This is a genomic window from Clostridium paraputrificum AGR2156 (assembly GCF_000424025.1).
Classification (GTDB): Bacteria; Bacillota; Clostridia; order Clostridiales; family Clostridiaceae; genus Clostridium; species Clostridium paraputrificum.
The window spans coordinates 115,343-173,013 of the sequence record NZ_AUJC01000005.1; the positions used below are offsets into that span (position 1 = coordinate 115,343).

Genomic DNA, 57,671 nt, shown 5'->3' on the forward strand with positions numbered 1-57,671 from the left:
ATAAGTTCTATAAATATGGTCAATATATAATTTCATATCAATCCTCTCATAATAATTCTTTAGATATTCCAAAAGATTACAAAAATATAGAGATATCTAAGGATAATAAAGGGGGATACATAATAACTTCAAAAATAAAATAAAAATTTAGAGGAAATATATCACATATTATGTGAATTATACATAATATAAACTATAATTAAATTTTGTTTTTGGAGGATATCAGAATGTATAAAGAAGATTATGAATATAACAATAAACCTGAAGATAAATGTGAAGAAAAGTGTGAAGAAAAGTGTGAAGTTAAAGTAAAAGAGGGTACTACAAAGTGCTATGATAAAGAATATGAAGTTTGTGGTAAAAAGGAAGCTATCGTTAATAAGCATTATCATAACAACCACTTTACTAGATTCAATGATATTATGGTAACTGATTGTCACTTTGTTAAGAATTATGTTGAGGACTGCAATAGAGTTCATCATAAGGTAGAAACAATAGATTTAGGAACCAAGTATTTAGGATGTTCTACTATTGAAGAAAAGAAATGTGAATGGAAAGAACCTAAGTGCCATGAACCAAAGTGTGAAGAAGACAAGAAAGAATGCAAAAAAGAATGTAAGAACGAATGTAAAAACGAATTCAAGAAATATATTGATGTATCTGAATGGGAAAAGAAAGATGAAGATTGTGGTCATAACTACTGGTGTGATTGCAAAGAAGAGAAGGATGAAAAAGATTACGACTGTTGGTACTAAACAGAAGGATTATTTTGTAGAGGAGAATATTTTCTCTTTTTCTATGAAAATTAAATAACTATAGGTATATGCTCAATTTAATTCTTTGAATTAATTTGAGCTTAATTTATATAAGGAAGGAAATTTCTATGAAGTATGAAGAATTGAAGAAAGAGGATGAAAAAGAGGATTTCTATATAGATATTCAAGGAGAAAAGAAAAATATAAGGGTTAATCATTATCACAATAGATACTATGTAAATAATAATGATATTTTTATTACTGATTATGTTGATGCATGTGGGAAAATAAAGTATAGAGATATTCAGGTTAAAAAGAATGGCTGCAGGCTTTATAAGGAAGAGTATCTAGGAAGCAAAATAGAAGTTGAATAAGAATTTAAGAAAAGAGGCTTAGAATAAAATCTAAGTCTCTTAATTTTCTAAATTATTTAGCTTTAGTTTTTTATTAAACTGGTACAAAAGAAACAGAAATAATATCTGTTGTGCTTGGTTCGTAATTAATTATATTATCAGATGAATCAAAGAAGGAAATGGTGTAGTTACAAGTTTCTAAAGAATCATAAATATTATCACTATCAGCTATATCAAAAACTATTTTAGTTACTACTAATCCATTAACGGTAATAGGATCATTTGTAGTTGTTGTAATAGTACTTATGGAATCACCTTGTTTAGTTATTATGTCAAGTTTGAAGTTATATTGATTATCTTTTGTACTATAGGCCTTTGGAGCTAGTGTAGTTTCTGTAACTGAAGCAACTGGAGAAGTATCTGAAAAGCCTGTATCTAATGATGCAGTATTTTTGATTTTAGAGAAAGGTGAATTAGTTGGAATCACTGTTCCTGGTGAAAGAATTAGTATATCTCCAATAGATGCTTGGTTAGAACTATTGGTAAAGGTAATAGTAATTTCACCATTAGCAGGTGTAGAGCCTTGTGTTACTTGTGTAATTACTAGGTCTGTTAAAGTTGATCCATTATACCCTTTCAATGAGAACCAATCTTTTGAATTGGTTTCAGATGAGATGCTTTGGGTATCAATAGGAGTTGTTCCTAAATCGTTTAGAAGAACAGAACTTAAAGTAGAGTCATTGTTAGAAACAATATTTGCAGAGTTTATTTTTAATAACATATATTTCATCTCCATTATAAAATTTACCTAATAATAGGTTATGTTAATCTTGGAGAATTGTGATTAATAATTATTTATGAAATATTCTTTATCATTTAATATTACTGAAAGCCTAGTATTCTCAAGATCTATGTCTGATAATGATAGATTTCCTTTTCCATCTACACAGTTAACAATAAAGTAAGTCCCATTAATTTTAAGGTTGGGTACTAGAGTTTTTAAATAATTTATAGTTTCTACATCACCAGATATTCCCGATAGGGAAGAGTTACTTAAATTATTATATGAGTTAATTCTAGTGTTGGGGATAATTGAAAGTTTTATATTATTACTGTTCTTAAAATCTATTGTGTCTAAGTCTATATTTACCTTAAGTGATCCAGTAAAAGGAGCCCTAAGATCAATTGGTATTAAATTTGAACTAGTATAATCTTTAGTTACTATTTTCTCTACTATAAATTTATTCTCACTTTCTTCTTTTGATATACAGGAGTAAATAATCTTATGACTAGAAGAGGATATATATAGCATTGAAGTTATATTTGAGTGACAATTTATATAAATATCATCTTTTAAATCCTTTAATAAACCATAAATATGAATTTCTGATTTTAGAGTATTTTCATTTAAAAGGTTGATGGAACCAGTTAATAAAGAGAAATCACTGTCTAAAACAATAAAAGAACTTTTGTTTATATTTAGGTTTCCATAGAAGGTTCCAGTTAATATTGTCATTGAGTTAGAGATATTTATATTTTCAATTTTAGAATTTATATTTTCAATTTTAATTTGATTTAATGATAAACTATCTAGTTTTGATAAGGTGGAATTTTTAAAGGTTATACTTTTCATTTTATTCACCTTCTTTATTTGATATTTTTATTAAGTATTTACCATTAGGAACTGGTTTTGAAAATTTATCAAATAGAAATATAGAACTATCCTGCTGAAAAAAATAGGATATGTCTTCGTTTATTTCATTGCAGAAGCTAATGTATATTTCATTTGGAATGAAATTAAAATTGTTAATAGTAATCTTGTCTACTTTAAAGTTGCTGCTATATAAATCTTTATTTAAATATGCCTTTGATAATAAGAAGGAGAGTTCTTTAGTATTAGCTATATTTTTTAAATGGTAAATATATATTAAGTTTGAAAAGTATAGTGAGCTTTTTATAAATATTGAGAATATAGAGAACTTATCTTGAAACAAAGGTGAGGTTAGATAAATTTCATTGTTAGTTTGTGATAAGGTTAAAGCTTGTTTTGAAATTTCACTTTTATCTTTGTATAAGTAAATATCATTTAAGGATATATCTATATTCTTAGATAGTTTAAAGGATAGGGTGTCCTTATTTAACATGGGGGGTTCAATTGATATATAATCCATTTTTTTATTACTCCTCTTTAGTATATTTTTTGATAATCAATAGTTGATGACTCAATAACTAAGTTATATTCATCTGGTAAGTTAACATAGATATTTGAAGCTTTAATATTTGTAAAAGTAATAGTAACATCATCATAAATATTTTTGGAATCATCATGAACTATATATAAGTCATTTAAGAATGTAGTTTTCTCATTAAGATTGCCATAGTTTCTTAAGGTCTTACTTCTATCTACTATTAGGGTTACAGGATTGGCTATTGTTTTACCTAGTATGCTCCATTCATTACCTTCATCCAAAGGATAGATAGTTAAAGTTGGAGGAGGGGAAAATGTTACTGAAGCTTCATAGGATATTAAAATATAAGTGCCATCTACACTTTGTAGGTTTTGGTTAGGTGAAAAGGAAATATAATTTGTTTTATTTATATTAGTAGAGTAAAAATCATCTTCAATTAAATCTATAGCTATATTTAAAATATCTTCATTTATGGTACATTCAGCTATATATTCTTTATTATAATAACTATAAAAGTCACTTCCATATAAATTTAATGTCCCTATACCTTCAATATTTAGTGAAATCTTATCTTTACTTGAAGATAAGATACCTTTAGATAAGGTTGCAAAGTTCTTAAATAGAGTTTTATTGAATTCTAAATTAAGTTTTAAAATTGAAGAGGAAATGTCTTTCTCTATGGTTCCACATAATGCTATAAAAGTATCAGCAGCTTTTCCCACTGGGTCATATACCTTAAAACCACGAAAATCTAAGGTGTATATGAAGGTATTATTTGAACTTTTAACAAGTAATTCATCATAGTTATAATTAAAGGAATTAATATTATATAGGGTTAGAAAAATTCCTTCAGATTTATAGGAAGAATGACCATAGGATGGAGCAATAACTCCATTAATATACACATCAAAATCACTTGAATCATATCTAAGAATAGGGGAGTTAAAATCTACTCTTAGCTTTAAAATATTATATAAGTATGAAGTTATACTTACATTTTTAATAGTTGTAGGAATTGAATTATAAACTTTATTGCTTTCATTTCCTTTAATCCTATCACCAAGAACATCAGTAGATAAAGGAGAAGCTATTGAATATAGTGTTATTTCATCCTCAGGAGTACTTATTATTTCTTCATTAAATAAAAATTCATATTCATCTACAGATTTTTTTATAATTGAATTAGGTACAAACTTTCCAAGTGGTGTAATAACAAAGAAGTCATCCTTAAATAGTTCATAATAAGGGATACTATTTTTATTTATTAAGGAAACTGAATTGTTTTTATAGGAATAAAAATTACATTTTGTAATAGATAAATAAAAATCTTTTTTTTCAATAGGTATAGTAGTACAAATGTCTTGGGTATATCCAGATGCGCTATTTATAAATTTAACATTATTTGTATCTATATATCCACACTTCAATAAAGCATTTTCAAAGAAATAAGAATCATTTATTCTAAAAGTAGCATAATTGGAGTTATAGGAATAAACATTGCTATAAAATTTAGTTAATTTTATTTTTAGTGAATCTTTTATTATAAGATAATTGTTTGAATTTAATATACTATAATCCCCTGAAAGAGTCATATTTTGATTAAATAAAATAAATATATAGTTTTTATTGTAAAAGCAATTTTTTATAAAATTACACTCTTTCATAGCCTTTCCTCCAATTAATATTTACTACTAATATATTATTAATAATAATAAGATTATGTTAATGGAAACTGAATAAGAATTTAAGAAAAGTGTCCTAAAAGAAAAATTAAGCCCTTTTTGTAAATTTCTTATATTTTAGTATAAGAATAGTAAATACTTCCTAAATAATAAGAAGTATTTGTTAATAAAAATTAAAAAAACTATTTCTAATTGAAGAAAATTATAGTAGAATATACGTGAAAACTATATATATTGGCAAATTTAGAGAAATCTAAAGACGCAAAGCTAAAGGAGCTAAGGTTTAAAACTATGCTAGCCAGTTGCTAAAGAATTATATTCTTTAATTTCATAATAATTAGTATTTGAAAAAATATGAAATTCTAAGGCAACTATCCTTTAGTGGATAGTTTTTTTATTTTATATATACGATTGGAGGAAAATTTGGTGAAAAGAAAGGCTTTAGCTATTTTAATTGCTACTGTAATGGCAACTGAAATTATATCAACTCAAGCAGTTTCTGTTTATGCCACAACAAAAAGTAGCAATGCAAGCATAAATAGCAGTTTACAAGGGACGTTAGAAGTAAGGTTAAAGTTTGATGTTCCACTAAAACTTAGAAAAACAGAAGAAACTAAATTAAATTTAAGTTTAAAATTAGGGGATAAAGAGGTAGTTAAGATTCCTGTTGGAAATAATGATGGAGAACAGTACGTTGGAAGTATAAGCTATAAGATATCAGCATTAGATTATTATTTAGAGGAAACTAATGATAGTGATGTGTACTATTACAATGCTATTATTAACAATCTTCCAAAGGGGAAATATACTTTAGAGATTAATGGGGAAGGTTTTGCTCCAATAGTATTAAAAGAAAAAGTTGAAATAAATGATTATTCAAAGAGAATTTATATAGGAAACGATAGAGATGTTTCTTTAGTAGTAGACGTAGATGGTGATAAGGTTACTACAGAGAAAGATTATGAATCAATTTTAGAGAATATAGGGACAAGCAATCTATTATACGATCTAAATAGAGATGGAGTAGTTGATATTGCAGACTTAGCCATTGTTCATGAATCTATGAATAAGAACAATGAAGAGAAGAAGGAAAGTATATATGATACTTCTGCAATAATTGATCCATCAGAGGTTGTAATCCTTGAAGAGGAAAAGGTTGGTGTAGTTCATGGTGAAGTAAAGGATCTTTTTGATGATTCTGATAAAGGAATTACAATTGAGCCAAGTAGTAATCCAGAAGTAGATGAAGATGGTGAAAAAGTAGTTGGAAAATTATCTATTGAGGTTCCTAAAATAAAGGCAGAAGAAGTAGTCGTTGATGTTAAAGGAATTACAGAAGGTACTATATTAGTTGAAACAGAAGATGGTAGAGTTATTAAGCAAAAGATAAATAATAACGCAAGGCTTGCTAGATCAGCTGAAAATCCAGTATCAGATAAAGTAGTAATTAATTTAGAAAAGCAAGTTGCAGTTAAAAAGATTACTATTAAGGTTAATGCTACAGATCCAACTAATAATAATCTTGCTCAAATAGGTAAGGTTGAATTTTTAAATGATGTATATCAAGAAGTTCCAAAGGCAGAAAGTACAGCACCTACAATTTTAGAAGTGGAAACTGATGATGAAACAGTCAAATTAAAATGGTCAGAACAAGTAAATATTGATGGATATGAAGTTTCTTATAAAACTAATACTGGTAAAGATACATCAGAAAAGGTAACTAAGGTTGGAGGAAATTCAATACAATTATCAGAACTTGAAAATTTTGAAGAGTATGAAATAAAAGTAAGAAGTTATAGTGGTGAAACATGGAAGGGTGAATGGTCAAAAATAGTAAAAGCCACTCCAGCACCTAAAAAAGCTCCAGATGCTCCAGAAAATATAAATATTGTTGGTGAATACAGACAACTTAATGTGTCTTGGAAGAAGATGAAGGGGGCAGAAGGATATAATCTGTTCTATAGAGCTAAGGGAGAAGAAAACTTTAATAAAGTTTCTAATATAACTGGTGTTTCTACTATAATAACTGGACTTGAAGATAATGTTACTTATGAGGTTTATTTAACTTCATATAATAGCTTTGGTGAAAGTGGTAAATCACAAATGTATACAGGAACTACACTTTCTTTAATAGCTCCAGAGATACCAAACTATAAGCTTTTAAATACAGTTAATGAAATAGGAGAGGTTACTAATCATATTGTAGATGTAACATATCCTAGAGGTGGAATAGATGGTAATGAAGTAACTGATGAAAACAAGTTTGCTATAGTAGATGGAGACTTTACATCTGCATGGGTACATAATGACTGGGATAGTTCAATGTATAGCAAATCAGCTCCAATAGTTGAATTTGATGATACATATGCAATGGATACTATAATGTTTTCTCCAAGATTTGATAAGCATACTAGAGAGTTTTACAATTATGTACTTAGATATTGGGATGAGGAAGGAAATCTTCACCAAATAGAAAATGGAGATATAAGAGCAACTAAGAAGGTTAGTAATGGAAAGCCATATTATGTAGTGAAATTACCAGAAGCTATTAAGGCAAAGAAGGTTCAATTAAACTTAAGCGTATATGGTGGAGGAATACTAACAGTTTCAGAAATGAAATTCTATCATTATGATTCTATTGAGGATGATGTAAGAAATTTATTTAAGGATGATTTATTAATAGAATTAAATGATAATGTAACTCATGATAAAATTAATGAACTAAGAGAAAGAGCTAACACTAGTGATGTAGTAAGTGGTGAGTATCATCCAAATCAATCTATTATATTAGATGAGCTTAAACTTGCAGAAGATATACTTAATGATAAAAACATAAGTAAAAATACATTTACAGTAAATCAAAACATAAACAATAGTGGTAATAATTTAGGGCTTTCAAATGATTATCAAGCTTTAGGATACACAGCAAAAGCTGGGGAAGAAATTGTTGTTTATGTTGGAACAGAAGGAAATGTATTACCTGAACTTGCATTTACTCAACATTATGGAGAAAGTGGAAAGTTTATTAAGACAGTAAAACTTCAAAAGGGTAAGAATGTACTACAAGTGCCTGAGATACATAATTTAGATGTAGAAAAGGGTGGAAGTATATACGTTAGATATCCAAATGTAAATCCTTCTAATAATGAAGTGAAAATAAGAGTAAGTGGAGCTAAGAAAATTCCTCATTTAAATGTTTATGGAGACATAAATGATAGCAGCAAAGAAGGAGAAGTTAAGGAAAGTATCAGAGAATATATAAGAAGCTTAAAGGATTATGTTGATACTATGAAGGATGAGTATCCAAAGTTCTTTGCAAATAAGTCAAATAATAATTACAAATATGATGAAAAGACAAGCATTGTAAATACTACTGATATAGAAACAACTAAGGCTACTTTAAATTTACCTGCTTCAGCTATTTTAAATGGTATAACATCAGATCTTGCAACAGAAGATGAACAAGTTGATAGACTATATGATAGCCTTCAAGCTCTAGAACAAATAATGGAGTTAATGTATGCTCAAAGAGGTGTAAGTGAAAACCCTGATTTTAATAATGATGGAACTTTAGATGCATCAGAGAAGAAGCATTTACAACCAAGAAGTAGAGTTAATATAAAGTATCAAAGAATGTTTGCAGGAGCATTTATGTATGCATCTGGTCACCATGTTGGAATTGAATATGGTTCAGCAAGCGGATTAGTTAATGGAAAACCATATACATTTAATGAAGATGGAACAGTTAAAGAGTCTGGTTCTTTATTTGGATGGGGAATTGCCCATGAAATAGGACACGTAACTGAAATGAATGGACTGGGTAAAGCAGAGGTAACTAATAACGTTATTGCATTACTTGCTCAAACACTAGATGATAAAGCACCTTCAAGATTAGAGAATTCAGATAAGTATACAGATATATATGAAAAGGTAACATCTGAAACAATAGGTTTACCTGGAGATGTATTTACTCAACTAGGTATGTTCTGGCAGTTACATTTAGCATATGATGAAAATCCAACATCAGTAATGTTTATAACTGATAGAGATAATGATTTAACTAATGATTCCTTCTATGGAAGATTGTCTAAGAGAGCTAGAGAAGCTTCTGCAGAGGATTCAAAGTTACCTTATGAGCAAAAGATTGTAAGATATGCATCAGATGTAGTTCAAAAAGACTTAACTGATTTCTTTAAGTCATGGGGAATAGTTCCTTCAGAAGAAAATGTAGCTTATATGGCTGAAAAAGGATATGAAAAAGAAGGTAGAAAGATTCAATATCTTAATGACAATGGAAGAAGACAAATCCTTGCGGGAGTTAAAGCAATGTCAAAGGATACAAGTGTAGAAGCTTCATTGTCATATGATGATAGCACTAAGTCAAAGAGTGTAGAATTAACGCTTGGAACTAATAAAGACTCAGATAAAATATTAGGATATGAAATTTATAGAAATGGAAAAGTTATAGGCTTTACTACTGATTCTAACTTTACTGATTATGTTTCAGCTAATAATAGAGTATTTACATATGAAGTAGTAGCTTATGATTATCATTTAAATAAAACAGAAAAATTAACTCTTGATCCAATAAAGGTATCACATGATGGAAGTTTAACTAAAAACTTATGGGAAGTTGAAACTAATACATCATCAAGTGAAGATGTTAATGACGAAAATAATACAACAGGACCAGTAGATAACCCAGCTATAAATAAGATTAAAGATAATAGTAATGATACAATCTTTAAGGGTGATAGAACTAATAATCAAGATCCATATGTAATTGTGAATTTAAATGAAGTTCAAAATATTGTTGGATTAAGATATACAGCTGGTATTGAAGATGGAGCTTTATCAAATAATACAATTTCAAATTATCAAGTATTTGTAAGTAAGGACAAAGAAAATTGGACTTTAGCTAATAGTGGTAAATTTGATTTAAGTGTAGATAAGAATTCAGAAACTATATACTTTAATGAGGAAGATTCTACAGGTGGTAAACAATTATGGTCATATGAAGCATCATATGTAAAAATTGTTGCTCCAAAGGCTAGTGGAATATCAATAGCGGAACTTGATATTATTGCACCGCCTGGAGATAATGTTGATTTAAAGGAATCTGGTGTAGGTGCCCTTTCTGAAGACTTTATTTATGGAAAGAATGAAGGAGATGTTATTCCAAAGGGATCAATTGTATTTACAGGAGAATACAGAGGAAACCCAGCATTTAATGCAGTTCTTTTAAGAGATAAGAAGGATAATGTAATTGAAGGTGAACAAATTCTTCTTGCAGAAGTACCTGAAAATGGACACCTTGGAGAAATAAGTAGTGGAACATGGATATTCTACTTAACTCCAGACAAGCTAAATACATTACCAAAGGAAATAAGAGCTGAATTATATAGAGTAAATGATGCTGAAACTCTAGAAGGTCAAAGATTAGTAAGTGATACTTTATATGTAAATATACCTGAGGTATTACCTGAAATAAAATTTGAAGGTGGAATAATTCCAGAAAACATGAGATAAATAAAGCTTTATATAGGAGGATACTATGAAGAACATAAAAAAAATAGTTGGGCTTTTTATGTTGTCTGCTATGATGATAGTTATGCCATATAAAATAACTTCTGCATCAGTGGAAACAAATATAAAAAGAGTAGAAGAAAAAGCAAACACTGTAGAAATATCTGTTGATAAAATAAATTATGAAGTTAAATCTTTTAGCCTTAGTTTAAAGATAGATGGAGATGTAACTCTTGATTCTTTAACATGGAGTGATACTTTGAGTGATAAAAGCGTAGTTAAAAATTATAAGTATGATAGTGTAGAAAACGTAGTGGATATCTATGTTACTTCAAGCAAAAACTTAGTTGAATACGGTAATCTTAAGGTAGCATCTATTAAAGTTAAAGGTGAAATGAATGCTAACTATAATATAAATGGTAAGGGCAAATTTAAATTTATCTATTCTGATAAAAATAAAGATGGTGAAATGGATAGTTTACCATCAAATAATAATGAAGAGTTTAAATTTATTAAGGCATCTAATGGACAAGATAATGATAACAACTTAGGCCAAGATGGGGAAAAACCGGAGAATGATAGTAATTCAGGACAAGACGGAGAAAAGCCAGGTACTGATAATAATTTAGGTCAAGATGAAGAGAATCCAGATAATGATAATAGTCAGGATAAAGATGAAAACTCTAATGATAGTAATGAAGAGCCTAATGAGTCATTAGAAAATAATGATTTAAATAATAAAGAAGATGCATCATCTAATGAAGTAGAAACAAGTGATAATTTATTAAAGAATATTTTTATTGTGTTAATAGTGCTTTCAGGTGGAGTTATCTTAATATATAATTTCAAAAAGAGAAAAGCTTAATGTAAAAGAGTAGTCATAGTAATGATGGCTACTCTTTATTCTATAGAAAAGTGGATAGCTAACATATAATTAAGTATAATAGAAATAAGAAATTATATTAGAAAAGAGGAAGATAAAATGGATATTTCAGAAAAGATTTTAAAAGAAGAAGAAAGATATACAGGAAACTTTTTAAAAGTATCTAATATAGATGTTGAGTTACCTGATGGAAACCTAGCTAGTAGAGATGTTATTAGACATCCAGGAGCATCTGCAATTTTACCATTAACTGATGATGGTGAAGTAATTTTAGTTAAACAGTTTAGAACAGCTTTAAATAAAGTAATTATTGAGGTGCCAGCAGGAAAGCTAGAAAAAGGTGAGGAACCTATCCTATGTGCAAAAAGAGAATTAGAAGAAGAGACAGGATATAAAGCAAAGGAATTTAAATACTTAGGAAAGATATGTACGGTACCAGGCTTTTGTGATGAAATAATTCATCTATACCTTGCAACTGGAATATATGAAGGAATTAAGGGTGGAGATGAAGATGAGTTTACAGAAATCATTAAGGTCTCAATTGAAGAAATGAAAGAAATGGTTAAAAAAGGAGATATAATAGATACAAAATCTATTAATTGTTTATGTCAATATATGCTTCAATGCCAATAGTAAACAGGTTAGTGTAAATTTAATATTTTACGCTAACCTGTTTTTTTAGCTCTATGGAATTAAAAATTTTAATAAGTAGATTATTGAGAGTACCATAATTACTAAAAGACTAATATTTATAAATTACTCTCTTGGTGGTTCTATAAGTAAAATACTAGGAAAAAAGGTTCGTTTAATAATAATTGTATTTACATATTTATGGTTAGGTCTTATGCATAAATTTACTTTTCTAATCATATTATAGGGTATACATACTTTAGGAGGAGTAAGAGATGAAGGGTGCTATGGAAAAAATTAATGAAACTTTTAGGGAAAACAAGATTTACTATTTATTAGTCTTATTGTTCTTTTGTGTAGGAATTGTAATAGGAGTTTATTTAGTAAAGTATATGAACGAAGGAGATAAAAATGATTTAGCAAGTTACTTTACTGTCTTTGTTAATGGTATAGGTGAAAGACCTGTAGACTATGGAGCATTATTGTTGGACATAGTTAAAAAGAACTTTATATTAATAATACCAATAATAGTTCTAGGGTTTACATTCTTTGGAACACCTATAATATTAATATTAGATTTAATAAAAGGATTCACCTTAGGATATACTTTTGGTTTTTTGCTTACAACTTTTGAAGGAAAAGGAATTGGACTAGCCTTAGCTGCTACAATTCCTCAGAACTTAATTTACATTCCATGCTATGTTGCTTTAAGTGTATTTGCATTATCAATGTCTACAGAAAAATTAAAAGAAAAGTTTTCAAAGAAGTCTATTCCTGTAAATATTAATCTAAATGGTATAGGAAGTTATCTTATTGTTTTATTAGGATTATTTGTTTTAGGGGTTATACTTGAAACTTACGTATGTCCAAGCATAGTTAAATTTGTGGTTACTAAATTCTATTTATAAAAAGAAAGAAACATAGGAAGATAAATGAAGGGAAAAAGATTAATTTGTCGAATATATAATATAAATAATGGTGTAGGAGAGAGCAATGATAGAAATTATAAATAATTATAAAGATTATTTGTTACAAAATGATAAAAGTGAGAACACTGTATATGCCTATGTAACTGATGTAAATCTTTATTCTAAGTACCTAGAAAAGAAAGAAATGAATCTGTATACCTCAGATAATGTAGCAATAATGGGTTATATACAACATCTCTTAAACCAAGGTAAATCTGAGCGTTCTATTAATAGAATAGTTATAAGTTTGAGGAGTTTTTATGGCTATTTAAAAAGTAGGTCACTAGTTAATGATATTCCAAAGATAAGTTATAAGAGCAGTAGAACCACAAAGAAATTACCACAAATTTTAACTGTTGAGGAAGTAGATAAAATAATAAGGTCTGTTGATAAAGATGGACCAAAGGGAATTAGAGATAATGCGCTTTTAGAGTTGATGTATGCAACAGGAATGAAGGTATCAGAATTGATATCTGTAAATGTTGAAGATGTAAATTTAGATTTATCATTTGTAAAATGTATAGATAATAAGCATTTTGAAAGACTTATTCCTATAGGAAGAAGTGCTTGTAGAGCAATTGAAGAGTATCTTGCAATAAGGGATCAAGTTGCAGATGCAGGAGTAACAAATCTTTTTGTAAATCTAAATGGCCAAAAGTTAACAAGACAAGGCATATGGAGAATAGTAAAAGAGTATTCTCATAGAGCAGGAATTGATAAGGATGTTAATCTAAATACATTTAGGCATTCTTTTGCAGTACATTTACTTCAAAATGGAGCTAATGTTAGGGCGGTGCAAAAGTTACTTGGAAATCAAGTGTTAACTTATATGGATACCTATTATGAAATAATAAATAGTGATAAAATTAATTTAATCTATCGTAATACTCATCCTAGAGCATAATAATTTTATCAATTTTACAAAAGATAAGTATAGAATAGAAAGGAGTTTTACTTATGAAAAGAGTAGTACTTATAGTTTTAGATAGTGTTGGAGTAGGAGAGATGCCTGATGCTAAAATGTATGGAGATAAAGGAAGTCATACTTTAGACCATACTTTTGAAGCTTGCAAGGGACTTAATATACCAAACTTAAAGAAGTTAGGTCTTGGTAATATTGAGGGCGTTAAGGCATTAGGAAAAGAAGAAAGTGTTATTGGTGCCTTTGGAAAGAGCAGTGAGAAATCAATTGGTAAAGATACTGTAACAGGACACTGGGAAATTGGAGGCGTAATTCTTGATAAGCCTCTAAATACCTATCCTAATGGTTTCTCAGATAAAATAATAAATGATTTTAAGAAAAAAGCAAAGATAGATGGGATTTTAGGTAATAAGGTTGCCTCTGGAACTGCAATTATTGAAGAGCTAGGAGAAGAGCATGTAAAGACAGGATATCCAATAATATATACATCAGCTGATAGTGTGTTCCAAATAGCTGCACATGAAGAGGTTGTTGGGTTAGGTAACCTTTATAAGATGTGTGAAATAGCAAGAGAAATGTTAGTTGGAGAGGATGTTGTTGGTAGAGTAATTGCTAGACCTTTTGTTGGAGAAGTTGGATCATTTAAAAGAACTTCAAACAGAAGAGATTACGCTTTAGATCCATTTGGTAAGACAGCTTTAGAATATATAAAAGAAAATGGAATGAGTGTAGCTGCTGTCGGAAAAATAGAAGATATATATAATGGAAAAGGCGTTACAGAGGCTGTTCACATAAAAAATAACATGGATGGAGTTGATAAGACTCTGGAATATATGGATAAGATTGATAATGGGTTAATATTCACAAATTTAGTGGATTTTGATATGCTTTATGGTCATAGAAATGATCCGAAAGGATATGGAAAAGCTTTAGAGGATTTTGATGGCAGACTTAATGAAATATATTCAAAGCTAAGAGATGAAGATATTTTAATTATTACAGCTGACCATGGGTGTGACCCTACAACAGAAAGTACAGATCATTCTAGAGAGTACATACCAATACTTGTATATGGTAAAAAAGTTAAGGGTGGAACTGAATTAGGAATAAGAGATTCCTTTACGGATATAGGAAAAAGTGTTTTGGATTACTTAGGAATAGATAATAACTTAGAAGGGAAATCCTTTATAAATGAGATTATCTAAAGATAGGAGGACTGTGGCATATGAGAATGTATGATGTCATATTGAAAAAAAGAAGAGGAGAAGAACTATCTAAGGAAGAGATAGATTTTTTCATTCAAGGATTTACAAAGGGAGAAATACCTGATTACCAAGCATCAGCTTTGCTTATGTCAATTTTCTTTAATAGTATGAATAAGAGAGAAACAGCAGACTTTACAATGTCTATGGTTCACTCTGGAGAAACTTTAAACTTAGATAAAATTCAAGGAATTAAAGTTGATAAGCATTCAACAGGTGGAGTTGGTGATACTACTACTATACTTTTAGCACCTATGGTAGCTTCATGTGGAGTGCCAGTTGCAAAAATGAGTGGTAGAGGACTTGGTCATACAGGTGGAACAATTGATAAACTTGAATCATTTAAAGGATTTTCAGTGGAGCTTTCAGAAGAAAAGTTCATGGAAAATGTAAATGATATAGGAATAGCAGTAATTGGTCAAACAGCTAATTTAGCACCTGCTGACAAGAAATTATATGCCTTAAGAGATGTAACTGCTACAGTTGATAACATGCCTCTTATAGCATCAAGTATAATGAGCAAGAAAATAGCTTCAGGTGCAGATGGAATAGTTCTTGATGTTAAGGTTGGGGATGGAGCGTTTATGAAAACTCCAGAGGATGCAAAGGCCTTAGCAGAAGAAATGGTTTCTATAGGTAAAAATGTAGGAAGAAATACAATAGCAGTAATTTCAGATATGGATCAACCATTAGGATATGCTATTGGTAATGCATTAGAAATAAAGGAAGCTATTGATACCTTAAAAGGAAATGGACCTAAAGACTTGCTTGAATTAGCATTAACTTTAGGAAGCAATATGCTTATTTTGGCTAATAAAGTTGAAAACTTTGAAGAAGGAAAGAAGCTTCTTTTAGAAAATATTAAAAACGGTAAAGCTTTAGAGAAATTAAAAGAATTTGTTAAAGCACAAGGCGGGAATCCAGCTTGTGTTGATAATACAGATCTTTTACCTAAGGCTAAATATATTATAGAAGTTAAAGCTAATAAGTCTGGAACAATTTCAAAAATTCATGCTGAAGAAATGGGCTTAACTGCAATGGAGTTAGGTGCAGGAAGAGCAACGAAGGAAAGTGTTATAGATTTAGCTGTAGGAATTGTTTTATGTAAGAAAAGAGGAGAAAAAGTATCTGAAGGAGACATCTTAGCTAGAATATATGCTAACGATGAAAACAAAGGACATAAAGCTGTTGAGAAGATACTTAGGGATATTCAAATTTCAGATGAATATGAAGATAAGATTCCATTAATATATGATATAGTACGTTAATTAAGTAAAAACTGTCTCGTAGATGATTAAAATCATCTGCGTAGACAGTTTTTCTGCTTTATATAAAAGCAATATCTATTCAATTTCTTTCTCTTTGAACTTATATAATTCGACAAAGTGTGATATTTTTTTATTACTTGGAAACAATATTCTTGAAGGGAGGAAGATAAATGAATAAGAAAATAATTAAATCAATATCTCTATCATTAATGATTATACTATCTATTTTATTATTACCTGTAGGAATATTAACAAGTGCTAAGGAAGAAGAGTCTAAAGGTGGAGGAGTAAATAGTATAGAAGCAAAATCATATTTACTTATGGAGCCTATTTCAGGAAAAGTTCTATATGAAAACAACATAGATGAAAAGTTTGCTCCAGCTTCTGTAACGAAAATAATGACAATGTTATTAACTATGGAGGCTGTAGATAGTGGTAAGATTAAATTAGATGACAAGGTAACATGCAGCGAAAATGCTAAAAAAATGGGCGGAAGCACAATGTTACTTGATACAGGAGAAGTTAGAACAGTAGAAGAGTTATTAAAAGGTGTAGCAATAGCATCTGGTAATGATGCTGCTGTAGCTTTAGCTGAATACCTAGGTGGAACAGAAGAAGATTTCGTAAACATGATGAACAAAAGATGCAAAGAATTAGGTATGAAAAATACTACATTTAAAAATTGTAATGGACTTCCATGTGAAGGGCATCTTTCAACAGCAAGAGATATAGCATTAATGTCTCGTGAATTGTTGAAACATCCAACTATATTAAAATATTCAGGAACTTATATGGAAACAATCTCTGAAGGAAGAAAATCCCCAATTGAATTAGTTAATCATAATAAACTTGTAAGATTTTTTGAAGGTTGTGATGGACTAAAAACTGGCTTTACTAATGAGGCTAAGTATTGTATTTCAGCTACTGCAAAAAGAAATGGAGTAAGAATGTTAGCTGTAATTATGGGGGCACCTACATATAAAATCAGAAATAGAGATGCAGGTATATTAATGAACTATGGCTTCTCTAAATATGAAGGAAAGAAGCTTGTATCTAAGGATGAAGATGTAGATAAGGTACAAATGGGTAAACAAACTGATAGGTTCTTTATGGCTAAGGCTAAGGATGATCTAGAAGTTGTAGTACCAAAGGGAAATAGCGGCGAATTAGTTAAAAAGGTCGTTATGGATGAAGTTAAGGACGAATACAAAGCAGGAGATATAGTAGGTAAATGTGAAGTATACCTTGGAGAAGAAAAGGTAGGAGAAGTTAAGATTTATTGTGATAGAGACGTTAAGAAGGGTGGAATCTTTGATTCTATCAAGTATAATATAAAGAATATTTTTAAGTAATTTAAAGGTGATAGAAGTGTACTTCTATCACCTTTTTAGCTTGTCTAATTAGCTCAAAATTGGTATTATAATAAGGTATGACTAAATGTATGAAATAGAAGAGTAAGGTGGAATTTTAATGGAATTACCTAAGATTAAAGTGGCTGACTTTGAAGGGCCCTTTGACTTATTGCTGCATTTAATAAAAAAGAATAAAATGAATATCTATAATGTTGAGATATATAAGGTTACTAATCAATATCTAAGATATTTAGATGAGATGAAGGAAATGGATCTTGAGATAACTTCTGAATTTATAGTAGTTGCTGCAACTTTAATAGAGATAAAATCTAAGACTCTTCTTCCTAAGCACAAAGTTGAAGAGGAAGATGAAGAAGATATAGAAAAGAAGTTATTAGAAAAGCTTATTATCTATAAAAAGATTAAAGAAGCAACTGAGTTCTTTAAAGGAAAGTATACAAGCTCTGGTAATATTTATACCAAGAAGCCAGAAGTGATAGAGGAGATTAAAGGACCAGTAGATAATGATGAATTATTAAGAAATGTAACCTTACTTGATTTATATAATATTTATAATAATCTTCTGGAAATATATTTAAATAAACAAAATAAAGGAAATGTAATACAGAAGAAAATATATGTTGATAAATATAAGATAGAAGATAAATTTGATTATCTTTCTGAAAAGTTAAAAGAAAAAAAGATTACAGAGTTTTCAGACCTTATGATGGAATGTGAATGTAAACTTGAATGTGTTGTTACTTTCTTAGCGCTTTTAGAACTTATGAAACAAAGAATGGTAAAGGTATACCAAACAGGAAGCTTTGGAGAAATATTAATTGAAAGGAATGAAGAAGAGGTTGAATAAATTTGACATAGGACAGTTCGAGTTTAAGGAAGTATCAAGAAAAGATACTCAAAAAGGAATAATTGAAGCAATGCTATTTGTAAGTGGAGAACCTCTATCATTAAGAGATATAGCAATTAACCTTGAAGCTACTCCTAAATATGTAGAAGAGTTATTAGATGAAATGATTAAGGATTATGATGAAGTATCAAGAGGAATAAAGCTTATATCTATAAATGGTGCTTATCAATTAGTTACTAAGGCAGAGCATAGCGATTACATACAAAAATTATTAAAGAAGAATAAAAGACAGTCTCTTTCACAGGCTTCATTAGAAAGTCTTGCAATAGTTGCATATAAACAACCTATTACAAGAATTGATATTGATGAAATAAGAGGAGTTAAGTCTGATAGTGCCATTCAAAAGCTTATAGAGAAGGACTTAATAAAGGAAGTTGGAAGATTAGAAGTTCCAGGTAGACCAATTCTTTATGGTACAACAGAAGAATTTTTAAGACAATTTGGATTACACGATCTTAAAGAGCTTCCATCTCTTGACCTTTATGCTGTAGAAGAAGAGCAAGAGCTTGAAGAAGAGATTGCATTAGATAGTGAAGAATAAATAATTAGGGATATTAGAATTATTAATTGAAATTCTAATATCCCTTTAACATTAAGAGGAGAATTATTGGTTATCTAAATGAATTGCTTTATCTGTTGATTCAAAATCATCAGGATATAGGTCTACATCAGGTGTTGTATTACTAGAAGGTTGTTCATTGCAACTTCCAGACTTTTTAAATAAGTCTTTAACCATATCTATAATTTGTGGTACAGTATCAACAATCCTATCATATGTATTGTCTTGTTCTACAGGCATTAATCTAACAGCATTATCCTTTACTACTAGAAATGCTACAGGTTTAACTGATACTCCAGCACCTGAACCACCACCAAATGGGTAGTCACTGTTAGAGTTTACTTTTGTATTAGCTTCTCCAAATTCAGAACCACCAGATGCAAATCCAAAGGATACTTTAGAAATTGGAATAATACAGCTACCGTCTTTAGTTTCTACAACATCACCTATAACAGTATTTACATCAACCATATCTCTTAAGTTTTCCATAGTACTTTTCATTAAAGTTTCTACTGGATGTTCATTATTCATTGTCTTTTACCTCCTTTTTGGGTACTGACCCTCTTGCTATTAAAAATAACATATATATAATTTGAGCTAGTGATAAGAAAATTATACTTTTTATATCAAAATTTACTATAAAATCATCTTTAAATTGAGGAGTAATAGGAAATTTAAATTTTTTTGATTTAAAAAATACATTTATTATTCTAAGTATTAAAGGCATTGTTGCAGAGATAGCTCCATATGATATTGCAGTTTTAGCTGCATCATTTAAGGAGTATGAAAGAGAGCCTTCAAGCCTTAGTGTTGGCTTAAATTTATTCCTATCTAAAGCCTTAACTATTTTCTTAGGATCAAAAGATCTTGTGAAAAAGAAATTTGAAGTCTTTTTCTTTTTAGTTTCATTTATTTTTTTTTCATTGATTTTCTTCTTATTATTTTCTACCCCATTTTTTGTGCCTTTTTTCAAAATTGTAAACTTATATAATTTTATATAATAATTTTCTTTACTGTAGCAAATACTAAGCTTAATAGGAATAGGGAGCAATAAAATAAGAAGGATAATAATTAGAAAAATCTTCATAGTACTCCTCCAAACATATAACATTTATATTATTGCCTATTTAAACCAAAATAAACTTCTTATTTTTTTATGGTAAGAGGTTTATTTTTTAGTTATTTAGACAAACTACACTTAGAAAAGAGAATTAGAGGGTGGTTTTGATGAAACTTTATGCGAGAAAATTATCAATATTATTAAGTACAGTATTATTAAGTTCTTTATTCATGCAAGTGAATGTACTTGCATCTCCAAAGGACAACTTTAGAGTAAGTGCAAGAAATGCAATTGCTATGGATAGAGAAACCAAACAAATTCTATTTAATCAAAATGGATATGAATTAGTACCAATGGCAAGTACAACTAAAATATTAACTGCTTTAATTACCATAGAAAGAGGAAACTTAGATGAAAAGTTTACTGTAAGTAAAAATGCAGCTTCTATAAGAGGCTCTAAGGTTGGTTATAAAGCAGGAGAGGAAATTGCCATAAAAGAATTATTATTTGGATTAATGTATAGGTCAGGTAATGATGCAGCAATTACCTTAGCTGAAGGAATTGGTGGCTCAGTTGAAGGCTTTGCAGAAATTATGAATCACTATGCAAAGAGCTTAGGATTACTTGATTCCCATTTTGAATCTCCTCATGGTTTAGATTCAAGTGGTCACTATTCATCTGCATATGATTTAGCTGTTTTAACAGCTAAGGGAATGGAGTATGATATGTTTAGAGAAGTGGTTGGAACAAAGGAAATAAGAAAAGATACTTATGGCTTCTCAAGAGACTACAATAATATAAATAAAATCCTTTGGAAAATCCCGGGAGCTAATGGGGTTAAAACAGGATACACTGGTCAAGCTGGAAAATGTCTTGTATCATCGGTTAATCATGATGGAAGAGATATAATTATAGTAGTTTTAAATTGTCCTGATAGATGGAGTCAAACTGATAAGATTTATAAGCATGTGGCTGAAAAGATGGCATTTCAGAATGAGAATATGAAAGAGATGGTAATGACAGAATAGGATAAAGTTGGTTTGCCATTATTAGTTTTTTTTGATAATCTAAAAGTGAATAAAAATTAAAGGAGTAATGTTATGGATAAAAAGAAAATTTTAAGCACTGTTGATCATACTTTGTTATCTCAAACAGCTACATGGGAAGATATTAAGAGAATTTGTGATGAAGGAATGAAGTATGAAGTTGCTTCAATTTGTATTCCTCCATCTTACATAAGAGAAGCGAAAAATTATGTGGGAGATAAATTAGCTCTTTGTACAGTAATAGGATTCCCTAATGGATATATGACAAAAGCTACAAAAATCTATGAAACAATGGATGCCATTGCAAATGGTGCAGATGAGATAGATATGGTTATTAACTTAGGTCATGTAAAGGATAAGAAGTATGACCTAATTGAAGAAGAAATAAGAGAAATTAAGAAGGCTTGTGGTTCTAAAATACTTAAGGTTATAATAGAAACTTGCTTCCTAACTGAAGAAGAAAAGATTAGTATGTGTAAGGTTGTAACAAATGCAGGTGCAGATTTCATTAAAACTTCAACTGGATTTGGAACAGGTGGAGCAACTAGAGAAGATATAGAGCTTTTCGTTAAGCATGTTGGACCAAATGTAAAGATAAAAGCAGCTGGAGGAGTAAGAGATTTAGCTACTGCAGAAGACTTTATTAACCTTGGTGTTTCAAGACTTGGAACAAGTTCAATTATAAAGATAATTAACAAAGAAGAAGTAACAGGATATTAATAATAAAGAGCTGTTTTAATAAACAGCTCTTTTACTTATGCTTTTAACAAAGTTTTGTATTAAATATATTATCTAAATTAAGTTTAGTTACTTTATTCTTGATTTCTTTTATATTAAGTGTATATAGTCCTAGTTCTTGCATTCTCTTAAAGTAGCCAGCACCTGCAAAAGTATATCTTACCTTTCTTCCATCTCTAGTTTTAGATTGTTCATTTTCATATGAAATTATATCTCCAATAGCAATTGAACTTGGAAGGATAAGAAGTGGCAATCCTAGTGCAAGTCTTACTGAATTATGGCCAGCTAGGGTGCCTGTACATATAGCTTCTGTATGTCCAACAAAAAGACCACTTTTTTCTCCAGCGCAGAATAAATTATCCACTCCTTGAACCTTCATGTCATTAGTTCTAGGAGCAACAGATAGATATCTCATTGAGTTACCTTTACTTCCTGCATATGGATCCACATACTTAGCATGTTCTAGTCCTGGTATCTTCCTTAATTTTTCTAAAGGATAATAAGTTGTCATTAATTTTGCATGTCCAGTATCTAAAAGTACTACATTTTCAGCAAATTCTTTTAATGCGTATTGTTGACAAACCTTTGTATCTAATTTGCCGTAGTTAACATCTTCAGTAGGAACCTTTAAAACAACAACACCTTTCTCATTTAACACCTTATTAATTTCATCGGAAAGACTTTCCTTTGCTAATTTACAGGAACCTGACATAGCACCCAAAGCATCTTCAGCTCTTTCTCCTTGAATGTCAGGAACACCACATCTTTCGCTTATTGAAATTCTAGGTCCAAATGATGGACATCTTAAAATACACATTGAACATCCATTTCCATATCTTAAGCAGTTCCCCATAGGACCTGTAGTTCCTGTTGTTTCAATAAAAATATCCCCGTCTACAAAGCTATCATCAGCTAAGTATAAACCTTTTATCTTATGTCCATCAAATTCAACATCTCTAACTCTTTTCTCCATGTGAATTACTATTCCTAAAGATTTGATATAATCTCTTACAGCACCTTCAATCCTGTTGACGTCATAAAGGCTGGCATGTTTATGCCCTGGAAAATCTATGCCTTTGTGTCTTGAGTTTGCATCAGTAATATTAATTAAATCTCCACCGCCTAAAGCAATAAGTTCTTCAGATGCAGTATATCTTCCATTGTTTCTCATTATACCGCCAACATTTCCAAGTCCAAGTAATAAATCTGTTTTTTCATATATATGAACTTCTGCTCCTGCTTTTTTTGCACTAATAGCAGCTGCACATCCTGCCCAGCCACCGCCAATAATGATAATCCTCATATAAACCTTCTCCCCTCAAAAATATTTCTTGGATCTGATTGCAATTTACAGAACCTCTTAACTCTATGCCCTGAAAATCTAGCAGTACAAGCGCCACAGATTCCTTCACCACAACACATCTTAAAATTATTACAGCATGAAAGTGTAATATCAGCTCTATCAAGTTCATCTAAATATTCAATTACTGAATAAGTTAGAATATCTGCACCAGCTAAGTGAATATGACTTATATTCTTATCGTGGATGGATTGGGAAATAATAAATTTACCTTCATCTGATAATTTGCCTTTGTTAAGTAAGTTGGTTTCCTTAGGAAAGATATTAAACTTATCTAAATATTCACTTGCAAAAATATTCTTGAAAGGAGCTTTATCAATAAAAACATCAACTTCATTATTTGAGGTTACAAGCTTTCTTATGACAGGCATCATTGGAGCCATTCCAATACCCCTTGCTAAAACTAAACAATTTTGTTCTTTCTGTTTTGAGATATTATCAAAACCAAAAACTCCATTCCAATAAGGTCCTCTAATTACTATTTCTTGACCAACTTTTGTTTCTTTTATTTTCTTTGTTTTAATTCCTCTGACTTCAATTACAATGGTAATAATATCTGTTTCTACATCAGATTCCATAATGGATATTGGAACATCGAAGAAGTTGTTCTCATCTGTCCTAATAAAAATGTAGCTACCAGGTTTAACTAGATCTATTGCTAGTTTATGAGGTGCTATAAATTTAATCATAATTACACCTTCGTCTATTTCTTCTGCAAATGTAACTTCACAATTGTATGTTTTTCTTCCTTCTTTAGCCTTCATTCCATTATTAAAAAGTTCTTGATAAACACAGACACCTTTCCAATTTACACAGTCGCAAAAGCATTCCCCTTGAAGTTGTGAACACATAATACATTCTCCTGATTCTGCCAGATGACAAGGACAATATTCAGTGCCACAATCTATACAGTCCATTCTTTCTTTTATCATTAAGCACTCCTTTTTTAAAGAAAATTACTTCTTATACTAAGGTATTTTCTGTAGAATATTTTGTTACACTGTTAATGTTTAATTCATAAAAGTAGAACAAAGTTAATTTTATTAAGTGATTATGCTTTTAATAGAAGAGGGTAGAAGGGAACGGGCTTTGGTAAAGTAAATAATAGGGATGAAACTTGTAAATATCAATGTAAATGAAGTTGTATTTGATAATAATAAGATAGAAGTAGAAAGTTGCAAGACTATGGAAGGTATTGAAACTGAAAGTTATATACTATCATTCTATAGAATTAATGTAGAAACTAAAAAAGGATTATATTTTATGTATATATGAGATATTGTTTTAGAAGAAGCTATGTCAAATTAATAAGTTATAAATGGTCTTATAAATACAGAGAAACCCACCTGTTTTACAGGTGGGTTTTATTATTTAATAAGTAGTTCATTTATGCAAAGAGCAGAAGCAGCTAAAGCTCCAGTATAATTATAATAGTTCTTAATTATAACATCTTTATTATTCTGTAAACCTAGTAAATTTAATTCTTTATCTAAGTGTTCTTTTAATAAACTTGATAATAAAGGTTCTTTAAATAACTCTCCATGAATAATAATTTTATTTGAATCAATCATCATATATAAATTATTAAGTGTAATTGCAAGATATTTAATTGCAGAATGAAGTATATGTATTATACCTTCATCACCTAACAGATAAGCTTTTAATATAGTATCTATTGTTATCTTATCCTTTTCACTAACTAATTGCTTTAGATATGTACTTTCTGAGTTATCAAAAATAATTTGAGCTTTCTTTATTATCCAGGCTTCACTTGCATAAGTTTGAAGACAGCCTCTCTTACCGCATTCACATAGTTCTCCATCTGGGTGAACAACTATATGTCCGATTTCTCCAACTAGATAATTATTTTTAGCATATAGTTCACCATTATACATATATGAACAAAACATTCCTCTACCTACATGGAAAAATATAAAGTTATCATCATTACCATTATTAAATAGTAATCTTTCTGCTAAAGTCATGCATTTAACGTTATTTTCAAAAAAGATTGGTAGTTGAATATTATCTAGTAAGACTTTAATATTAAAGTTTTTCCAAAATGGATTATTAGTAATAATGGATTTACTTTCATCATGGAAGTGACCTGGAATTGCTATTCCAATTCCTTTAGGGTTGTATTCAGCACATGATTCTATGAATTCTTGTAATTTATTAGTATAAAAATATTCGCTTAAAGTGTTGTTTAAATCATAATGACTTAATACAAAGGAATTTTCTTTAATAATTTTACCTGTATTGTCTGTTAAACAGAAAGATATATATTTTTGAGATAATTCACTTCCTATATAAAAACTATGATTAGGAGAAATATCTAGTAGTATTTTTTTTCTCCCAGATTTGCTCTGTTCAGGGATAGCTTCTCCAATTTCGTGAATAAGCTTTTGATTGATCATTTCTCCAGTAATTTCGCTAACGGTTGCAGGAGTTATGTTAGTTTCTTTTGAAATATCTATTCTAGAAATAGGTCCTTTAGAATAAATTTTATCTAAAATTTTAAATCTTATGTTTCTTTGTGTTTTGGTGATTTTCATAATAGTCATCCTTTCAATATTAATATTCCTATTAATATAAGTATATATTAATTATAATTTATAAACAACTATCCATATAAACTTGAAAATATTGTTGACAAATTATAGCTGATAATATATTATTTAGTTAATAAATAATTATTTATTATCAATATATCTTTTGAAAATGTTTAAATATAATTATTAAATTATATTTTATAATTAACTAAAAGAGGGAGAGGTTAATATGAAAAATTTAAGTGAATTTTTAGAAGAAAAGTTGATGCCTATAGCATCAAAATTAGGCTCAAACAAAGTGCTTATTTCAATACGTGATGGTATTACATTAAGCATGCCTTTAATTATCATTGGTTCTTTATTTATGATTATAGCAAGTTTTCCAGTAAAGGCTTGGACTGATTGGTTAACAGCTGTAGGTGTTGATGCTTATTTATGGAAGGGCGTTGATAGTAGTTTTGGATTAATGGGATTAGTTGCAAGTTTTGGTATTGCTAATAGCTTAGCACGTCAATATGATGTTGATGGTGTTTCAGCAGGAATTATATCTCTTTCTTCTTTTGTTGTTGTAACACCTTTTGTAAGTGGTGAAGCAGGAGCAGGAATCCCAGTAGGATTTATGGGAAGTAAAGGTTTATTTGTAGCTATGATAGTGGGTATTATTTCATCTTTAATTTTTAAGTGGTTTATTAAAAAGGATATACAAATAAAGTTACCAGATGCAGTTCCACCTGCAGTTGCAAGAAGTTTTAGTGCCTTAATTCCAGGTGCAGTTATTATAACGTTATGGTTAGTTGTTCTTGGAATTATGGATAAAGCTAGTATTGGAAATATACATGATTTACTTTTAAAGGTTTTAGGAGGTCCATTAGGATTACTTGGTAACAATATTTTTGGAACAATTATTGCAGTATTCTTAAATAGTTTATTCTGGATGGTTGGTATTCATGGTGGTAATATTGTAAATAGTATTCTTAAGCCAATTTGGCTTATGAATTCAGATGCAAACCGTCTAATATTCCAGGCTGATGCTACTGCAAAATTACCTAATATTATTACAGAGCCATTTATGGATAACTTTGTATATATCGGTGGTGGGGGAGCTACATTAGGTTTAGTAATAGTTATTGCTATTGTAGCAAGACGTAAGAGAGCTAGCCAAATTAGTAAGATGATGGCACCTTTAACATTAACACCTGGTATCTTCAATATTAATGAGCCAGCTATGTTTGGATTACCAATAGTAATGAATTTCTCTTTATTGATACCATTTGTTTTAGCACCAATAGCTAATGCAGTAATTTCATATACAGCAATGGCTTCGGGATTAGTTGCTACTACCACAGGTATTGCTGTTTCATGGACAATGCCACCAATTATTAGTGGATTCCTTACAACTGGAGGACATATAAGCGGTTCTATTTTACAAATAGTATTAATACTTGTTGATATAGCAATTTATTGGTTCTTCTATCAAAGTGTTGAAAAGAAGAATTTAGAATTAGAAGCAGCTGAAATAAATTAAGTTAAAATAAATGCAGTTGATATAGATAAAGTTTTGGAGGAATAGTTATGGGTAAAAGATTAATTAGTGCAAATGCTTCAGAAATATTAGGAATGAACGCAGAAGAGTTAAAACAAAGTATTAAAGCAAGTGAAGGAAGGGTTATTCTTTCAGAAAATGTAGCAACAAGGGAATCATTTATAGGAGATATTACTAATTCAGAAATTGCTAGAGCTTTTGGAGCTGATCTAATTCTTCTTAATGGAGTAGATGTTTTAAAACCATATATATTTGGACTAGAAGTTAAGGAAGAATCCTTTGTAAAGGAACTACAAAATTTAGTGGGACGTCCTATAGGTGTAAACTTAGAGCCAGTAGATTTAGAGGCAAATATGGCCGAGGATCGTTTAACAATCAGTAAGGGTAGACAAGCTAATCTTGAGACAATTAAAGAGATTGAAAGACTTGGAATGAATTTTGTTTGCTTTACTGGAAATCCTGGTACAGGTGTGACAAATACAGAGATTGAAAAGACAATTAAGTTGGCAAAAAAATATTTCTCTGGGTTAATTATTGCAGGCAAGATGCATGGTGCTGGTGTTGATGAACCAGTTGCTGATATGAAAGCTATTGAGTCATTCATTGAGGCAGGTGCAGATGTTATTTTGGTTCCAGCAGTTGGAACAGTACCTGGTTTTGATGAAGGTGAATTAAAAGAAGTAGTTAAACTAGCACATAGTAAAGGTGCGCTTGTATTAAGTGCAATTGGAACTAGCCAAGAAAGCTCTGATGAGGATACTATCAAACAAATTGCTATTCGTAACAAGATTTGTGGAGTGGATATTCAACATATTGGAGATGCAGGTTATGGTGGGGTTGCACCTTATGAGAATATTTTGGCCATGAGCAAGGCTATTCGTGGTGTTCGTCATACTGTATCCATGATTGCACGTTCAATAAATCGTTAATTAAATAAATATTTATATATTGTTATAAATATATAAATATATAGTTAAAATTAGGATTCTTAGAATTTTTTGAGAGGAACTCTAAAATTTGTTTTTTTAAATCATAGTAGGAGTTTATTATTAAGGAATTTAAATTTTAAATTAAGATACAAAAATAGAGGATAGCAACTAGCTATCCTCTTACTTTTATTATACGAGGAAAGGATAAAATTTGAATTAGCTATAAATCAAAGGATAGTAATTTTATAATTTCCTTACCTTTAGTAGGCGTGGGGGGATATTTGTTTCCATGTGACTTGGAGCTTGCGACGGAACAAGCAAAATAAATATTCGCTAAACCTTTTTTATAATTAAAGAGTGTATACATATGGTGTAAATAAAATATAAGTTATAGTATCTTTGAGCCAGCCGAATCCAAACAAACCAGCAGTACAAGCATAAAGAACAGCTACGGTAGGTTTGCCTTCATAAAATTTATGTGCTTCTAAGAAACCAAAGAATAGGCAAAGTAAAAGGGCAGTCCATTTACTTTTTTCTTTTTTAGGTAAGCTATTATATTCTTCATAAGGCTCTCTTAATAGATCTATAATTTTCATATGTATCCTCCAATCTAAAATACTATTTGCTTATATTATACACCATTAATTGTAAATTTATAAAAATAAAAAAGGAAAGTAGATAGAGTAAGTTTATACAACTATCTGCTTTCCATATATTATTTGTAAAATTAATCTTAGAAGCTGCCGCCGCCTCCGCCATGAGTACTTCCACTGCTACTAGTATGAGTTGTACTATGACTTGAATTATTAGATTGCTTTTGAATCTTTCTTCTAGTGGTATTTTCTCCAACAAATATATCTTGCATATTAGTTAAGGAGAAAGATCCTTTATCTTCGTAAGTTCTATTGTTAACAGTAACATTTCGCTTAGATTTTAATGTAACTACTAATGTAACTAATAGTGATATTATTAAAGCAATAGCATAAGTAGCTGGAGATATAATTTTCTCTTTTAATCTACTAGAAAAAGAAGGTGGAGTAGAGTTCTCTTCAATACTTAAATCCTCATCATCAGTAACTACTCCTTTAGTACCATAGTAATCAATGCTTTCTAGGAATTTGCTACTAGCACCTTCATAATCTCCATCTGATAAATAAGGTGTTATATCATTTATCATAGTATCTATTCTAGTATCACTAAATATATTAATTGCCTTTCCTGTTGTAGAAATCCAAATTTCTCTAGCATCCATATTTACTAATAGTAAAACACCTGATTTTTCGGAATCAAAACCATAATTATTATAATCATAAAAATCATCTGCATACTCCATTGAAGTTTTACCCTCTGTATTATCAGTAATAACTATTACTGTGTCTAAATTATATTTATTTGCAATTTCATCAATACTACCTTGTAATTGTTGAACTTCAGGTTCTGATAAATAATTTAAATAGTCCTTTATATTTTTAGTTTCAGTTGCCTTAACATTAATGGGTGATAAAGTTATTAAAAATATAAATAAACAAATAAGTGATTTAAATTTTCTAGACAATTGCAGCACCTCCAAACACAATAATTAACCAAGTTATTATAAATATAATTGATGCATATTTAATTTGACTGCCATGATCAGTAGGAGCTTCACCTATAACTTTCCCAGTTTGTCCATTTATAATAAATTCATATTTTTTACCTTTGTACTCATTAACTAGTAAATAAATTGGTAACATAGCATAACTATAATCAGTTTTAGTTATGGTAACTCTATTAGAGTTTGGGTTAAAAGTGCTATAACCAGATACTGTTTCAGCTAATCTAGAGCTTAGATATTTTTCAACTTTCTTACTTGCAACGTCTTTTGCTTCTGTTGCATCTACATTATATTTTTCAGCCATAAATCCAGACATATATTTTATAGAGAAATCTGTTAGTTCACCATAATTATATGGCTCTATTTCCTCCATTAAGTAATCATCTAATTTTTTTAGTCCATCTACAGGTATTCCGTTATATTTAGAAGTACATTCCCTTATAATATTATAGTACTTAGTTTTTGTATAATTGTAATCACCATCTGACCAAGAATGAACTTTTGTACCTTTACCACTAAGTTCTCCTCTTACATTATTATCAAATAACCAAAAAGGCACATATATACCAGTGATTTTTTCAATACATTTCTTTTCCTTAAACCCTTTAGGGGCAAATTTCTTTTTCTTAATCCAAGCTCTATAGATTTCTTGAGCCTTTTCTTTACCTATTTTAAATGGGATAACACTTTTGGGTGCGAATTTTCCAGAAAATCTAGTTTTTATTATAGAGTGACTTCTACAATAAATACAAAATGTTGCTGCTGTTGTATCATCTGCTATTAATTCTGCACCACAATTTGTACAAGTATAACTATCTAAATCACCTATATGTTCTTCAGTATGACTGGTATTTTCCTTAGTTATAGCATCAACTTCATCTTCATTAAATTCACTAAAGCAGTAATTACATTTCCATTTTTGAATTTCAGGATTAAATTCTAATCCTGCATTACAATTAGGACAATTATATTCAGTTATAGTACTCATATTTTCTCCTCCGATAAAATAATCCATAGTATATTCCATACAAATGGTATCATAATCTTATATGTGGTGTAAATTGAAATTAGGACTATTGTATGAACTTAAAAAATATTTTAATAAAAGTATTGACAAGCTATCAAAAACTTGTTATCGTATACATTGTAAGGACTGTTACTGATTCGATCAGGCATGACCAAAAATTAATGTGATTATCTATGGGTGATTATATTAATCTTTGGTCATTTTTTATTTTCAAATATAACAAGGGATGGAGATAATAAAGATGAAGATAATTAAAAAGTTAAATAATAATGTTGTTTTAGCTTTAAATGATAAAGATGAAGAAATCATTGTTGTTGGAAAGGGATTAGGTTTCCGTAAGACACCATATGTTTTAGAGGATTTATCATTAATTGAAAAGAAGTATGTAATTCCTGAAAACACAAAGGCTTTTGATATATTAGATTCTATCCCTAATGAAGTGATCAAAGTAACAGAAATGATTATGAGATATGGATATAAAGAACTTAATATAGGATTTAGTCCAGATATCTTATTAGCCTTATCAGATCATATTAATTTTGCTATTCAAAGAAATAAAGAAGGGATAGAAATGAGAAACCCACTTCAGTGGGAAATAAAACATCTTTACCCTAAAGAGTATACTATAGGAAATAATTCTTTAGATATTATTGAAAAAGAATTGGGTATTAGACTTCATAAAAATGAAGCTGCATTTATAGCATTACATTTTATAAATGCTCAACTGGGTAAGCATGATATGACTGAAACAACCAAGATAACAAGTATAATGGGAGAAATCCTTAGTTTAATAAAGTATAAATTCAAAATAGAGTTTGATGAAGATTCATTTGAATTTACAAGGTTTGTAACTCATATAAGATACTTTATAATGAGGCAGGTAAATAATAAGCCATTAGAAAATGAAAATAGTGATATGTTTACTCTTATGCAAGATAAACTGACTGAAGAGTTAGAGTGTGTTGATATGATAGAGAAACATTTAAATAAAAATTATGGATGGAAGTGTACAAATGATGAAAAATTATATTTGATGCTTCATATTCAAAGAATAAGAAAACAAAATAACTAGGACTGTTACTGATTCGATCAGGCATGACCAAAAATTAATGTGATTGTATAGCTATAACTACAATTATGTTAGTCTTTGGTCATTTCTATTTTAGTTTAATAACTAATAAATCAATGCTAGCTAAGATTTAAAGGTTTTAAATATATATTTTAAACAAAGGTGGAGAGATACATGAATAATAAAGAATTAGCTCAAAAGATTCTTGAGTTAAGTGGTGGAGAAAAAAATATTACATATGTTACTCATTGTGCTACTAGATTAAGACTTGTAGTGAAATCTGAAGCAGAAGTAAATTTAAAAGCAATAGATAGTTTAGAAGGTGTTTTAAAAGCACAACATAGTGGTGGTCAATTACAAGTTGTAATTGGAGCTAAGGTAAACAAGATTTATGATGAATTCACTAAGCTTGGAAGCTTTACAAATAATAATGAATCTGATATGCCAAAGGTAAAGAAAAATCCAGTCAATGCCTTTATTGAAACTATTTCAGGAATATTTACTCCAATACTTCCAGCACTAGTTGGATGTGGTATGATGAAGTGTTTATCATCACTAATGACATCAACAGGTATGGTAGATCCTTCTACAGGTTTTATTACAGTATTTAATATGATAGCTGACTGCGTATTTTATTTTATGCCATTCTTCTTAGCTGTAAGTGCAGCAAGAAAATTTAAAACTAATGAATATTTAGCAATAGCTTTAGCAGGATGTTTATTACACCCAACAATTTTAGATGCTGCAGGTAAAATTGCTGAAACTGGTATTGATAAAATAGACTTTTTAGGATTACCTATTTTATTAGTTAAGTATACTTCAACAGTAATACCAATAATTTTATCAGTATGGCTTTTAAGTTATGTTTATAAGTTTGTTGAAAAGATAGTTCCAGATTTACTTAAGGTATTACTTGTTCCAATGATAACTTTATTAATTATGGTTCCAGTTCAATTGATAGCAATAGGACCATTTGGTTCATATGTAGGTACATGGATAGCTGAAGGATTAAACATATTGTTTGCAAAAAGTGGAATTGTTGCAGGTGCTTTATTAGGATTCTTTAGACCTATACTTGTTATGTTTGGTATGCACTACTCAATTATGCCAATGCAAATTCAACAAGTTGCAGAAACAGGAGTTACTGTATTAACTGCAAGTGCTTTAGCAGCTAATCTTGCACAAGCAGGTGCAGCATTTGGGGTATTCTTAAAGACTAGAAATAAGACTATGAAGGCAGCAGCAGGTTCAAGTTCTCTAACAGCTCTTTTTGGTATTACAGAACCAGCTATTTATGGTGTTACTTTAAGATATAAGAAACCTTTCTTTGCTGGATGTTTAGCAGCAGGTTTAGTAAGTGGATTCTTTGGATTAGTAAATGCAAATGCAAATGCTATTGCTCTTCCTGGTATTTTATCACTTTCAACTTATAATGCTGATAGATATATTTACATCATAATTGGAGTTGTAGCAGCATTTGTGTTAGGATGTGTATTTACACTTATTGCAGGGGTTGACGATTTTGTAATGGGTGAAGATAAGAAAGTAGAAGCTAAAGAAGAAACTGTAGTTTCTAATGAAGGAATTATTGTAAAGAGCCCAGTTGAAGGGACAGTTAAAGATTTAGCAGAAGTTAATGATAATGTGTTTGCAGAAGGTTTAATGGGAAAAGGAATTGCAATTGAACCTAAGGTTGGTAAAGTTGTAGCTCCATTTGATGGGATAGTAGAAGCTATTTTTAAAACAAATCATGCTATTGGTTTAAAATCTAAGGATGGTGCAGAAGTTTTAATTCACATTGGATTAGATACTGTAAATTTAGAAGGTAACCATTTTAAGAGTCATATAGAAAAAGGTCAAGCTATAAAAGCAGGAGACCTGTTAGTAGAATTTGATATAGATGCAATTAAGAAAGAAGGATATGATGTTATAACTCCAGTTATAATAACAAACTCTGATAACTTTAAGGATGTTATGGCAGTAAAAAATGGTGAAGTAACAAATAAAGATGATTTATTAAATTTAATATAAGTAGTAAAAGAGGTAGATTAATATGAAAACAGTATTTCCAGAAAACTTTTTATGGGGAGGTGCCTTATCAGCTTGTCAAGCTGAAGGTGCCTACAATGTAGATGGTAAGTCACTTACTATTCCAGAAGTGATGCAATTTAACGCTAAGAATGACAGAAAAGTAACTAAACAGCTTAAAATTACAAGAGAAATGATAGAGGAAGCTAAAAATGATCCAGATACAGTTAAGTATCCAAAGAGAAGAGGAATAGATTTTTATCATACATATAAGGAAGACATGGCCTTATTTAAAGAAATGGGATTTAAGGTATTTAGATATTCAATTTCTTGGGCACGTTTATTCCCAAATGGTGATGATAAAGAGCCAAATGAATTAGGATTAAAGTTCTATGATAGTGTTATAGATGAATGTTTAAAAAATGGAATGGAACCATTAATAACAATATCACATTTTGATTTTCCAATAGTTCTTGTTGAAAAATTTGGTGGATGGTACAACAGAGAATTAATAGATTTATATCTAAGATATTGTGAAGTAATATTTAATAGATATAAAGGAAAAGTTAAGTATTGGGTAACATTTAATGAAATAAACATGAGTATTAAAGCTGGTCCTAAAACAATGGGAGTAATTGATGAAGGGCAAGAAAACTATGAAGAGATGTTATTCCAAGCGTTACATCATCAATTTGTTGCAGCTGCAAGGGCTACAAAACTTGCTCATGAAATAGATAAAGAAAATAAGATAGGTAGCATGGTGGCTTACTTTACTACTTACCCTTATACATGTAAGCCTGCAGATGCTTTAGCAATGCAAAAAGATGACCAAATGAAAAATCTATTCTATTTAGATATTCTAAATGGTGGTAAGTACCCTTATTATTCAAAGACATATTTTAGAGAACATAATATTAACCTAGATATTAAAGAGGGAGATTTAGAAGTTATAAAGGAGCATACAGCTGATTTTGTAGGAATGTCATACTACAATTCTATGATATCAAGTAATGATGGAGATCAATTAGAACTTACTGCTGGTAATGTTCACAGTGTTTATAAGAATCCACACCTTGATGCAAATGAATGGGGATGGCAAATTGATCCAATAGGATTAAGATATACATTAAATCATGTATACGATAGATTTGGATTACCAGTATTCATACTTGAAAATAGTTCTGGGTTCTTTGATGAATTAACAGAGGATAATAAAGTTCATGACCCATATAGAGTAGATTTCTTACGTAAGCATATTGAACAATTAAGGCTTGCTATTGAAGATGGAGTAGAAGTTATTGGTTATACAATGTGGGGACCAATTGACATGATTTCATCAGGAACTTCAGAAATGTCAAAACGCTATGGATTTATATATGTAGACCAAGATGACTATGGTAATGGAACAATGAAACGTTACAAGAAGGATTCGTTCTATTGGTATAAAAATGTTATAGCCACAAATGGAGAAGAGCTATAGTATATGAAAATACTAAAGAGTATTAGGAAAGTACCAGGGGGACTGCTTATAGTTCCCATGATACTTACCGCAATAATTAACACTTTCTTTCCTAATATCTTTCAAATAGGGAATCCAACTACAGCACTTTTTACTAATAAAAGTACTATGGTTTTAATAGGTCTTATGCTATTTGCTTCTGGTACTCAATTTAGTATAAGAAATATAGTAGATGTTATAAAAAGAGCTGGATTATTATGTATTGGGAAGTTGATAATATCATATATTATTGGACTATTAGTAATTAAGGTTTTTGGAATAGAAGGAGTCTTTGGAATATCAGCAGTTGCAATTATTGCTACAGTAACAAGCTGTAATCCAGGATTGTACCTAGCTTTAGTTAATGATTATGGAGATGAAATAGATGGAGCTGCTTTTGGATTTTTAAATCTAATAGTGGTACCTGCAGTTCCAATAATGATATTAAGTTCAGCTAGTGGACAAGGAATAGATTTAAAAACAATAATAGCAAATCTATTTCCATTTATATTAGGAATGATTTTAGGAAATTTAGATAGTGATCTTAAGAAGCTTTATGCACCTGCTACAGTAATACTACTACCTTTTATGGGAATATGTTTTGGTAGCAGCATAAATATTATAGTAGCTTTAAAATCAGGAGTATCAGGAATAGTTCTTACAGCATTATTCTATTTAGTATGTTTATTTCCTCTATTAATATTAGATAGAAAGCTTGGAAAACGCCCTGGTTATGCAGCTATTGCAATGTCATCTGTAGCAGGTTTATCTATTTCAGTACCATCTTTAGCTACTGAAATGAGCAAAGTATATGTTCCTTTTATGGATGTTGCAATGTCTCAGATAGCACTAGCATCAATAATAACAAGTGTAATAACTCCAATGATAATTAAATATATAATTAAGAAATAACAGATACCTTTATTTTGGGTATCTGTTTTTTTAAAAAGAAATTATTATAATATAATTATTAAATGAATCTTAAGAAACCTTAACAATTTTCATAACAATTTTCTAATAACTTCTTTCTATAATTAAGACATTAATTTATTAGTTATTGAGGGGTATTATGAAACATAGATTTTTAATGCAATATATTTTGCATCCAAGAACAACAGGGGCAATTTTTCCAAGTTCAAAAAAATTAGCTTGTAAGATGATTGAAAGCATAGATTTTAACAATTGTGAATGTATAGTAGAATTTGGTCCAGGCACTGGAGCGTTTACAGAAGAATTATTAAAAAGACGTAATGCAAATACAAAAATTATATTAATAGAATATAATGAAGAATTTTATAGGATATTAGAAGATAAGTATAAGGAAATGGAAAAAATATATATAATAAATGACTCAGCAGAAAATATTGAATATTACATTAAAAAATATGATATAAATAAAGTGGATTATATTGTATCAGGATTACCATTTGCTAGTTTGCCAAAAGAAATGACAGAAGCAATATTAGAGAGAACTAGAAAAGTATTAAGCCATGGTGGTATTTTTATAACATTTCAATATTCTAAGCTAAAAAAATCCTTAATAAATGCTTATTTTCAAAGTATTAATATAAAAAAGGAGTTTATTAATATTCCACCAGCTTATGTTTTTTATTGTACAAATGAAATGTAGGGAGTGTATAAAATGAAAGGATGTATTCTTATAGTTGATGATGATGAAAATATAAGAAATCTTCTAAGTATATATTTAGAAAACGAAGGTTTCAAAACTATAAAGGTTGATAATGCTAAAAATGCAATTGAGATTATAGAAGAAAAGAATATTGAATTAGTGCTTCTGGATATTATGATGCCACAAATAGATGGTATAGAAGCATGTATTAAAATTAGACAAAATAAGAAGATGCCTATAATTATGATATCTGCTAAATCAGAAGATATGGATAAAATACATGGACTAACAGCAGGGGCAGATGACTATATTACTAAACCTTTTAATCCGCTAGAGCTTATTGCAAGGGTAAAAGCTCAGCTCAGAAGATATACGGCTTATAATGTGGAGTCTAATAATTCAAAGGTTATAATAGAAATAGGTGATTTAACAATAAATACTGATACTAGGCAAGTATGGGTTGGAGAAAAGGATGTTAGACTAACACCAAAAGAGTTTGATATTTTAGAATTACTTGCAAGAAATAAGGGAATAGTTTTAAGTATTAGAAAGATATATGAGGAAGTTTGGAAGGAAGAATTTTTTAAGGCTGATAACACTGTTACAGTACATATAACAAATCTTAGAGAAAAAATTGAAGTGGATCCTAAAGCTCCTATATATATAAAAACCATATGGGGAGTAGGGTATAAGATATGATTAAGATTAAAAAGATAAAGCTTAACTTAATTTTAGGAGTACTTGTTGCCTTTCTTTTATACCAAATTATTATAAGTGAAGGTTATGCAATTTTAGTAGCTAGACAGCAAAGTGGAAATATTAACTTAGATGTACCTGTTCAGGGAATAAATTTTGTTAAAGTTTTTGCTTTTGCTATTTTCTTAGCTACTATTATTATATTTAACACTAAGAGATTTAGAAAGATTAATTTTAACAAGATAAGTTTATATTTAATCCTAACTGTAATAGTATCAATTCTAGCAGGTATTGAAATTGTCATAATGCTCATGAGAATAATACTTGTAATGTGTCCTAATGTTATTGATTTTATATCTAATAATTATTTAGTCTCCATAAATTCAGTGTATTTTATTATTTTATTAGGTATTGGAACTTTTTTATTTGTGTTTTTAACTTTAGTAAATAGAAAAGTAAAATATATTAAGTTTTTAACTAAAGAAGTTAAGAGAATTAAGGATGATGGCTTTGGTAAGACTATAGAAGTTAAAGGTAATGATGAATTAGCACAGCTTTGTGATAGCATTAATAATATGTCTTTAGAACTTGGTGAAAAAATAGAAAACGAAAAAATAATGGAAAAAAATAAAAGTGAGTTAATAACAAATGTATCTCATGATTTAAGGACCCCATTAACATCAATTATAGGATATGTGGACTTACTTAAGAAAAATGGCTTTCAGGATAAAGATAAATTTAAAGAATATATTGATGTTATAGATGAAAGAACAAGAAGTCTTAATAAACTAATAAATGAGCTTTTTGAGTACACAAAGCTAACTAGTCATGATATTAAATTAAATTATAGTAAGGTGGAGATAGGATCACTAGTAGAACAATTAGTTGGTGAATATACTCCTATATTTAATAGGGAAGGATTAAAGGTATATAAGGATATATCTAGCGAAGATATTTTTATAAATATTGATGTGGAAAAGATTGTGAGGGTGTTAGAGAATCTTCTTACTAATGCAAAGAAATATAGTCTAAGAAATGATAAAGTGTTAGTTACGTTATATAAAGAAGATGATGAGTATGTGGTTATATCTTTAGCCAATAAAACAAAGAATATTGATAAAGATGAACTAAATAATATTTTTGAACGCTTTTATAAGGTTGATAAATCAAGAAAAGAACAGGATAGTGCAGGCTTAGGGTTATCTATTGTAAAGAGAATAGTAGAACTCCATAATGGAGAGGTAAATGCAGAACTTGATAATGATGTTATAGAGTTTATAGTGAAATTACCATTAAAATAAATAAGTCCCTATAGAATTATAAAATTCTATAGGGACTTATTTATAGAACTATAGATTTATTAATCTTATTCCAAATTAGAAATGAGTAATAAGATATAAAAACTATAGCTAAAATTGCTAATATTTTAAATAAGTAGTTTCCTTCAATTCCAGAACCTAAAAAACCATATAAAAATATCATAGGAGCATCTGCTAAAACAATAGCTGAGACACATTTACTATAACTTAGCTTTATGCATCCAGCAGAAGCTGTTATTAAATCTGAAGGAGTTATAGGGCATACTATTCCAAGTACTAGAATTTTGTAACCATAGTTTTTTATAATTTCAATAATATTACCATACTTAGCAAAGAAGGTATCCCCTAAAAGTTCTTTGCTAAAGAATCTACCAATAAAGTACACAATACTTTGAGATAGGAATAGTGATAAAATTGATAGAAGGAACCCAGTATATGGCCCAAAGAGAGCACTTCCTATAAGAATAAAAATTGTTTGTGGTATAAAACATACAACTCTAATAGTAGATAAAAATACAAATAATACTTGCATCTTTGAGGGATTATTTCTAATAATAGCACTAACTTTATCTATATCTGTTATTAATATTCCTCTACTATATAAAATAGCAATAATAATAAGCCATAAAACAGTAATTATAAGTATTTTGTTTTTTTCTTCAAAATGAATCTCTCCTTTAATCGTTATGAGAACATTTTAAAAGGGAAGTTGTAAGATTTTATATTTAAATTTATTAAGATTTATTAAGAATATATAGATTTTCCTAGCCATTAATAAAGGTAGCAATTTAACATAGAGAGTTTTTTGTTAAACTACTGATTTTAGGAAGGTATAAAATATAATGAATTCTATCTAATTACTTTCTTCTATAATTTTATTATAAAAATAATTAGCATCATATATTATACTCTTATCAAAATTCATAGTTTCTAACAGTTTTATTACATTTCTTGTTGTTGATGGACCTTTTCTAAACTTATCATTTTTTCACCTCTTATGAATTTTGTGGTATATACTTTGTATTTTAACATAATACATAACTTTTACAATATTTGTAATATACCTCGATAATGTCTTCTAATAATGCAAATAAGTTGAAGTTCTAGAAGAAAATGTTAGAATATGCTAATATATAATTAAGGTAACACATCTAATGATAAGAAGAAAGAAATTATATGGAAGGATATTTTATGGATAGAGAAATGTGGAAGTTTTTCAGAAGGCTTTTTATTTTTATATTTTTGATATTATCTATATTAATAATTTTTAATAAAACTCATTTAAAAACATTAAAAAGTGAAACAAATAACCAAGTTATAATTTATTATAAAGATGCCTTTTTATTTGGATCAACAGAAATAAAAGTATACTATAAAAAGGATTCTATGATATTTGAAAAGAAGCTTTTTTCTACAAGTTTAGAAAATGATGGGGGCCATCCTACTGAAGATTCAGTACGATATTCTTGGAAGGATAACGTCTGTTCAATTTCATTAATTAGCTCAGAAGGGAAATCTAAATACTATCAGATAATATTTGATGATGAAGTTACTTATAGATAATTATTCAGTTAATTGAGATATATCCATTGCAATTGAAGTAAAGACTTTTTCTTTTATAAAGTCATGAAGTATTTTTGTACGGAGATTTACATTAAAATTACTTTAAATTAGAAAATTAAATGTTTAAAATATTTGAATTTGAAAATAAGAAATAATCTAAAGTCATAATAAGAAGTATTACTGTAATTAAAAGAGGATTCTAAAATAGGTGGAGAGAATCCTTTTTGTTTTCCAAAAAAACATAATTTCATTCATAATACAAGAAAATATTACTTATATTTACATTTTATTTCTTTAGATGTATAATATTGTATGTAAGGGGATGGTATTATGGGTAATAATGTAAAAAAGTATAATAGCGATTTTATGATAGAGGAAGAACCAACAAGCGAATTAATAGATTTTCAAAATATAGTTGATAGTTTAAAGTGTGGGATTTATATAAAAAAATTAGACGGAAAATTGGTTTATTTAAATAGGTTCTTAAAAGAATTAATTAAAGATAGTAATTTGTATGAGGCTAGAAAAATACATAAAGATATAATAAGTGAAGAAGATTTGAAGGTTATTCATAATGATGAGAATATAAGGCGTGAATTTACCATAATTAAAGGTGGTAAAGAGATAGAGATGAGTGTTATTAAAAATAGTTTAAAAGATAAGGAAAAGAACATAATTGGAATTATAGGGGTATTTCAATTATTGCCTATGGAGATGAATATTAGACGAGAAATTGTAAAAATGATTAATAGTAATAAGGTAGATACCAATTATTTTTCAAGTAAATTAAACTTAAAAAAATATCTTAACTTTATAGCTTCAAGAATACAGAATTATATAGATTGTATAGGTATTAATATATGGCTGTATAATCCTAAAGAAAATCATATGGAGATGTATGCTAAATCTGGAGATATTAATGGTGTAGACTTTATCAAGTTTAATGATGAAGTTTTTAAATATGAAGATTTGAATTTTTTAGATGATGGACTTCTTAATGAAAAGGATAAGGAGTATTTAGAAACAAGAACGGGAGTAAAGATAAGTAGTAGTCAATTTGCTATGTATAAAATTCTATTAAGAGATAAGATAATAGGTATTTTATGTATAAAGTTTAAAGATAATGATAGGTTAATGAACGTTCAACATGATTATTTAAAATCTATTTGTTCAGAAATAGCTATTATATCTAAAGGTTACGAGATTAAGGAAAGTATAGTTAATGAAAGTAAAGAAAGAGTGTATATAGAGGAAGAATTAGATGGGTATATAGAAACATCGAAAGATTTAATAGCTATTCTTAATAGTAGAGGGGATTTTAAAAAGGTTAACAATGAATGGACTAGTGTCTTAGGGTGGAGTAGTGATGAACTTTTAAAAATGAACTTTTATGATCTGATTGATTCAGATGGTATAGATAGATTTCAATTGTATAATAGTAATATAGGAAGTAATGATGAGTTGTCTAGCTTTACGTATAGATATTTAGTAAAAGATAATTCTTATAAGTATTTAAATTTAAGAAGTAAGTATATTGAGAATATGGAAGAATATATTATTATAGCAAAGGATGTTACGGAAAATGTAAATATAAAAAACAAGTTGGAAGAAATGGAAAAAGTTATTGAAACTGAAAATATGAAAAATGATTTTTTTACAAATATATCTCATGAACTTAAAACTCCTATAAATATAATTCTTGGAAGTAATCAGTTAATGGAATTAAATTATAAAAATAATAATATAACAAAAGGCAATATTAGGAAATCAATTAATTTAACAAAGCAAAATTCATATAGGTTATTAAAATTAGTAGGGAATTTTTTAGATATAAGTAAAATTGGGGCAGGTTTTTATGAAATAAAGCTTCTTAACATTAATATAGTTAGTGTTGTAGAGGAAATAGCTCAATCTGTTGAACCCTATATGGCATCTAAAAAAATAGAATTTATATTTGATACAGAAACAGAAGAAGCAATAGTGGCTTGCGATCCAGATAAAATTGAGAGAATAGTATTAAACTTGTTATCTAATGCTATAAAATATACTGATGAAAATGGAAAAATATTTGTTAATATACTATCTAAGGAAAGTGTAGTTGAAATATCCGTAGAGGATACGGGAATAGGAATCCCTAAGGATAGAGTTAGGAGTATATTTAATAGGTTTGAACAAGTTGATAGAACTCTTGTTAAGAAAAAAGAAGGATGTGGCATAGGTCTTTCTCTTGCTAAGAGTTTAGTGGAAATGCATGGCGGAAAAATATGGGTTGAAAGTGAAGAAGGATTAGGAAGTAAATTTATATTTACGATTCCTAAAAACTTGGTGAAGGATAAAAAAGAGGAGGTAAGAAGTATTCTAGATAGCTCAAGTAGAGTAGATAAGTGTAGAATAGAATTTTCAGATATTTATAGTGTTGAATAAATATATTATTAATAGGCTGCTTAATTATTAGTTAAGCAGCCTTGCTATATTAAGGTTTTATCTTTCTAAATTCTAAGGGAGTTTTTCCATGAACTTTTTTGAACATCTTTATAAAGTTTCCACTATAGTTATATCCAACCAATTTAGCTATTTCCTCTACACTTAATTGGGTGGTAGATAGAAGATTTTCTGCAATAGCCATTCTTATAGAAGTGGTATATTGGCTAATTGACATATGATATTTAGCAGAAAAACCTGCTTTGAGTTTTTGTTCGTTTAGAAAAACCATCTTACTTAAGCTTTTTATAGTAGGGGGATTGCATGCCTCCTTAGTTAAAATCTCATGAGCTTTTTGTATTGCACTTGCATCTGAAGCTGTTAATGTTACATACCTATCTTTTCCTATTTTTATTTCTCCATAATTTAATTGATTGGCAAAAACGTTTTTAGAAGAGGAATCTATTTCTTTATTAATTAAAGCTATACATTCTAGAATCTTACTTTCTAAATATAGTAGACTAAGTTCATTAATTTCTGCCAAATTTCTTAAGTTTTGAATAATTGTAGCTATTTCAAGAGGAAGATAGTGATAAGTATAGTTTATGATAAAACTATCAAAACTCATTGTACTTGGAAAGTTTGGATTAATAATTTCATCAAAATACTTTTTATATATAGTTATTTCTGCTCCGTGAAAGTGCTGACCTTTTTTCCAAGCCTGCTTTCCCTTTAAGTCTCTCTCTGCCACAAAGAAGGAAGAGGGAGAAAAAGAGGAAAGTGGGCTATCTTCAATTTGAAAATTAGTTTCACCTTTATATACTGTTCCAAAACGTATTAGTTCTTCTTTATGATCAAAGGAAAGCAAAAAGTTAGAGGGTATTGTATAATCTCCAATTCCAAAGTCATAATATCCCTCCCTTGAATATTTAATAAAAAATCCAAGTTTTGGCTTTTCTTTGTTTTTGTATATAGTGTAATGTCCCATAGGATGAGGTGTAAAGGTCATATATTCTAAAACTTTGTTTTGAAATTCTTTTGTTGTTTTGCAAATCATAGTCTATTCCTTCGTAAAAATATTTATTTAGCTCTTGGTTATAATATTGTTAAGAACTTAGATTATTATAGCATAAAATTATTATATTGGATGATAAAATTATTAAATTAGGTGAATAGATTGAAATGAGAATCAATCTCACATACAATTAGACCAGAAAAATAAAGATAGAATTTAGTTATGGATTAACACGGAGGTATAATATGAAGAAGAATATATTAAAGACATTAGTTGTTTCATGTTTAGCTGCTATGATGTTAGTAGGATGTGGAACTAATGGTGGGTCAAATAATGATAAATCATCAGAAAAGAAGATTACTGTTACTGATGTAAGAGGGGAAGTTGAAATACCTGCAAACCCTGAAAGAATAGTAGATTTAAGTGGAAATAGTGATATATTATCAATCTTAGGATATAAGGTTGTAGGAACTGCAAATAGTGATGCTTATGATTACACTAAGTTCCCAACATATTTAGAAGAAACTTTAAAGGGAGCAGAAATTCTAGGTTATAGCATGCAAGATACTATGGATGTAGAAGCAGTTATGAACTTAAATCCAGATTTAATTGTTATATCAACAGTTCAAGAAAAGATGTATGATCAATTAAGTGAAATTGCTCCAACAGTTATGATTCAATTAGAAGCATTAAACTGGAAAGATGATGTTAAGGCTTTTGCAAAGGTATTTAATAAAGAAGATGTTGCTAATAAGTGGTTAGCAGATTATGAAGCAAAGGCTAAGGAAGCTGGAGATAAGATTAAAGCAGAATATGGTGAAAATACAACTTATCTTTCATTCTTAGCAAGTGGAGGACAATTCTTTATCTTTGATGGAGCAGGATTTGGTAGCGTATTATATGAAGATATGGGGCTAGCTAAACCTGAAGGAATGCCAGCACAAAGTGATATTAGTTTACCAGTTGTAACTTATGAAGGATTAGCTTCAATTAAATCAGATTATATCTTCTTAATTTCAACACCAGAGGATTTAAAGCAACTTGAAAGTAATGCTATATGGAATAGCTTACCTGCAGTAAAAGAAGGTAAGGTTGTAGTATTAGAATCATCACCTTACTTTAACCAAGGATATAGTTCAATAGGTAGACAATTATTATTAGATGAAATAGGTGAAATGTTAAATGGAACAAAGTAAGAAACATACAACAATTTTTGTAATTGGTAGTTTGTTACTTTTAATAGGAGGACTGATTCTGGCTATAAGGCTAGGATCCGTCCATATTAATTTTTCAGACATTTGGAATAGTATCTTTAATTATAGTGAAACATTAGAGCTTATGCTTATTAGGGATGTACGAATTCCAAGAGCACTTTCTGTATTATTAACAGGAGGTATTTTAGGAGTAACAGGTGCCATGATTCAAGGCGTTACTAGAAATCCAATAGCTGAACCATCTATATTAGGTGTAAGCCAAGGGGCAACTTTAGTAATAGCTATTTTTTATGCAACTGGAGTAGCAATAAATACTCAAAATGTAATGATAGCTTCTTTTATAGGAGCATTAGTAACTGGGATTATAGTTTTAGGATTTATATCTAAGAAAGCAAATAATAATTCTATTGCAAAGATACTTTTAGCAGGAACAGCTATGAGTACATTTTTTATTTCATTAACAACAGTAATAGGACTATTATCGAATCAATCTCAAATGATAGGTTTTTGGGTATCAGGAGGCTTTAGAAATGCAAGCTGGTCTGACTTTAAACTTGTATTTATTGTAGGAATAATTGGACTTATTATAGCAATTTTATTATCACCCAAAATAAATATTTTAAATCTTGGAGACGACGTTGCCATTGGTCTTGGTGAAAATCCTGAAAAGATAAGATTCTTAACGCTTATGGTTATGATACCAATGTGTGCAGCAGCAGTTGCAGTAGGGAAAAATATAGCCTTTGTTGGTCTTATAGTTCCTCAAATAGTTAGAAAGTTACTTGGGGAAGATTATAGAAGAAACATACCTTGTGCTTTTTTACTAGGAGCAGTTCTTTTAACTTATGCAGATATTGCAGCAAGAATGCTATTTGCCCCTTATGAAACTCCAATTGGTGTGTTTACAGCCTTAATAGGAATACCATTCTTTATATCAGTAGCTAGAAAGGAGAGAGGATAATGAAGAAAAAAAGATTTAAAATTGCTTTAATAGTTTTACTAGCTTTATTAATTCTCTCTTTTGTAGTTACCTTATGTTGGGGAACTTATAAGGTTTCTGTAGGGGAAATCATAAATACTTTACTTGGTAATGGTACAAAGCTTCAAAATACAGCAGTATTAAATATTAGGTTACCTAGACTTTTAGTTGGTGCATTTGTAGCAATTGCCCTATCAACAGCAGGAGCGATTCTTCAAACTATAACTAAAAATGATTTGGCAGATACAGGAATAATGGGTATAAACGCGGGTGCAGCAGTAGCAGCAGTTTTGTTTATTACATATCAAACATCTAATTATTACAGTGAGCTTGGGCAACTTTCAATTTTTGTATTGCCACTTATGGCTATTATAGGTGCAGCTTTAACTTCATTTGTAATATATATGCTATCTAGTAGACATGGAATAAGACCTAAAAGACTTTTATTAATAGGTATAGGACTAAATGCTGGCTTAAATGCATTTATAACCTTCTTTACTTTTAGAGGAGGGGTGGGAGATTATAATAGAGTATTAGTTTGGACATCAGGAAGCCTTTGGGGGTCAGGATGGAGCTATGCTAAAGTAATTATTCCAATAGTAACACTTATGTTTGGGGTAGTTATGTTAAATCATAAGAAACTAGATATTTTAAATCTTTCTGATGAACTTGCCTTATCTCTAGGGCTAAATTTAGAAAGGGAAAGAAAGAAGTTCTTAAGCTATGCAGTTATATTAGCAGGCACAGCAACAGCTTTTGCAGGAAATATTGGATTTTTAGGACTTATATCTCCTCATATAGCTAAGAAGTTAGTTGGTCCATATCATAAGAACTTTGTTGTAATATCAGCAATGATTAGCGTAATAATAGTTCTTCTTGCGGATTCAGTTTCAAGAAATCTATTTTCTCCAATAGAAATTCCAGTTGGAATTACAGTGTCTATATTTGGAGTACCATATTTTATCTATTTAATGATGAAGGAGAAATAATTATGGAAGCTATTAGTGTAAGGAACTTATCAGTATCATATGAAAATAATGCAATAATTGAAAATATGGATTTAAGTATCCCAAAGGGAAAAATAAGCATAATAATTGGAGCAAATGGATGTGGTAAATCTACTTTGCTTAAGACTATAGCTAGAATCAATAAACCTAAGACTGGGGATATTTTTATAAATGATAAAAATATAAAGAAGATAAAGGAAAAGAATATAGCAAAGGAAGTTGCATTTCTTCCTCAAGGACCAGTTTGCCCAAGTGGTCTTACTGTAAGAGAGCTTGTAGCCTTTGGTAGATTTCCTCATCAAAAAATGATAGGTGGACTTAATAACCATGATAAGGAAGTTATTGATTGGGCCATAAAAGAAACAGGTCTTAGTGAATTTGCTGACAAAGAAGTTGAAAATCTTTCTGGTGGTCAAAGACAGAGAGCTTGGATTGCTATGACTTTAGCACAAGAGACAGAAATTATAATGCTTGATGAACCTACTACTTATTTAGATATGTCTTATCAACTTGAAGTATTAGAGGTGCTTCAAAAGCTTAATAAAGAAAAGAATATTACAGTAGTTATAGTTTTACATGAGCTTAATAATGCATGTAGATTCGCAGATAACATTATTGGACTTAAAAAAGGTAAAGTAATATGTCAAGGAAAACCAATGGATGTAATTAATAAAGAAACATTAAAAGAAATTTACGGGATAGATGCCAATCTTAAAGAAAGTGAAAATGGTGAATATCCAATATGTACAGAGTATGAGCTTTTTAGGGAGGGTGCATGAGAAATAAAAACTTTATAATAATAGTTATAGGGCAGATTATTTCACTTTTTGGAAATGCTATTCAAAGATTTAGTATGTCTCTATACTTATTAGAATTTACAGGGAGTACAGCTGCCTTTGCTAATATATTAGCAATATCAACAATACCTTATATACTATTTGCACCAATTGCAGGAAGGCTTTCAGATAAAATAAATAGAAAAAAGATAATGGTTTATTTAGATCTATTCTGCTCAATTTTGATAGGGATATATGCACTTATATTACTTAGAGGAAGAGATAGTGAGTTAATAGTAGCCATAGTAATGTTTATGTTATCTGTATGTTATACTCTGTATGGACCTGCAGTAGTGTCTTCAATTCCACAAATAGTTGAAGAAGATAAGCTAACATCAGCAAATGGAATAATTAATCAAGTAGGATCTGTTGTTAACTTCCTTGGGCCAATACTTGCAGGAGTACTTTATGGATTAGTAGGTATAAAATTAATAGTAATAATAAATGCTATAAGCTTTTTAGTATCAGCAATAATGGAGCTATTCTTAGATATTCCAGATGTGGTTAAGACAGATGAGGATACAGATAAGGGCAAGGTGTTATCTATGGACTTTATAAAGAAATCCTTTATAGATATGGGAGATAGCTTTATATACTTAAAGAAAGAAAAGAAGATAATATTAGGAATTATAGCTTCATATGCTTTATGTAATATATTCTTAGTACCTATATTATCAATAGTAGCACCATACTTTATCAATATATTACTTGAACTACCTTCACAAGTTTATGGAGTAGTAGAAGGAATATGCGTTTTAGGTATGATTTTAGGTGGTTTTTGGATAAGTATAAAACCAAAGATGTTCTTAATGAAGAAAGTACATTATACATATATTCCTATGATAGTAGGGGTTACTTTAATGGCTACGTTAGGATTTATTAGATTAAATAATTATGTTTTGGCTGGACTTTTTGGTGTTAGTGGTATGGCAATTATGCTATCTCTATCATTATCAAATGTGTTAACATTAACTTTCATTCAACAAGAGGTGCCTTCAAATATGCTAGGACGTGTATCAGCCTTTTCTACAGCAGTAGCAACTATAAGTGTAGCTCCTGGACAGTTATTGTTTGGACAAGTAATAGATATGGGAATACATATAGGAGTTATATTGATAATAACAGCTATAGTTAACGGTGGACTTATTTTATTTGTTAAGTGGAATGTAAGAGAATTAAATTAAACATTTCATTTATATTTTGTATAAGTGGGTGGATATTTGTTTTGATGAGACTTGGAGCGCAGCGACGGAACAAGCAAAATAAATATCCGCTACACCTTTTTATACTTTACTAGATAATTTTTTGTATGTGCTTAATTTATAGTTAACGTTTTTTTCGTAGTCAAATTTAAAATAGCAAGTATATATACAATCTAAAAGATATAATAATGATAGTCTTGTTGAAAAGGATGAAATTTTATTAAAATGATTTTCATTTGAACTTAAATACAAATGATAATCAGCATATTTAGTAATTGGATTATCATTTGTAGAAGAAATTAGAATGATAGGGGTATTATTCTTTTTTAAAATATTAGCTAAGTTTTTTGTTATTAGTCCTCTGCCTTCAAAAGAAACAATTATTGCAACATGTTTTTCATCACTAGTAGAAGCAGTTAAAAGTTGATGATATTCTTCTATAGGAACATTTATAAAAGTGCCGATTTCTTGCATTTGAAACTTAAAATTTTCTGCAAAATATATGTTTCCAGCAGAAGTATAAAAATCAATATATATAGCTTTTTTTAGAATACTTGCTACCAATTTTAATGTATTTAAATCTATCAAATTTAAAGAAGACTGTATAGTTTGTTCATATAGTTCTTTCATTTTTAATACAACTTGATTTTGTGTTTCATTTTGTTTAAATGGATAATCAAAATTAAGAGAATTTTGTTCCTTTAAATACTCATTAATTGATAGGGAGACTTGTACTTTTAATTCAGCCAAGCCAGCTAAACCTACTTTTTTACATAGTCTATAAATGCTTGATGTTGAAATAAAGCAAGCTTTACTAATTTCAGAAGCACTCATTCTTATAAAGTCTTCAGAATTATTCTGCATATAGTATACTAATGTTTTTTCATTTTGAGTTAAATCTGTTAATTTATCTAGTTTACTAAAAATGTTCATGAAGATCACCTCATGAACATTATACAACATATTATTTAACTTTCTAATCCTTTTATATATTTGCTTAGGGTATAAGCAATACCATCTTCTTCGTTAGATAATGTAATTTCATTAGCTATAGCTTTTAAATCATCTACAGCATTCTCCATAGCAACTCCAATACCAGCGTATTCAACCATTGAAGCATCATTGTGGCCATCTCCAAAAGCAATCATTTCATCTTTTTTATATCCCATAGGAATAAGGACAGTGTCTAATGCCTTTGCTTTATCAATACCTTTTGCAGTAAATTCAAAATAGAAAGGTCCTGTAAACATACAGTTTAATGTATCCTTAAAAGGCTCCATCATTTCTTTATAATGTTCTTGTAAATAGTCAGGATCTCCAGCAGTTAAAATTTTATTTAGTGGATAGTTTGCAAAAGCAGCTAAATCATCTACTTCACATAGTTTAAACTTGCCCCCACGAGATTCGTATTTAATTACATTAAAAGGTGATCCATTAAATTGGATTTCATTATCAAAAACATTATTAACATACATGTAGTTATCTTTATCAATCATAGGTTTTACTTTAAATTTCTTCATGTGTTCAAGAACTGATTGTCCTTGTTCTACGGTCATGGTTTCATTAAATAGTACTTTATTAGTTTCACAGTCAACTACCTTTGATCCATTAAACGAAACTAAAAGACCATGATTTTCATTCATTTTTAATTCCTTTGCAAAATCCATTAATCCAGATGTAGGTCTTCCAGAAGCTAATATTAGGATAGCTCCTAGCTCTTGGGATTTAATTAGAGCATTTTTAGTTTTTTTAGGAATTTCTTTTCTGTTATTTGTTAATGTACCATCAACATCCATAATAATTACTTTTATGTTACTCATATATCTTTCCCCCTTTGTTATATATTTCATTATACTAATACTAAGTTTAGGAATAAACAGGTTAACTTAAGATTGAATAATATATATCAAAAATAGTAAAGTTATCTAACAAAACAATGGAATAAATTTTTCATTGTAGAATAATCTTGTATGATGTTTATATTTTGTTAATATAGGAGTATAGTATATAATAGATAAGGAAAAGGAGAGATATGGATGAAATTAAGTAGAAATGACACATGTTGGTGTGGTAGCGGAAAAAAATATAAGAACTGTCACCTAAACTTTGATGAAAAAATCCTATCTTATGGATTAAGAGGTGCTATTGTTCCACCTAGACAAATTATAAAAAATGAAGCTCAAATCCAAGGGATAAAAGAAAGTGCTAAAATAAATACAGCTGTATTAGATTTAGTTGCTGAAAATATAAAGGCAGGAATGTCTACAGAAGATATAAATACATTAGTACACGATTTTACAGTTTCACAGGGTGCAATTCCTGCACCATTAAATTATGGAGGATTCCCTAAGAGTGTTTGTACTTCTATAAATGAAGAGGTATGTCACGGAATTCCAAGTAAGGATATAATACTTAAGGATGGAGATATAATAAATGTAGATGTATCTACTATATATAATGGATATTTTTCAGATGCATCAAGAATGTTTATGATAGGTAACGTGCATCCAGAGGTTAAAAAGCTTGTTAAAGTAGCTAAGGAATGTTTAGATTTAGGGCTTCAAGCAGCTAAGCCATGGGGATTCTTAGGGGATGTTTCAGAGGCTTGTCAAACACATGCTGAGAAAAATGGTTATTCAGTAGTTAGAGAGTTTGGGGGGCATGGAGTTGGAATACAATTCCATGAAGATCCATTTGTTGCCCATGTAGGTAAGAAGGGAACAGATATGCTTTTAGTTCCAGGAATGATATTTACAATAGAGCCAATGATTAATATGGGTAAGAAAGATATATATGTAGATTCTGATAATGATTGGACAGCTATTACAGAAGATGGTTCACCATCAGCTCAATGGGAATATACAGTTTTAATAACTGAAGATGGAGCAGAGATATTAACTTATTAATAAAATGAAGAAAACTAGCAACTTTGCTAGTTTTTTTTATTTTAAGTATTATGTATAATAAAATAAAAAACAAAGGAGGAGAGTTATGGAATTTAGGAGGACTAATATAAGTGATGTAAATAGTGTTATGAAAATAATATCCCAATCGCAAAGTTACTTTAAATCAAAAGGTATCGATCAATGGCAAAATAATTATCCTAATGAGAATACTATAATGGAGGATATTAATAATGGCTATAGTTATGTACTAGAAAAGGATAATAAAATTATTGCGACTCTAGCTTTATCCTTTAATGGGGAGGTAACTTATAATAAGATATATGAGGGAGAATGGTTAAGTAATGAAAAATACGCTGTAATACATAGAATAGCTGTAGATAATGACTTAAAGGGTAATGGAATATCTTCTTATTCGATTAAATGTGTTAAGAAGATAGCATTAGATTTGAATGTACATAGTATAAAGGTGGATACACATGAAGATAATATATCTATGCAAAGGTTATTAGAAAAGAATGATTTTAAATATTGTGGAATTATATATTTAGAAGATGGAAACAAAAGAATAGCATTTGAAAAACTAATATAGGACGAGGGCTGAAAATGAATAAAAAAGTTTTACAAAGGATAGGAATAATTTTATTATATGGAATACTAGCAGGAATAGGTGTAAATTGCTTTTTAACACCTGCAAAGGTATATTCAGGTGGGGTAACAGGGTTATCTATGCTTTTATCATCAATAGGAAATGACTTTATAGGAGTTAATATTGATATATCTGCTTGGGTATTAATAATTAACTTGCCACTTTTATATTTATCTTGGAAGAAGCTTGGCAACAAATTTACTATATATAGTTTATTAGCTGTAATTTCAGCTTCATTATTTATTAAGGTTATACCAGAGACATTAATAACTGAAAATATTTTCTTGGCTGCAATATTTGGAGGAGCTTTAACTGGAGTAGGATCAGGACTTTGTTTTAGGGCGGGCTTTTCAACAGCTGGAACGGATATAATTGTTTTAGTTGTACAAAAGCTTACAGGTAAATCAGTTGGAGTTATTGGATTTATTTTAAATGGTATTATAGTTTCTCTGGCAGGAATAATGTATGGAATAGAGATGGGGCTTTATAGTTTAGTATCTATATTTGCTACAACAAAGCTTGTGGATATATTCTATGTTCAACAATATAAACTTACAGTAAATATATATACAAGAAAAGAAAAGGAAGTTGTTAAAGCATTATTAGCTAATAATTTAAGGGGTGTTACTGTCCATACTGCATTAAAAGGTGGATATACTAATGATCCTTTATCTTCAATTGTTACTGTAATTTCAAAGCATGAATTACTTTTTATAAAGAAAGTTCTTATGGAGGTTGACGAGGAAGCATTTATTAATGTTCAACCTACCGTAGAAGTTGTAGGAAAGTTTATAGATAAGTCTCTTATATAAGTTAACAAAAGAATTAATTTGGAATATAATATTATAGATAAAATATTTGCATAAAAAGTATGGGGTGTCATATAGTATAAAAATTGGCAGTATAGTTCTTATTACTGCCAATTTTTAATATATTAATTAAATTTATATATATCAGATAGTTCTATGTTAAACCTTTCTACTCTTGAATCAATAGATTTTGTTTTAGAATTGATTTCGTTATTAGTACATTTTTTAATAGGAAGATAAAAAATAAATTCTGTTCCTTCGGTATATTTCTCATTTAAATAAATTTCTCCGTTATGCATCTCTATAATAGATTTTACAATGTTCAAACCAATACCACTACCTTTATTAGAGTTTGTTATTTCATTATTAACTTGAGTGAATCTTTTAAATATATAATGAGAATTTTCTTTTGATATACCAATACCATTATCTTTTACTGAAACATATAGTCTTTTATTTTTCCAATCAGTTGATATAGTTATGTTTATGATTCCATTATCACTTGTATATTTTAGAGAGTTGGATATTAAGTTTAAAATAACTCTTTCAATTTTTTCAGGGTCACAGCATAAGTATACTTCTTCTTCGTCAGTATCAAAAATTATATTTTTACCAAGAGTATGTATATAATCTGAAATAGAAGTTACAATGCTTTCTAAAAAATATACTGCATTTACATTTTCTTTAGATAAATGTATAGCTCCATCTTCTAGTTTTGTTACATCGATTAAATTATTAATTAGACGTAACAGTCGATAAGAATTATGTTTTATGCTTTCTAGATAGTTACAATATTTATTATTAACGCTTGTGGTATCGTTTTCGAAATTTTCTAAAATTAATTGAGAAGCAGATATAATTATATTTAAAGGAGTTTTAAAGTCATGGGACATATTTGCCAAAAACTCAGATTTATGAGTTTCTAAGTTTATTCTATTTTGCAAAGTTAATAATTCATCCATGTTTTTTCCTATAATAAAAATTTGCTTAGTGCTTTTATCATAAGAGTAGCTAAGCTCTATTAGTTTTGTACTATTATCTTTAGCTAATATCTTACAATAGATATGAGTATCGTTACATTTCTCTTTCATTTCACTAATAGAGGGTAATGTATTTTTATAAAAAGGGCTTAATAAAAGATTTAAATTTTTATTTTCTACATCTATATTTGACCATCCTAAAAGTTTTAAAAAGCTATTACTAACTTTTTTTATAATACCATCATCATTAGTGATTATATATAAATCTGTTGATATATTTAGAAAGTATTCAAATTCTTTTTTAATTTCCTCTTTAACTTCTAACTCTTTTTTTAATGAGTTGGTTAGATATAAGTTATCAAGAGATAATATAAGTCGTTTAATTATGCTATTTATGTAATTATTCACAGTAGAATTAAAATTATCTTTAGTAAAATAAACAGTTATAAGTCCTAAAAGATTATGACCAGATACTAGTGGATAAACAGTCATATATTCATTTTTAAACATTCTTTTATAATAAGGGTGATTTAAAATATTATAATTATTCCATAAATAATCTTCTGCTAAACTGAAAGAAGTATTAAAGGTACTACAATCTAATAGAATTTCTTCAGCACTATAGTTTAAAGTGAAACAAAGATTCTTTGGAGTTAGTTCTGAAATTCCTAATGCATAGTCTTTTTTTAGCTGGTTTGTAGTATGGTCATATATCCATAGACTAATGCCACTTAGGTTAAGGTTTTTATATATATCAGCAATGTATTCATATATTTCATTAATAGGATTTGAAAGGCTATTTTGCGGGCATGGAATAGTGTAATTGTTATTAAAATCAATATTATGAGCTTTATTATGAAGTTGTACAATCTGACGAATAATAATTAGTGAGTAACATTCTTCATTATTATCTATTATAGGGATTCTATGAACTTTGGTGAAAATAGTAGTATTGTTTATTTTAATTTTCTCCACAACTATAGACTTTTCTTTACTAGCAAAAGCTTTTTTATCATTTTTTTCAGCCTGCATATTACTATAATAGTCTAAGAAGTCTTTAGACGTTTTATTGATTACTCCACTGTTATTTTTTTCTCCAAGTAAATTGCAAAAAGCATTATTGGCATTAATATATTTGCCATTAATGTCTTTTATACATATACAATCTTCAAGATCATTCATAAATAAATTGATGAAATTATAAAATGGATCATATGATAAAGTAGTTATCTTATCTAGCAGTTTAAACATTTTAGTCTCCTCCTTTTTATACCATCTCTTTAATAAAAATAAAGCCATAATTATAGTATCGTATTTTTTGAAATGTATATAAAGAGGTTTTTAAAAAAGTTAACCAACATTTAACATTATATTTTATTTATGGAAACAAACCAGATATATAATAGCATTTAATATTTTAATAATATTAATTATTGTTGAGGAGAGTGTATCGTATGCCGCTAATAAAAAAGATTAGTCCAGGCAGATTAATTGTATTGGGATTTGCACTAGTTATAATTATGGGAACCATATTATTAATGTTACCAATTTCGCTAAATGAAGGAGTAGAAATATCCTTTATAGATGCATTATTTACTTCTACTAGTGCTGTATGTGTAACAGGGTTAATTGCTGTTGATACAGCAGATACATTTAATGTTTTTGGACGAACTGTAGTAGCAATGCTTATTCAAGTTGGTGGACTTGGTGTTACCTCAGTAGGGGTTGGTTTTATACTTCTAGTAGGTAAGAAGGTAAGTATTAAAGGACGTAAAATAATTAAAGAAGCTATGAATTTAGAGAGCATGAAAGGATTAGTGAAAATAGTTAAAGCGGTGCTTTTAATGACTTTACTATTTGAATTAGTAGGAGTAATACTAAGTTACATTGTATTCTCCCAGGATTACGAGCCATTAAAGGCTTTAGGAATAAGTATTTTTCACTCCATTGCTGCATTTAATAATTCTGGATTTGATATATTAGGGGGATTACAAAATCTTATCCCATATCAAAGTAATATTCTTTTAAATTTAACAACATGTTTTCTTATTATCTTTGGCGGTTTAGGTTTTTTAGTAATAAAGGAGATATTTGAAAAAAGATCTTTTAAGAAGTTTTGTCTTCATACAAAGGTTGTATTGTTAATGACTACTTTATTGCTTGTAGTTGGTACCATTCTATTAAAGATGACAGAAAATATATCTTGGCTTGGAGCTTTCTTTTTTAGTACTTCAGCTAGGACAGCAGGATTTAGTACATATAACTTAGGTACATTTACAAATGCGGGGTTATTTACATTGATAATCTTAATGTTTATAGGAGCATCCCCTGGATCAACAGGTGGTGGTGTAAAGACTACTACGGCCTTTATTATAGCTAAGAGTTTGTATGCTAATTCTACTAATAAACACTGTGGAGCATTTAAAAGGAAATTTCCTGTAAGTATAATATGGAAGGCTTTTAATCTTATTATTCTAGCTTTCTTAGTAGTTATAATAGGAACTTTTACTTTATGTATCTTAGAGCCAGAAAATTCATTCATGCAATTACTATTTGAGGTTACAAGTGCCTTTGGAACTGTAGGATTATCTACTGGTATAACGCCACATCTTACCTCATTAAGTAAATTTATTATTGTATTAATTATGTTTATTGGAAGGCTTGGACCTATTACCATGGCAACAATTTGGTATCAAAAGAAGCTTCCAGAAGCACATTACTCAGAAG

The 57,671-nt window shown here is 29.1% G+C and carries 53 protein-coding genes and 1 riboswitch (2 of these 54 running past the window's edge); of the genes, 36 read left to right on the forward strand and 17 right to left on the reverse strand.

Features of this window, described 5'->3' with window-relative positions; translation table 11 throughout:
• The 3 genes from G594_RS0105715 to G594_RS0105725 form a co-directional block, all read left to right on the forward strand.
• Nucleotides 1-143: the final stretch of a M15 family metallopeptidase gene (locus tag G594_RS0105715; protein ID WP_027097705.1), read on the forward strand. The gene continues 718 nt to the left of window position 1, outside the view; 143 of the gene's 861 nt are visible here — the last part of the coding sequence; its start codon lies off the left edge, out of view; the stop codon is at nucleotides 141-143.
• A gap of 84 nt (nucleotides 144-227) precedes the next feature.
• Nucleotides 228-755, forward strand: coding sequence for a hypothetical protein (locus G594_RS0105720; protein ID WP_027097706.1), 528 nt, complete (start codon nucleotides 228-230; stop codon nucleotides 753-755).
• Nucleotides 756-883: 128 nt separating this feature from the next.
• Nucleotides 884-1,129: a hypothetical protein gene (locus tag G594_RS0105725; RefSeq protein WP_027097707.1), complete on the forward strand. Its 246-nt coding sequence runs from the start codon at nucleotides 884-886 to the stop codon at nucleotides 1,127-1,129.
• Nucleotides 1,130-1,202: 73 nt separating this feature from the next.
• Here the strand turns inward: G594_RS0105725 and G594_RS0105730 are convergent, their stop codons facing one another.
• The 4 genes from G594_RS0105730 to G594_RS0105745 all read right to left on the reverse strand — a co-directional run bounded on the left by G594_RS0105730 (nucleotide 1,203) and on the right by G594_RS0105745 (nucleotide 4,961).
• Entirely contained in the window at nucleotides 1,203-1,889 is a 687-nt protein-coding gene (locus G594_RS0105730) for a hypothetical protein (RefSeq protein ID WP_027097708.1), read from the reverse strand.
• A gap of 63 nt (nucleotides 1,890-1,952) precedes the next feature.
• The gene (locus G594_RS0105735; protein ID WP_027097709.1) at nucleotides 1,953-2,741 is read right to left on the reverse strand and encodes a hypothetical protein; all 789 of its coding nucleotides are present in this window, start codon (nucleotides 2,739-2,741) and stop codon (nucleotides 1,953-1,955) included.
• A gap of 1 nt (nucleotide 2,742) precedes the next feature.
• Nucleotides 2,743-3,279: a hypothetical protein gene (locus G594_RS0105740; protein ID WP_027097710.1), complete on the reverse strand. Its 537-nt coding sequence runs from the start codon at nucleotides 3,277-3,279 to the stop codon at nucleotides 2,743-2,745.
• 17 nt (nucleotides 3,280-3,296) lie between these two features.
• On the reverse strand, nucleotides 3,297-4,961 hold the full coding sequence (locus G594_RS0105745) for a hypothetical protein (RefSeq protein ID WP_027097711.1): 1,665 nt from the start codon (nucleotides 4,959-4,961) through the stop codon (nucleotides 3,297-3,299).
• Between the two features lie 244 nt (nucleotides 4,962-5,205).
• Nucleotides 5,206-5,289: riboswitch (cyclic di-GMP riboswitch) on the forward strand.
• 116 nt (nucleotides 5,290-5,405) lie between these two features.
• Between G594_RS0105745 and G594_RS18405 the strand changes: the two genes are divergently transcribed.
• The 10 genes from G594_RS18405 (at nucleotide 5,406) to scpB (ending at nucleotide 19,259) form a co-directional block, all read left to right on the forward strand.
• Nucleotides 5,406-10,508, forward strand: coding sequence for a M60 family metallopeptidase (locus G594_RS18405; RefSeq protein WP_051195913.1), 5,103 nt, complete (start codon nucleotides 5,406-5,408; stop codon nucleotides 10,506-10,508).
• Nucleotides 10,509-10,533: 25 nt separating this feature from the next.
• Complete coding sequence (locus tag G594_RS0105755) at nucleotides 10,534-11,370, forward strand: hypothetical protein (protein WP_027097712.1); 837 nt, start codon at nucleotides 10,534-10,536, stop codon at nucleotides 11,368-11,370.
• A gap of 117 nt (nucleotides 11,371-11,487) precedes the next feature.
• The gene (locus tag G594_RS0105760) at nucleotides 11,488-12,021 is read left to right on the forward strand and encodes an NUDIX domain-containing protein (RefSeq protein WP_027097713.1); all 534 of its coding nucleotides are present in this window, start codon (nucleotides 11,488-11,490) and stop codon (nucleotides 12,019-12,021) included.
• A gap of 272 nt (nucleotides 12,022-12,293) precedes the next feature.
• The gene (gene spoIIM / locus G594_RS0105765) at nucleotides 12,294-12,926 is read left to right on the forward strand and encodes a stage II sporulation protein M (protein WP_027097714.1); all 633 of its coding nucleotides are present in this window, start codon (nucleotides 12,294-12,296) and stop codon (nucleotides 12,924-12,926) included.
• Nucleotides 12,927-13,011: 85 nt separating this feature from the next.
• Nucleotides 13,012-13,890: a tyrosine-type recombinase/integrase gene (locus G594_RS0105775; protein WP_027097715.1), complete on the forward strand. Its 879-nt coding sequence runs from the start codon at nucleotides 13,012-13,014 to the stop codon at nucleotides 13,888-13,890.
• Between the two features lie 53 nt (nucleotides 13,891-13,943).
• A complete protein-coding gene (locus G594_RS0105780) occupies nucleotides 13,944-15,113 on the forward strand; it encodes a phosphopentomutase (protein WP_027097716.1) in 1,170 nt (389 codons plus the stop codon).
• 20 nt (nucleotides 15,114-15,133) lie between these two features.
• Nucleotides 15,134-16,438, forward strand: a complete 1,305-nt coding sequence (locus G594_RS0105785; protein WP_027097717.1) for a pyrimidine-nucleoside phosphorylase — start codon at nucleotides 15,134-15,136, stop codon at nucleotides 16,436-16,438.
• 170 nt (nucleotides 16,439-16,608) lie between these two features.
• Complete coding sequence (locus tag G594_RS0105790; protein WP_027097718.1) at nucleotides 16,609-17,790, forward strand: D-alanyl-D-alanine carboxypeptidase family protein; 1,182 nt, start codon at nucleotides 16,609-16,611, stop codon at nucleotides 17,788-17,790.
• Between the two features lie 118 nt (nucleotides 17,791-17,908).
• On the forward strand, nucleotides 17,909-18,658 hold the full coding sequence (locus G594_RS0105795) for a segregation/condensation protein A (protein WP_027097719.1): 750 nt from the start codon (nucleotides 17,909-17,911) through the stop codon (nucleotides 18,656-18,658).
• Nucleotides 18,639-19,259, forward strand: coding sequence for an SMC-Scp complex subunit ScpB (gene scpB / locus G594_RS0105800; protein ID WP_034865976.1), 621 nt, complete (start codon nucleotides 18,639-18,641; stop codon nucleotides 19,257-19,259). The genes G594_RS0105795 and scpB overlap by 20 nt, the downstream gene beginning before the upstream one ends.
• A gap of 63 nt (nucleotides 19,260-19,322) precedes the next feature.
• Here scpB and ytfJ read toward each other — a convergent pair whose 3' ends face one another.
• Both ytfJ and G594_RS0105810 read right to left on the reverse strand, forming a co-directional pair.
• Nucleotides 19,323-19,808, reverse strand: coding sequence for a GerW family sporulation protein (gene ytfJ / locus G594_RS0105805; protein WP_027097721.1), 486 nt, complete (start codon nucleotides 19,806-19,808; stop codon nucleotides 19,323-19,325).
• Entirely contained in the window at nucleotides 19,801-20,364 is a 564-nt protein-coding gene (locus tag G594_RS0105810; RefSeq protein WP_027097722.1) for a DUF2953 domain-containing protein, read from the reverse strand. The genes ytfJ and G594_RS0105810 overlap by 8 nt, the downstream gene beginning before the upstream one ends.
• Nucleotides 20,365-20,504: 140 nt before the next feature.
• On the opposite strand from G594_RS0105810, the gene G594_RS0105815 reads away from it, so the two are divergent.
• Both G594_RS0105815 and deoC read left to right on the forward strand, forming a co-directional pair.
• Complete coding sequence (locus G594_RS0105815) at nucleotides 20,505-21,365, forward strand: D-alanyl-D-alanine carboxypeptidase family protein (protein ID WP_027097723.1); 861 nt, start codon at nucleotides 20,505-20,507, stop codon at nucleotides 21,363-21,365.
• A gap of 72 nt (nucleotides 21,366-21,437) precedes the next feature.
• Nucleotides 21,438-22,103, forward strand: coding sequence for a deoxyribose-phosphate aldolase (gene deoC / locus G594_RS0105820; RefSeq protein ID WP_027097724.1), 666 nt, complete (start codon nucleotides 21,438-21,440; stop codon nucleotides 22,101-22,103).
• A gap of 43 nt (nucleotides 22,104-22,146) precedes the next feature.
• Here the strand turns inward: deoC and G594_RS0105825 are convergent, their stop codons facing one another.
• Both G594_RS0105825 and G594_RS0105830 read right to left on the reverse strand, forming a co-directional pair.
• Complete coding sequence (locus tag G594_RS0105825; protein WP_027097725.1) at nucleotides 22,147-23,424, reverse strand: FAD-dependent oxidoreductase; 1,278 nt, start codon at nucleotides 23,422-23,424, stop codon at nucleotides 22,147-22,149.
• A complete protein-coding gene (locus G594_RS0105830) occupies nucleotides 23,421-24,413 on the reverse strand; it encodes a sulfide/dihydroorotate dehydrogenase-like FAD/NAD-binding protein (protein WP_027097726.1) in 993 nt (330 codons plus the stop codon). The genes G594_RS0105825 and G594_RS0105830 overlap by 4 nt, the downstream gene beginning before the upstream one ends.
• Before the next feature lie 178 nt (nucleotides 24,414-24,591).
• Between G594_RS0105830 and G594_RS20060 the strand changes: the two genes are divergently transcribed.
• A complete protein-coding gene (locus G594_RS20060; protein ID WP_155849286.1) occupies nucleotides 24,592-24,756 on the forward strand; it encodes a hypothetical protein in 165 nt (54 codons plus the stop codon).
• A 92-nt stretch (nucleotides 24,757-24,848) separates the two neighbouring features.
• Here the strand turns inward: G594_RS20060 and G594_RS0105840 are convergent, their stop codons facing one another.
• Nucleotides 24,849-26,036, reverse strand: a complete 1,188-nt coding sequence (locus tag G594_RS0105840) for an ROK family transcriptional regulator (protein ID WP_027097727.1) — start codon at nucleotides 26,034-26,036, stop codon at nucleotides 24,849-24,851.
• A 226-nt stretch (nucleotides 26,037-26,262) separates the two neighbouring features.
• On the opposite strand from G594_RS0105840, the gene G594_RS0105845 reads away from it, so the two are divergent.
• Both G594_RS0105845 and G594_RS0105850 read left to right on the forward strand, forming a co-directional pair.
• Complete coding sequence (locus G594_RS0105845; RefSeq protein WP_027097728.1) at nucleotides 26,263-27,558, forward strand: PTS sugar transporter subunit IIC; 1,296 nt, start codon at nucleotides 26,263-26,265, stop codon at nucleotides 27,556-27,558.
• 47 nt (nucleotides 27,559-27,605) lie between these two features.
• Complete coding sequence (locus G594_RS0105850; protein ID WP_027097729.1) at nucleotides 27,606-28,505, forward strand: DUF7916 family protein; 900 nt, start codon at nucleotides 27,606-27,608, stop codon at nucleotides 28,503-28,505.
• Nucleotides 28,506-28,855: 350 nt separating this feature from the next.
• Here the strand turns inward: G594_RS0105850 and G594_RS18410 are convergent, their stop codons facing one another.
• The 3 genes from G594_RS18410 to G594_RS0105865 form a co-directional block, all read right to left on the reverse strand.
• Complete coding sequence (locus G594_RS18410) at nucleotides 28,856-29,101, reverse strand: TM2 domain-containing protein (protein WP_051195914.1); 246 nt, start codon at nucleotides 29,099-29,101, stop codon at nucleotides 28,856-28,858.
• 137 nt (nucleotides 29,102-29,238) lie between these two features.
• Entirely contained in the window at nucleotides 29,239-30,060 is an 822-nt protein-coding gene (locus tag G594_RS0105860) for a TPM domain-containing protein (protein ID WP_027097730.1), read from the reverse strand.
• Nucleotides 30,053-31,087, reverse strand: a complete 1,035-nt coding sequence (locus tag G594_RS0105865; RefSeq protein ID WP_027097731.1) for a TFIIB-type zinc ribbon-containing protein — start codon at nucleotides 31,085-31,087, stop codon at nucleotides 30,053-30,055. Before G594_RS0105865 ends, G594_RS0105860 begins: the two co-directional genes overlap by 8 nt.
• Before the next feature lie 280 nt (nucleotides 31,088-31,367).
• Here G594_RS0105865 and G594_RS0105870 point away from each other — a divergent pair, with 280 nt between their 5' ends.
• The 7 genes from G594_RS0105870 (at nucleotide 31,368) to G594_RS0105900 (ending at nucleotide 39,348) form a co-directional block, all read left to right on the forward strand.
• Nucleotides 31,368-32,198: a PRD domain-containing protein gene (locus G594_RS0105870; protein ID WP_027097732.1), complete on the forward strand. Its 831-nt coding sequence runs from the start codon at nucleotides 31,368-31,370 to the stop codon at nucleotides 32,196-32,198.
• Between the two features lie 171 nt (nucleotides 32,199-32,369).
• Nucleotides 32,370-34,226 (forward strand): beta-glucoside-specific PTS transporter subunit IIABC, encoded by a 1,857-nt coding sequence (locus G594_RS0105875; protein ID WP_027097733.1) that lies wholly within the window; start codon nucleotides 32,370-32,372, stop codon nucleotides 34,224-34,226.
• Between the two features lie 22 nt (nucleotides 34,227-34,248).
• Nucleotides 34,249-35,703, forward strand: coding sequence for a glycoside hydrolase family 1 protein (locus G594_RS0105880; protein WP_027097734.1), 1,455 nt, complete (start codon nucleotides 34,249-34,251; stop codon nucleotides 35,701-35,703).
• 3 nt (nucleotides 35,704-35,706) lie between these two features.
• Entirely contained in the window at nucleotides 35,707-36,633 is a 927-nt protein-coding gene (locus G594_RS0105885; RefSeq protein WP_027097735.1) for a 2-keto-3-deoxygluconate permease, read from the forward strand.
• 157 nt (nucleotides 36,634-36,790) lie between these two features.
• Nucleotides 36,791-37,351 carry a class I SAM-dependent methyltransferase gene (locus G594_RS0105890; protein ID WP_027097736.1) on the forward strand — a complete coding sequence of 187 codons (561 nt, stop codon included), beginning with the start codon at nucleotides 36,791-36,793 and terminating at the stop codon, nucleotides 37,349-37,351.
• Nucleotides 37,352-37,363: 12 nt separating this feature from the next.
• Nucleotides 37,364-38,050 carry a response regulator transcription factor gene (locus G594_RS0105895; RefSeq protein WP_027097737.1) on the forward strand — a complete coding sequence of 229 codons (687 nt, stop codon included), beginning with the start codon at nucleotides 37,364-37,366 and terminating at the stop codon, nucleotides 38,048-38,050.
• Nucleotides 38,047-39,348, forward strand: coding sequence for a sensor histidine kinase (locus G594_RS0105900; RefSeq protein ID WP_027097738.1), 1,302 nt, complete (start codon nucleotides 38,047-38,049; stop codon nucleotides 39,346-39,348). Before G594_RS0105895 ends, G594_RS0105900 begins: the two co-directional genes overlap by 4 nt.
• 40 nt (nucleotides 39,349-39,388) lie before the next feature.
• Here G594_RS0105900 and G594_RS0105905 read toward each other — a convergent pair whose 3' ends face one another.
• Nucleotides 39,389-39,898, reverse strand: a complete 510-nt coding sequence (locus tag G594_RS0105905; protein ID WP_242829703.1) for a TVP38/TMEM64 family protein — start codon at nucleotides 39,896-39,898, stop codon at nucleotides 39,389-39,391.
• A gap of 659 nt (nucleotides 39,899-40,557) precedes the next feature.
• Between G594_RS0105905 and G594_RS0105910 the strand changes: the two genes are divergently transcribed.
• Nucleotides 40,558-40,929 (forward strand): hypothetical protein, encoded by a 372-nt coding sequence (locus G594_RS0105910; protein ID WP_055183854.1) that lies wholly within the window; start codon nucleotides 40,558-40,560, stop codon nucleotides 40,927-40,929.
• A 330-nt stretch (nucleotides 40,930-41,259) separates the two neighbouring features.
• Nucleotides 41,260-43,353, forward strand: coding sequence for a PAS domain-containing sensor histidine kinase (locus tag G594_RS19545; protein ID WP_027097741.1), 2,094 nt, complete (start codon nucleotides 41,260-41,262; stop codon nucleotides 43,351-43,353).
• A gap of 49 nt (nucleotides 43,354-43,402) precedes the next feature.
• On the opposite strand, the gene G594_RS0105920 is transcribed toward G594_RS19545, so the two are convergent.
• Complete coding sequence (locus G594_RS0105920; protein WP_027097742.1) at nucleotides 43,403-44,407, reverse strand: helix-turn-helix domain-containing protein; 1,005 nt, start codon at nucleotides 44,405-44,407, stop codon at nucleotides 43,403-43,405.
• Nucleotides 44,408-44,610: 203 nt separating this feature from the next.
• Here G594_RS0105920 and G594_RS0105925 point away from each other — a divergent pair, with 203 nt between their 5' ends.
• From G594_RS0105925 to G594_RS0105945, 5 genes are read left to right on the forward strand one after another with little or no spacing between them, the layout of a single operon-like run.
• Nucleotides 44,611-45,561, forward strand: coding sequence for an iron-hydroxamate ABC transporter substrate-binding protein (locus tag G594_RS0105925; RefSeq protein ID WP_027097743.1), 951 nt, complete (start codon nucleotides 44,611-44,613; stop codon nucleotides 45,559-45,561).
• Nucleotides 45,548-46,540 carry a FecCD family ABC transporter permease gene (locus tag G594_RS0105930; protein WP_027097744.1) on the forward strand — a complete coding sequence of 331 codons (993 nt, stop codon included), beginning with the start codon at nucleotides 45,548-45,550 and terminating at the stop codon, nucleotides 46,538-46,540. The genes G594_RS0105925 and G594_RS0105930 overlap by 14 nt, the downstream gene beginning before the upstream one ends.
• Nucleotides 46,540-47,547: a FecCD family ABC transporter permease gene (locus G594_RS0105935; protein WP_027097745.1), complete on the forward strand. Its 1,008-nt coding sequence runs from the start codon at nucleotides 46,540-46,542 to the stop codon at nucleotides 47,545-47,547. The genes G594_RS0105930 and G594_RS0105935 overlap by 1 nt, the downstream gene beginning before the upstream one ends.
• Nucleotides 47,548-47,549: 2 nt before the next feature.
• Entirely contained in the window at nucleotides 47,550-48,344 is a 795-nt protein-coding gene (locus tag G594_RS0105940) for an ABC transporter ATP-binding protein (protein ID WP_027097746.1), read from the forward strand.
• On the forward strand, nucleotides 48,341-49,585 hold the full coding sequence (locus G594_RS0105945) for an MFS transporter (RefSeq protein WP_027097747.1): 1,245 nt from the start codon (nucleotides 48,341-48,343) through the stop codon (nucleotides 49,583-49,585). Before G594_RS0105940 ends, G594_RS0105945 begins: the two co-directional genes overlap by 4 nt.
• A gap of 99 nt (nucleotides 49,586-49,684) precedes the next feature.
• Here G594_RS0105945 and G594_RS0105950 read toward each other — a convergent pair whose 3' ends face one another.
• Nucleotides 49,685-50,536 carry a MurR/RpiR family transcriptional regulator gene (locus G594_RS0105950; RefSeq protein WP_027097748.1) on the reverse strand — a complete coding sequence of 284 codons (852 nt, stop codon included), beginning with the start codon at nucleotides 50,534-50,536 and terminating at the stop codon, nucleotides 49,685-49,687.
• 35 nt (nucleotides 50,537-50,571) lie between these two features.
• On the reverse strand, nucleotides 50,572-51,423 hold the full coding sequence (locus G594_RS0105955) for a Cof-type HAD-IIB family hydrolase (RefSeq protein ID WP_027097749.1): 852 nt from the start codon (nucleotides 51,421-51,423) through the stop codon (nucleotides 50,572-50,574).
• 216 nt (nucleotides 51,424-51,639) lie between these two features.
• Between G594_RS0105955 and G594_RS0105960 the strand changes: the two genes are divergently transcribed.
• The 3 genes from G594_RS0105960 to G594_RS0105970 all read left to right on the forward strand — a co-directional run bounded on the left by G594_RS0105960 (nucleotide 51,640) and on the right by G594_RS0105970 (nucleotide 53,967).
• Entirely contained in the window at nucleotides 51,640-52,509 is an 870-nt protein-coding gene (locus tag G594_RS0105960; protein ID WP_027097750.1) for a methionyl aminopeptidase, read from the forward strand.
• Nucleotides 52,510-52,594: 85 nt separating this feature from the next.
• Nucleotides 52,595-53,098: a GNAT family N-acetyltransferase gene (locus tag G594_RS0105965; RefSeq protein WP_027097751.1), complete on the forward strand. Its 504-nt coding sequence runs from the start codon at nucleotides 52,595-52,597 to the stop codon at nucleotides 53,096-53,098.
• A gap of 14 nt (nucleotides 53,099-53,112) precedes the next feature.
• Nucleotides 53,113-53,967 (forward strand): YitT family protein, encoded by an 855-nt coding sequence (locus G594_RS0105970; protein ID WP_027097752.1) that lies wholly within the window; start codon nucleotides 53,113-53,115, stop codon nucleotides 53,965-53,967.
• 122 nt (nucleotides 53,968-54,089) lie between these two features.
• Here the strand turns inward: G594_RS0105970 and G594_RS19550 are convergent, their stop codons facing one another.
• On the reverse strand, nucleotides 54,090-56,195 hold the full coding sequence (locus G594_RS19550) for an ATP-binding protein (protein WP_051195915.1): 2,106 nt from the start codon (nucleotides 56,193-56,195) through the stop codon (nucleotides 54,090-54,092).
• 203 nt (nucleotides 56,196-56,398) lie between these two features.
• Between G594_RS19550 and G594_RS0105980 the strand changes: the two genes are divergently transcribed.
• Nucleotides 56,399-57,671 carry the 5' portion of a TrkH family potassium uptake protein gene (locus G594_RS0105980; RefSeq protein WP_027097753.1) on the forward strand. Its footprint extends 20 nt past the window's final position, so the window shows 1,273 of its 1,293 coding nt (coding positions 1-1,273); it begins with the start codon at nucleotides 56,399-56,401; the stop codon falls past the right edge of the window.

Coding starts and splice junctions, on each gene's coding strand:
- G594_RS0105720 (WP_027097706.1), top strand. CDS start 228: ATGTATAAAGAAGATTATGAATATAACAATAAACCTGAAGATAAATGT.
- G594_RS0105725 (WP_027097707.1), top strand. CDS start 884: ATGAAGTATGAAGAATTGAAGAAAGAGGATGAAAAAGAGGATTTCTAT.
- G594_RS0105730 (WP_027097708.1), bottom strand. CDS start 1,889: ATGTTATTAAAAATAAACTCTGCAAATATTGTTTCTAACAATGACTCT.
- G594_RS0105735 (WP_027097709.1), bottom strand. CDS start 2,741: ATGAAAAGTATAACCTTTAAAAATTCCACCTTATCAAAACTAGATAGT.
- G594_RS0105740 (WP_027097710.1), bottom strand. CDS start 3,279: ATGGATTATATATCAATTGAACCCCCCATGTTAAATAAGGACACCCTA.
- G594_RS0105745 (WP_027097711.1), bottom strand. CDS start 4,961: ATGAAAGAGTGTAATTTTATAAAAAATTGCTTTTACAATAAAAACTAT.
- G594_RS0105755 (WP_027097712.1), top strand. CDS start 10,534: ATGAAGAACATAAAAAAAATAGTTGGGCTTTTTATGTTGTCTGCTATG.
- G594_RS0105760 (WP_027097713.1), top strand. CDS start 11,488: ATGGATATTTCAGAAAAGATTTTAAAAGAAGAAGAAAGATATACAGGA.
- spoIIM (WP_027097714.1), top strand. CDS start 12,294: ATGAAGGGTGCTATGGAAAAAATTAATGAAACTTTTAGGGAAAACAAG.
- G594_RS0105775 (WP_027097715.1), top strand. CDS start 13,012: ATGATAGAAATTATAAATAATTATAAAGATTATTTGTTACAAAATGAT.
- G594_RS0105780 (WP_027097716.1), top strand. CDS start 13,944: ATGAAAAGAGTAGTACTTATAGTTTTAGATAGTGTTGGAGTAGGAGAG.
- G594_RS0105785 (WP_027097717.1), top strand. CDS start 15,134: ATGAGAATGTATGATGTCATATTGAAAAAAAGAAGAGGAGAAGAACTA.
- G594_RS0105790 (WP_027097718.1), top strand. CDS start 16,609: ATGAATAAGAAAATAATTAAATCAATATCTCTATCATTAATGATTATA.
- G594_RS0105795 (WP_027097719.1), top strand. CDS start 17,909: ATGGAATTACCTAAGATTAAAGTGGCTGACTTTGAAGGGCCCTTTGAC.
- scpB (WP_034865976.1), top strand. CDS start 18,639: ATGAAGAAGAGGTTGAATAAATTTGACATAGGACAGTTCGAGTTTAAG.
- ytfJ (WP_027097721.1), bottom strand. CDS start 19,808: ATGAATAATGAACATCCAGTAGAAACTTTAATGAAAAGTACTATGGAA.
- G594_RS0105810 (WP_027097722.1), bottom strand. CDS start 20,364: ATGAAGATTTTTCTAATTATTATCCTTCTTATTTTATTGCTCCCTATT.
- G594_RS0105815 (WP_027097723.1), top strand. CDS start 20,505: ATGAAACTTTATGCGAGAAAATTATCAATATTATTAAGTACAGTATTA.
- deoC (WP_027097724.1), top strand. CDS start 21,438: ATGGATAAAAAGAAAATTTTAAGCACTGTTGATCATACTTTGTTATCT.
- G594_RS0105825 (WP_027097725.1), bottom strand. CDS start 23,424: ATGAGGATTATCATTATTGGCGGTGGCTGGGCAGGATGTGCAGCTGCT.
- G594_RS0105830 (WP_027097726.1), bottom strand. CDS start 24,413: ATGATAAAAGAAAGAATGGACTGTATAGATTGTGGCACTGAATATTGT.
- G594_RS20060 (WP_155849286.1), top strand. CDS start 24,592: ATGAAACTTGTAAATATCAATGTAAATGAAGTTGTATTTGATAATAAT.
- G594_RS0105840 (WP_027097727.1), bottom strand. CDS start 26,036: ATGAAAATCACCAAAACACAAAGAAACATAAGATTTAAAATTTTAGAT.
- G594_RS0105845 (WP_027097728.1), top strand. CDS start 26,263: ATGAAAAATTTAAGTGAATTTTTAGAAGAAAAGTTGATGCCTATAGCA.
- G594_RS0105850 (WP_027097729.1), top strand. CDS start 27,606: ATGGGTAAAAGATTAATTAGTGCAAATGCTTCAGAAATATTAGGAATG.
- G594_RS18410 (WP_051195914.1), bottom strand. CDS start 29,101: ATGAAAATTATAGATCTATTAAGAGAGCCTTATGAAGAATATAATAGC.
- G594_RS0105865 (WP_027097731.1), bottom strand. CDS start 31,087: ATGAGTACTATAACTGAATATAATTGTCCTAATTGTAATGCAGGATTA.
- G594_RS0105870 (WP_027097732.1), top strand. CDS start 31,368: ATGAAGATAATTAAAAAGTTAAATAATAATGTTGTTTTAGCTTTAAAT.
- G594_RS0105875 (WP_027097733.1), top strand. CDS start 32,370: ATGAATAATAAAGAATTAGCTCAAAAGATTCTTGAGTTAAGTGGTGGA.
- G594_RS0105880 (WP_027097734.1), top strand. CDS start 34,249: ATGAAAACAGTATTTCCAGAAAACTTTTTATGGGGAGGTGCCTTATCA.
- G594_RS0105885 (WP_027097735.1), top strand. CDS start 35,707: ATGAAAATACTAAAGAGTATTAGGAAAGTACCAGGGGGACTGCTTATA.
- G594_RS0105890 (WP_027097736.1), top strand. CDS start 36,791: ATGAAACATAGATTTTTAATGCAATATATTTTGCATCCAAGAACAACA.
- G594_RS0105895 (WP_027097737.1), top strand. CDS start 37,364: ATGAAAGGATGTATTCTTATAGTTGATGATGATGAAAATATAAGAAAT.
- G594_RS0105900 (WP_027097738.1), top strand. CDS start 38,047: ATGATTAAGATTAAAAAGATAAAGCTTAACTTAATTTTAGGAGTACTT.
- G594_RS0105905 (WP_242829703.1), bottom strand. CDS start 39,898: ATGCAAGTATTATTTGTATTTTTATCTACTATTAGAGTTGTATGTTTT.
- G594_RS0105910 (WP_055183854.1), top strand. CDS start 40,558: ATGGATAGAGAAATGTGGAAGTTTTTCAGAAGGCTTTTTATTTTTATA.
- G594_RS19545 (WP_027097741.1), top strand. CDS start 41,260: ATGGGTAATAATGTAAAAAAGTATAATAGCGATTTTATGATAGAGGAA.
- G594_RS0105920 (WP_027097742.1), bottom strand. CDS start 44,407: ATGATTTGCAAAACAACAAAAGAATTTCAAAACAAAGTTTTAGAATAT.
- G594_RS0105925 (WP_027097743.1), top strand. CDS start 44,611: ATGAAGAAGAATATATTAAAGACATTAGTTGTTTCATGTTTAGCTGCT.
- G594_RS0105930 (WP_027097744.1), top strand. CDS start 45,548: ATGGAACAAAGTAAGAAACATACAACAATTTTTGTAATTGGTAGTTTG.
- G594_RS0105935 (WP_027097745.1), top strand. CDS start 46,540: ATGAAGAAAAAAAGATTTAAAATTGCTTTAATAGTTTTACTAGCTTTA.
- G594_RS0105940 (WP_027097746.1), top strand. CDS start 47,550: ATGGAAGCTATTAGTGTAAGGAACTTATCAGTATCATATGAAAATAAT.
- G594_RS0105945 (WP_027097747.1), top strand. CDS start 48,341: ATGAGAAATAAAAACTTTATAATAATAGTTATAGGGCAGATTATTTCA.
- G594_RS0105950 (WP_027097748.1), bottom strand. CDS start 50,536: ATGAACATTTTTAGTAAACTAGATAAATTAACAGATTTAACTCAAAAT.
- G594_RS0105955 (WP_027097749.1), bottom strand. CDS start 51,423: ATGAGTAACATAAAAGTAATTATTATGGATGTTGATGGTACATTAACA.
- G594_RS0105960 (WP_027097750.1), top strand. CDS start 51,640: ATGAAATTAAGTAGAAATGACACATGTTGGTGTGGTAGCGGAAAAAAA.
- G594_RS0105965 (WP_027097751.1), top strand. CDS start 52,595: ATGGAATTTAGGAGGACTAATATAAGTGATGTAAATAGTGTTATGAAA.
- G594_RS0105970 (WP_027097752.1), top strand. CDS start 53,113: ATGAATAAAAAAGTTTTACAAAGGATAGGAATAATTTTATTATATGGA.
- G594_RS19550 (WP_051195915.1), bottom strand. CDS start 56,195: ATGTTTAAACTGCTAGATAAGATAACTACTTTATCATATGATCCATTT.